Genomic DNA, 57,392 nt, shown 5'->3' with positions numbered 1-57,392 from the left:
CCCCGACCTGCAGGAGGTGCTGACGGAACAGAGTCAGACGACCGACCGCACCGAGCGCGAGGAGCTCGTCGCCGAGGCGCAGCGCATCTTCAGCGAAGACGTGGGCGCGCTCATCACGCTGTTCCCCGATATCGTCACCGCGGTCAACACGGAGCGCTGGAGCGGCTACGTCCAGACGCCGGGCAACGGGCCGACGAAGGACTCGTTCGTCTGGTCGGAGGTGAACCTGCAACCCCAGACCGACGACCGGACCTACATCAAGGGCGTGACCACCTCGATGAACTCGCTGAACCTCCCGTGGGCCGCCGGCGGCGCGGAGGCGAAGCGGCTGACGTTCATCTACGACGGCCTCTTCGACGCCACGCCGGACCTCGAAGTCGTCCCCGCGCTGGCGACCGGCGGCGGGTTCGTCGACGACACCACCGTCGAACTCACTCTTCGCGAGGGCGTCGAGTGGCACGACGGCGAGCCGTTCACCGCGGAGGACGTGAAGTTCACCGTCGAACTGTACAAGGAACACTCCTCGACCAGTCAGACGCCGTTCTACGAGCCGGTCGAGTCGGTCGAGGTGCTCGGCGACCACGAGGTTCGGTTCAATCTGAAGGGCCCCGACGCGGCGTTCATGACCCAGCGCGTCGTTCGAAGCGTCATCATCCCCAAGCACAAGTGGGAGGACGTGGAGAACCCGTCCCAGCACAACCCCGAGTCGCCCGTTGGCACGGGGCCGTTCACGTACGAGAACTGGGAGCAGGGAACCCGCTTCGAGGTCTCGAAAAACGAGGGCCACTGGATGTTCGACGACGACTGGCGGGCAGACGTGCTCGGCGACCAGGCCACGACCGGCGAGGGCGTCGACCGCGTCATCTGGATAAACGTCGGCAACATCGACTCCATGATCGGCTCGCTGCAGGGCGGCGAAATCGACGCCATCGGCACGACGCTCTCGAACTCGCAGGCCGACCGCGCCGCGAGCACCGCCGGCGTCGAAAAGATGACCTCGGGCAACTTCGCGCCGCTCGACACGAAGCTGATGTTCTCCTGTCCGCTCGTCCGCGACAAGGAGTTCCGCGTCGCCCTCGCCAAGTCGGTCGACACCGAGGGCTTCGCCGCCGACGTGCTGCAGGACCGCGCGACCGTTCCGAGCGGGGAGAACCCGATTTCGGACCTCACGCCGTGGCACACGTCGGACACGACTCACTACGAGTTCGACATCGACGGGGCGAAATCGCTCCTCGAACGGGCCGGCTACACGCGGGACGGCGACGGCAACCTCCGGTTCCCCAACGGGGACGCGTGGGCCGCCTTCGTCGAGCGCATCCAGCCCGGGAACATGCACAAGCGCCGCGACGAACTCGGACAGGCGGACTTCTCGTGAGGTGACACGCATGTCGAACACTATCCACTCGTGGCGTTGGGGGGTCCGGCCATGAGCGAGTTCCAGCGGTTTCTCGCAAAGCGGCTCGCCATCTCCATCGTGCTCACCCTCGTGGCCGTCTCGGTCATCTTCGTCGTCCTGCGGCTGCTTCCGGGGAGTCCGTTCGAATCTCTCGTCACCGCGGGCAACCTGAGCCAGCAGCAAATCACCGAGATTCGAGCGATGTACGGCCTCGACCAGCCGATGTGGCGGCAGTACCTCAGCTACCTCCAGAGCATCCTGCTGTTCCAGTTCGGCTACTCCATCCTGCGGAGCCAGCCCGTCTGGGGGGTACTGGCCCCGCGGCTCGTCAACACGCTCATCCTGCTCGTCCCCGCGTTAGTGACGACGGCGGTTCTGAGCTCCCTGCTCGGGATGTACGTCGGTTGGAACCGCGGGAGTAAACTGGAGAAGCTCAGCATCATCGCCACGACGTTCCTCCGGTCGACGCCGGTGTTCATCACGGGCATCCTGTTCGTCATCGTCTTCGCGTACAACCTCGAACTGGTGCCCGCCTTCGGGATGCGTTCTATCAGCGCCTCGCCGGAGGGCTACGTCGAGACGTTCACCTCGCTCGACTTCCTGCACCACTACGTCCTGCCGTTTACCGTGTCGGTGCTGTACTACAGCGGCGACTTCCTGCTTTTGGCGCGCAACGGCGTCGTCGAAAAGCGGGGCTCGGAGTTCCTCAAGCTCCACCGCGCCAAGGGGCTCTCCGAGATGCAACAGCTCGCGCGGGCGGGTCGGAACTCCATGCTTCCGATTCTGACCTACTTCGCGCTCCGTCTCGGGATGATATTCCAGGGGCTCATCCTGCTCGAAGTCGTCTTCGGCTGGCCCGGCATCGGCCGCGAACTCGTGCTCGCCATCCAACAGCAGGACTACCCGCTGGTGCAGGCGGCCGTGTTCATCATGGCGCTCGCGGTCATCGTGGCGAACCTCGTCGCCGACGTGCTGTACGCCTACTTCGACCCGACCGTCTCGACCAGCGGAGGTGGTGCCGCGTGAGCACCGAGACGAAGCCCGAAGCCGAACTGAAAAAGCGCGTCGAGGGGGTCGCGGAGACGCTCCGCGACCAGTTCACGTTCCTGCGCCGCGACCGCCTCGCGTTCGCCGGCGTCCTCATCGTCGCGGCGTTCGTCTTCCTCGGTCTCCTCGGCCCCGCGCTCGCCCCGCACGACCCCATCGAGCACACCGTCCGCGACGACGCCGGCTCGATGCTGCGGCTGTCCGAACCGACCGGCGCGGCTCCGTTCGGGACGACCGCCTACGGCAAAGACGTACTGAGCCAGTTCCTCGCCGGCGCGCAACCGACGTTCATCGTCGGACTGTTCGGCGGCATCGGAACCGGCGCGCTCGGCTTTCTCGTGGGGCTCGTCAGCGGGTACTACGGCGGCTGGGTCGACGAGGTTCTCATGCGTATCACGGACCTCACGTTCTCCCTGCCGTTCACGCCGATGGCGCTGTTGCTCCTGACGTTCGTGACGCCGAGCGTCTGGCTCATGACGGGCATCATCGTCGCGTTCCTCTGGAAGATGCCCGCGCGCGTCGTCCGTTCCGAAGTCCTCTCCGTCAGGGAGCGCACCTTCGTGAAGTCGGCGCGCGCCAGCGGCGCGAGCGACCTGCGGACGATGCTCTACCACGTCGCGCCGAACGTGCTCCCCATCGGCTTTCTCTACACGGCCTACGGCATCGCGTGGGCCATCGCCGCGCAGGCCAGCCTGGCGTTCCTCGGATTCGGCGACCCGACCGTCACGAGTTGGGGCCGGATGCTCCGACAGGTGTTCGAATCGGGCAACATGCGCGTCGCTTGGTGGTGGGTGCTCCCGCCCGCGCTCGGCATCGCGGCCATCACCACCTCGGTGTTCCTCATCGGCCGCGCCTACGAAGAAGTCATCAACCCGGAGATTCAGACCGAACAATGAGCCTCCTCGATATCACAGACCTCACGGTCACGTACTCGACCGACAGCGGAACCGTCCACGCCGTCAACGACGTGTCGTTCAGCATCGACGAGGGCGTCAACTACGGCCTCGCCGGCGAGTCCGGCTCGGGGAAATCGACGCTGGCCGAGGCCGTTCTCGGTCTCCTTCCGGGCAACGGCTCCGTCGAATCCGGTAGCATCGAATTCAACGGCCGCGACCTGACGGCCCTCAGCGAGCGCGAGCGCCGCGACGTGCTCTGGGAGGACATCGCGTACATCCCCCAGAGCGCGATGGACTCGCTCGACCCGGTGATGTCCACCGGCGCGCAGATTCGGCAGGCGATTCAGACCCACCGGAACGTCACCGACGACAAGGCGCGTTCGCGGGTCCGAGAGCTGTTCGAAATCGTCGGGCTCGACCCCGACCGCATCGACGACTACCCCCACGAGTTTTCCGGGGGGATGCGCCAGCGCGTGACCATCGCCATGGCGCTCGCGCTCGAACCTGACCTCATCATCGCCGACGAGCCGACCACGGGGCTCGACGTCATCGTTCAGGACAAGATTATCGACAAGATTCTGGAGATACAGGACCGGATGGACAGCTCGTTGCTTCTCATCACTCACGAAATCGGCGTCATCGCCGAGACGTGCGACGAGCTTTCGATACTCTACGGCGGGAAGGCCATGGAACAGGGGAGCGTCGACAACGTCCTCGTGAACCCCACGAACCCGTACACGATGGGGTTGAAGAACTCCTTCCCGGAGATAGAGGAGGGCGACCAGGACCCCGTCTCGATTCCGGGGTCGCCGCCGAACCTGAGCGAGGCACCCGGCGCGTGCGTCTTCAAGGACCGGTGTCCCTTCGCGACCGAGGAGTGCGAGGCGTCCCATCCGGACCTCGTCGACCTGCCGAACCGAAACCACCGCTCGGCGTGCCACCACGTCACCAAAGCCGCCCAGATGCGGCGCGACGCCACCGACCCGGAGACGTGGGGCATCCCCGACAGCCACGACGAATCGGACCGCGGCGAGGTGCTCCTCGAAACCGACGGTCTCGAGAAGTACTACGAGCAGAGCCAGCCGCTCTTGGAGCAACTCAGGGGGAACGACCCGAACTACGTCCGCGCCGTCGACGGCGTCTCCCTGCGCGTCCGGCGGTCCGAAATCCTCGGCATCGCCGGGGAGTCCGGCTGTGGGAAGTCGACGCTCGGCGAGACCATCGCACTCCTGAAACAGCCGACCGGCGGCGAGTTCGTTTTCGACGGCGAGCCCTACGAGCACTACGCGGACGGGAACATGCGCGAGTTCCGCCGGAAGGTTCAGATAATATTCCAGGACCCCTTCGACTCGCTCAACCCGAGACAGACGGTTCGGCAGTTGGTCGGCGAACCGCTCACCATCCACGACTACCGGACCGACGAGCGCGAACGGGCCGTCGTCGAGACGCTGGAGAAAGTCGGGCTCACGCCCGCGCGGAAGTTCCTCGACCAGTACCCACACCAGCTCTCGGGGGGCCAACGCCAGCGCGTCGCGGTGGCGAAGGCGCTCGTCCTCGACCCCGACTTCCTCATCTGCGACGAGCCGGCGTCGATGCTCGACGTGTCGCTGAAGGTGAACCTGCTGAACCTCCTGCGAGAGCTCGCGGACACCGAGGACATCGGCATCGTCTACATCTCTCACGACCTCGCCAGTCTGGTGCAGGTGTCGGACCGTCTCGCGATTATGTACCTCGGGCGGGTCATCGAGGAGGGGGACGTCGAGTCCATCGCGGCCGAGCCGAAACACCCGTACACCACCTCGCTCCTCGCGGCCGCCCCCGAGAAGGACCCGACGGTCGACCGCGACCGCGTCCTGCTCGACGGCGAGCCACCGAACCCGGTGAATCTCCCGTCCGGGTGCGTCTTCGCCCCCCGGTGCCCGAAAGCCGAAGACGAGTGCCGGGAGAGCGAACCCGGACTCGACACCGTCCGTGACGGCGAACACCGCGCCGCTTGCTACTTCCCGGACGGCGAAACTCCCGGCGCGGACGGCCTCGCCGACGACCGCTCGGACTCTACGTACGGAGACTCCGAGTTCTCGTCGCCGGCCAGCGGCGATTCGGCCAGCGACTGACGCCGCCCTTCGACTCTCCTCGCTTCGTCTCTTCGGCGACCTCTCGGTAGCGCCGCGTCCCGATTCGGATTCGAGGTTCGACCCGACGCATTAGTATTGTCTAAAATAGGAACTTCTGCTGAGTAAAATTCCCGAACGGTTTTGAATTATTGGGTCAATTTTCTATATAATCTCTTATCACGAGCTTTCAAACCCGGACAACTGCTATTTATTCGTAGAATATGAGGGAAATCTGCTTTCTACTCTCTAAGAATGAATTTAAATGCGTATTCTGTGACGTAGACGTTGTTTACTGGTTGAATAGACGTCTTTTCCTGTCCATAGTATTGCTTTAAATTTGATTTACTACTGCCGGGTTGAACTGCTCTCGTCCGAAACTCCCCTTACGCCAACTCCGAGATATCGAACACCGGCTTGCACGTCCCGCCCTCGATGAACGTCTCGAAGGCCTCGTCGGCCTCGAACAGCGAAAACCGGGTGTCGACGAACGTCTCGCAGTCCACGTCGCCGTCGCGAATCAGCCGGAACGAGCGCTCGAAGTCCTCGTACATCGAGGCGTACGAGCACTGCAGGTCGATTTCGGCCCGGACGAGCGGGGAGTAGGGCATCGAGGTCTCGCCGGTCTGACCGACGAGGACGATTTGGCCGCCCTTGCGGACCTCGTCGACGGCCGTCGTGAGCCCCGAGGGGTGGCCGGTCGTGTCGAACACCACGTCGTAGCCGACGCCGCCGGTGTGGCGCTCGCGGCGTGCCTCGGTGTCGTCGTCGGCGACGTTGACCGTCTCGAAGCCGAGTTCCCCCGCGAGCGGGAGTCGGTAGTCGGCGTCCTGTCCCACGCCGGAGACGACGACGGTGCCGCCCTGCGCGGCCGCGATTTGGGCCGTGAGCAGACCGATGGGGCCGGGTCCTTCGACCAGCACGCGGTCGCCCGCGCCGACCCGGGAGTTCTCGATGACGGCGCGCGCGGCGATGCTCGTCGGCTCCGCGACCGCGGCGTGCCGCTGTTCCACGTCGTCCGGAATCGGATGGAGGGCGCGTTCCGGGACGGCGATGAACCGCTCGTAAGCGCCGTCGTGGTCGACGCCGGTGATGACCGCGTCCTGACAGACGTTCTCCTCGCCGATGCGACACTGGTAACACTCGCCGCAACCCCGAATCGGCCGTTCGACCACGCGGTCGCCGACGCCGAACTCGGTCACGCCGTCGCCGACTTCGACCACCCGACCGGCGTACTCGTGGCCGATGACCGTCGGGAGTTCCATCCGCTCGAAGGCGGATTCGAACTCGTAGATTCCCGCGTCGCTCCCGCAGAGACCGGCGTAGTCGACCTCCACCAGCACCTCTCCCGCGCCCGGCTCCGGTTTCGGTCGCTCGACGAACTCCATAGCGCCGGAGCTACGCTCCACTTTGGCAAGTCCTCGCATGACAGCACATGTGAGACGTGCCCGTAAAAACGTACTGCATGCGGCACTTCCATCGCGCGTTCCGCAACTATCATGTCGGTACCGTGTGGACTCCAACCATGGTCGCATACGAGCACACGCCAGTCTCCGTCAGTGACAAGCGCGTCGTCGTCGTCGGCGGGACGAGCGGTATCGGACAGGCAATCGCCCTCGGATTCGCCAGCGAGGGCGCGGACGTCCTCGCAACCAGCCGACGCGAGTCGGCGGTCGACGAGACGGCCGACGAAATCGAGGAACTGGGAGCGAACGCGGTTCGGGTGACCTGCGACGTGACCGACCCGGCCTCGCTCGAACGCGTCCGCGAGCGCGCCGTCGAGGAGTTCGGCGGCATCGACGTGGTCGTCGCCTCGCAGGGTGCGATTTCCCGCGAGTCGGTCCTCGGCATCGACGACGACGCGTGGAACCACGTCACCGACATCGCGCTCGGGGGCGTCCGGCGCGTGACGCAGGAGTTGGCACCGGCCGTCGCCGACGGCGGGTCGATTATCAACATCTCCTCTTTGGCCGCGCGGCTCTCGATGGCGAACCTCCCCGCCTACTCGGCGGCGAAGGGCGGCGTCGAGGCGTTCACCCGCGCGTCCGCGAAGGAACTCGCGCCCGAGATACGCGTCAACGCCATCGCTCCGGGCTTCGTCATCACGCCACAGAACGCCGACACCTACGCCGAGGGGACCGAAAAGCGCGAGCGAATCGACGAGAGAACGCCGCTCGGCCGGGTCGCGGAGCGAGAGGAAATCGTCGGCGCGGCGGTCTTCCTCGCGAGCGACGCCGCCTCGTTCGTGACGGGCGAGGTCGTCACCGTCGACGGCGGGTTCGCGGACAGCGCGTTCTAACCCGGCACCACCGAGCGACGATTCTGTAATAGGGAACGAAACTCCGGGACCGAACTCTCGACCACCTGTCTCCGTTCTTCGTCCCGAGAACTCGGCAGTCTCGCCTCTATCCCTCGGTGTCGGGCGTTCTAAATTACAAGCGTACGCGTGTAATACAGCGTCGAATCGCCACGAATCGAGCGAGCCGTCGCCGTGCTCGTCCTTCGATATCTGTCCGACTCCGTTCTGTAATAGAAAACACAATCGGTTGATAAACGTCTGAACTCGGCTGTTCCCGAACGTCGCCGGAGGCGCGTCAAAGCTGTCGAACTCCTTCTACTTGGCGGGTCGATATCGACGAACTCGGGCGTCCGTTCTCGTTGAAATACGCTGAAGCGACCGCATCTCCCTCGCTCGTTCGATTCGACTCGCCGACTCGGAGTGTTCTGTTACTCAGAATGTCTATGTCGCCCTCCAGCACGGTGGTTCCGTGTTACGTCGGCGGCACCGTCCACGCCCCGTCCGTGCCGCGCTTGCGGTCCGGCACCGCCGTCTCGCGACCATCGGGGTTCGTCGCCGGTCGACGGCTGACTTCCCCCGCTCGGCGGTTTGAGGCCGGCCCCGCCGCAGTCTCGCGGTTTTGTGTCTCACCCCGCGGCACCTCGTTCGGGTCGGGACGTACTTTTATAACAATCGATGGTAATGAGAATACTGAATGCATTACCACCAGCTTGAGGTGTCGGGAGAGCGCCGCCTCACGGTGAGGCACGACTCCACGACCTACGACCTGACGAGCGCCGACGCGGACCTTCGGACCTTCGGCGACTTGGCTCGGGTGGCCAGTATCGCCCGGACCTCCGTCGACCGACTCGCCTCCGAACTCACCGAAGACGCCGACGTGGTCGACGACGCCCTCGTCGACCAGCACGCGACCGTCCCCGTCGACGCCGAGGAGGTCTGGGCCGCCGGCGTCACCTACCAAATCAGCGAGCAGGCCCGCGAAGAGGAGAGTTCGATGCCGGACATGTATTTCGACGTCTACGACGCCGACCGGCCGGAAATCTTCTTCAAGGCCACGCCGTCTCGGACCGTCGAACCGGGCGACGCCATCGGCGTCAGAGACGATTCCGAGTGGGACGTGCCCGAACCCGAACTCGGTATCGTTCTCCGTCGCGGCGAAATCGTCGGCTACACCGTCGGCAACGACGTGAGCAGTCGGTCGATAGAGGGCGAAAACCCGCTGTACCTCCCGCAGGCGAAAGTGTACGACCGCTGTTGTTCTATCGGCCCGTGCGTGGTCACGCCCGAAGACGTCGATGACCCCCACGAGTTAGAGATGAGCATGACCATCGAACGCGACGGCGAGGTCGTCTACGACGACGCCACGAACACCAGCGAGATGGTTCGCAGTTGCGACGAACTCGTGTCGTACTTCACGCGCCATAACACAGTGCCCGAACTGGCAGTCATCCTCACGGGCACCTCGCTCGTGCCTGACCACCCCTTCGACCTTCAAGAGGGCGACCGCGTCGATATCACCATCGAGGGAATCGGCACCCTCTCGAACTCCGTCACCACCGTATGAGTTCCACACCCACCGACGTCGTCGAAGACTTCACGCGCCGCGACTGGCAGGGCGAGGACGTGGCGGGCACCGTCAGGGTCGCCATGATCGGCCTCGGCTGGTGGACCCGCGACGAGGCGATTCCCGCCGTCGAGGCGTCCGAGTTCTGCGAGACCACGGTCGTCGTCAGCAGTTCGAAGGAGAAAGCCGAGGGCGCGACGGCGTTGGCCGACTCGATAACCCACGGGCTCACCTACGACGAGTTCCACGAGGGGGTCGCCGCCGACGCCTACGACGCGGTGTACGTCGTCACGCCGAACGGGTTACACCTCCCGTACGTCGAGACCGCCGCCGAGTTGGGGAAGGCGGTTCTCTGCGAGAAACCGCTCGAAGCGTCGGTCGAGCGGGCCGAGAAGCTCGTCGCCGCCTGCGACCGCGCCGACGTGCCCCTGATGGTCGCCTATCGGATGCAGACCGAGCCGGCCGTCCGACGCGCCCGCGAACTCGTCGAAGCCGGCGTCATCGGCGACCCGGTGTTCGTCCACGGCCACATGTCCCAGCGCCTGCTCGACGAGGTCGTCCCCGACCCCGACCAGTGGCGGCTCGACCCCGAACTCTCCGGCGGCGCGACCGTCATGGACATCGGACTCTACCCGCTGAACACCGCGCGGTTCGTCCTCGACGCCGACCCCGTCCGCGTCAGGGCGACCGCCCGCGTCGACGACGAGGCGTTCGAGGCCGTCGGCGACGAGCACGTCAGTTTCGGCGTCGATTTCGACGACGGCACGCTCGCGGTCTGCACCGCCAGCCAGTCGGCCTACCAGTCGAGCCACCTCCGGGTGACCGGCACCGAGGGGGAACTCGAAATCGAGCCCGCGTTCTACAACCGCCAGAAACGCGGCTTCCGGCTGTCGTGGGGAGACCAGTCCGCCGACTACGACTTCGAGCAGGTGAACCAGATGACAGAGGAGTTCGACTACTTCGCGTCCCGGCTCCTGACGGGGACCGACCCCGCGCCCGACGGCCAGCACGCGCTCGTGGACATGCGCGCGATGGACGCGATTTACGCCGCGGCGGAGCGCGGCACCGACGTCGCTGTTGACGTCGACGCCGACGCCGGCACCGACGCCGATGCCGACGGGACGTAGGAACCGATTCGGCGCACCGTCGCCCGCAGTTTTATCTGCCGGGTCGACGCAGTTCCCCGCATGCAGTTCGGCATCCTCAGTACGGCAGGCATCGGCGTCAAATCGGTCATCCCCGCGGTGCAGGCGAGCGAGCACACGGCGGCCGCCATCGCGTCCCGCGACGAGGCGCGGGCGAGCGCGGTCGCCGACGAGCTCGGCATCCCCACCGCCTACGGCAGTTACGAGGCGCTTCTGGCCGACGACTCCCTCGACGCGGTGTACGTCCCGCTCCCCAACGGCCTCCACGCCGACTGGGTCCGGGCGGCCGCCGACCGCGGTCTCCACGTGCTCTGCGAGAAGCCGCTGACCGCCAGCGCCGACGAGACCGCCGCCCTCTTCGACTACTGCGAGGACGCTGGCGTCACGCTGATGGAGGCGTTCATGTACCGGTTCCACCCGCGGACCGAGCGGGCCGCGGAGCTCGTCGCGTCGGAGCTCGGCGAGGTCGTCTCGGTCACGTCGAACTTCTCGTTCCGTCTGCCCGACGGGGCCGAGGACATCCGCATCGACCCCGACCTCGCCGGCGGGAGCGTCATGGACGTGGGCTGTTACGCCGTCAGCGCGGCGCGGCTCTTCCTCGGGACGCCCGACCGGGTGTACGCGACCACGACCGACACGCGCGACTGCGGCGTCGACACGCGGATGTCGGGCGTCTTGGAGTACGACGACGGCGCGACCGCCCGCGTCGAGTCGTCGTTCGACACGCCCGAGACCCAGTACTACCGCGTCCAGACCACCGACGGCTGGCTGGAGGCGACGCCCGCGTTCAACGTCGGGTCGACGGCCTCGGCCGAACTCACCTACGCCACCGACGGCCGCGTCGTCACGGAGACGTTCGACCCGACCGACAGCTACCGCCGCGAGGTCGAGGCGTTCGCCCGCGCCGTCGAGACCGACGAGACGCCGCGCGTCGACCGCGAGGAATCCGTGGCAGTCATGCGGACTATCGACGCGATTTACGAGAGCGCCGACACCGGGCGCGCGGTCGAGTTGAACTGACCGCTCGGTCGCTGTCCGTTTCGACTCACCCCAGCCGAACGTCCGAGCGGAACTCGGGCCGCCCGGTCGCCGCCACGTCGAGGCGGAACAGCGCGCCCGCATCGTCGTCTGCTCCGCCGTCCCCGTCGCCGCCGGCGGTCGTCACGTAGAGCGAATCGAGGTCGGGCCCGCCGAAGGCGACGCTCGTCACCTTCTCCGTCGGCACCTCGAACCGGTCGAGTTCGGTTCCGCCGGCGTCGTACTTGACCACGCGGCCCCCCTCCCAGCGGGCCGACCAGATGTGACCCGCCGAATCGACCGTCATCCCGTCCGGCAGTCCAGGCGTCTCCGGCGATTCGACGAACCGCTCGCGGTCCGAGACGGCTCCCGTCTCCTCGTCGTAGTCGTACCGATAGATGGTGTGCGCCTCGGTCTCCGTGAAGTAGAACCGCTCGCGGTCGCGGGTGAACCCCATCCCGTTCGGGATTCCGACGCCGGTCTCGACCGTCGTCACCGTCCCGTCCGTGTCGAGGCGGAACAGCCGCCCGCCCGCGGACTCGGCGGGCATCGTCCCGCAGAACACCCGCCCGGCGGGGTCGGCGATGACGTCGTTGAACCGGGTCGGCGAGTCGACGATTCGCGTGACTTCCCCGAGTTCGCCGTCGACGACGCGCCCGACGCGGCCGCGGTCCATAAACGCCAGGAGCGACCCGTCGCGCTGAATCGTCACCCCGGCGATGACCGACGTTTCGACCGGACAGTCGTGCGCCCCCGTCTCGGGGTCGTAGCGGTGGAGTCGCCCGGATTCGATGTCTACCCAGTACAGCCGCTTTTCGTCGGGGTGCCAGACCGGCCCCTCGCCGAGTCGGCACGACGTGTCGACCACTCTCGTGACGGTCATGGGCGTCCGTTCGGAACCGACCGCAAAATACGCTTCTCTCGATTGTTGGGAGTACCGTCGCGCCCGCGGCCGCTCAGAAGTGCGAGAGCTTGTCGCGCCGGTAGAGGTCGAGCGACAGCACCGTGTTCGGCGACCGCTGGCGGACCGCGTAGGCGATGGCGTCGGCGACCTCTATCGCCTCCGTCACTTCGCCCTCCTCGAACGACTCTTCGAGCGTCTCGCCGCTCTCGGAGCCGAACTCGGTCCGAACCTCGGTCGGGTTGACGCAGGTCACGCCGACGTTCTCCTCGCCGATGGACCCCTGCAGGCTCGACGCGAACCCGCGGACCCACCACTTCGTCGCGGCGTACACCGGGTTGTGCGGTCGCGGGTGGTTCCCGGACATGCTCCCGAGGAAGACGAGGTTCCCCTCGGACTCCACGAGATGTGGAATCGACTCTCTGGCCGTGTAGAACATCCCGTCGACGTTGACGCCCGTCATCAGGCGGTACTCCTCGTCGGTCAACTCCGCGACCGACTTGTCGATGCCGAGGCCGGCGTTGCAGACGACGATGTCGAGCGAGCCGAACCGCTCGACGGTCGCGTCGACGAGCGCCCGGACCGCGTCGGGGTCGGTCACGTCCGTCGGCACGACGCTCACGGCGGCGTCCGTTGCCTCGCGAATCTCGTCCGCGAGCGATTCCAGTTGTTCGACTCTGCGGGCGGCGAGACAGACGTCCGCGCCGTCCTCGGCGAGCACGCGCGCCGTCGCCGCGCCGATTCCCGAACTCGCACCCGTGACGAGCGCCGTCCGTCCGTCGAGCGGGTCTTCCATGGCGGTTGGTCGGTCGACCATACGCCGTGATTGTGACCCTGTTTCATACGTGTTTTCCCCGTGGCAATCCGGCGGCGGGAGCTTGGAACACGTTTATTAGACTCCCGTCGATTGTCATCGTATGGCACGCATTGCGGTCACCGGAGCGGCTGGCAACGTCGGGAGAGTCACGGTCGAGACGCTGGACTCGGACCACGACGTGACGCCCATCACGCACCGAGAACGCGAGGGACTCGATAGCATCATCCTCGACGTGCGCGACGAGGACGCGCTGACTGAGGCGTTCGAGGGCCACGATATCGTCGTTCACCTCGCGGCCAATCCGAACCCCGACGCGGCGTGGGACAGCGTCTACGAGGTCAATATCGGCGGCACGTACAACGTCTACGAGGCGGCGCTGGCGGCCGACGTCGACCGACTCGTCTTCGCCAGCACGAACCACGTCCACCAGATGTACAACATCGCCGACCCGACCCGCCCGGAGACCCTGGCCGCCGACGCCGAGGCGGTCGGCGTGTCGGACCCGGCGCGTCCCGACTCGTACTACGGCGTGAGCAAGGTGTTCGGCGAGGCGCTGGGCAACTACTACGCGGACCGACACGGACTGGAAGTGCTCAACCTCCGCATCGGGTGGCTCCTGACGGTCGACGAACTCCGCGAGAAGGTGGACGAAGAGGAGTCCGTCGCGCGCTACGTCCGCGCGATGTGGCTTAGTCCCCGCGACTGCGAGCAGGGGATGCGGCGGGCCGTCGAGGCTCCGCTTCCCGACTCACCGCTCGCTGTCAACCTCGTCTCGGCGAACGACGACCGGTATCTCTCGCTCACAGAGACGATGCGAACCATCGACTATCGCCCGCGAGACAACTCGGCGACCGCCGTGGAGTGAGCGACAGGGGCGTCGACCTCCGGCATCGACTTCGGTATCAGGATGTCCGCGGCGTTCCTCGCGGCGGTTCCGACGCTCATCCTGTACGTCGCGTTCGCCGAACAGTTCGCGAAGGGACTTCGCACGGAGGCCTAACCCATGGGACAGATTCAACTCACCGACCTGACGAAGCGCTTCGGCGACACGGTCGCCGTCGACGACCTCTCGCTCGATATCGCCGACGAGGAGTTCCTCGTGCTCGTCGGTCCCTCGGGGTGCGGCAAGTCGACGACGCTCCGGATGCTCGCCGGCTTGGAGACCCCGACCAGCGGCGACATCTACATCGGCGGGGACCACATGAACTACCGCGTCCCGCAGAACCGCGACATCGCGATGGTGTTCCAGGACTACGCGCTGTACCCGCACATGACCGTCCGGCAGAACATCCGGTTCGGGCTGGAAGAAGAGGAAGGATACACGTCTGAAGAGCGCGACGAGCGCGTCGTCGAGGTCGCCGAGACGCTCGGCATCTCGGACCTGCTCGACCGGAAACCCGACGAACTCTCCGGCGGCCAGCAACAGCGTGTCGCCCTCGGTCGCGCCATCGTGCGTGACCCCGAAGTGTTCCTGATGGACGAGCCGCTGTCCAACCTGGACGCCAAGCTCCGGGCGGAGATGCGCACCGAACTCCAGAACCTGCAGGACCAACTTGCCGTCACGACCGTCTACGTCACCCACAACCAGACGGAGGCGATGACGATGGCCGACCGTATCGCCGTCATGGACGACGGCGAACTCCAGCAGGTCGCCTCTCCCTTCGAGTGCTACCACGAGCCGAACAACCTGTTCGTCGCGGAGTTCATCGGCGAGCCGATGATAAACCTCGTCCGCGGGACGCGCTCGGAGACGACGTTCGTCGGCGAGCACTTCTCGTACCCGCTCGACGCGGACGTGATGGAGTCCGTCGGCGACCGCGAGGACCTCGTCTTGGGGATTCGCCCCGAAGACATCGAGGTCGTCGACGCGACGACCGACGACACCGCCGCCGACGCCGCGCTCGGCGACCACGAACTCCGGATGGACGTGACCGTCGTGGAGCCCCACGGCGACCAGAACGTCCTCCACCTCTCGCACCCGGACCAACCCTCCGCCGACGACGCCTTACAGGCTGTCACGGAGGGGATGCACCTCGTCACGCGGGGCGACCGCGTCACGGTGACGATTCCGCCGGACAAGATTCACGTGTTCGACGCGGAGACCGGAACCGCGGTGCACAACCGCCGCCACGACCAGGAAGCCGACCGCACGCAACTCGAACAGTAGCCATGGCACGATTGACACTCGACGACGTAACGAAGGTGTACACCGACGACGGCGGCGACGACATCGTCGCCGTCGAAGAGTATCGCTCGACATCGACGACGGGGAGTTCCTCGTGCTCGTCGGTCCCTCGGGGTGTGGCAAATCGACGACGCTCCGGATGATGGCGGGGCTCGAAACCGTCACGGAGGGCGAACTCCGACTCGAAGAGCGCGTTCTCAACGACGTGTCCGCGCAGGACCGGGACATCGCGATGGTGTTCCAGTCGTACGCGCTGTACCCGCACAAGAGCGTCCGCGGGAACATGTCGTTCGGCCTCGAAGAGTCGACCGACCTCCCGGACGACGAGATACGCCAGCAGGTCGAAGAGACGACCGACATGCTCGGTATCTCCGACCTACTCGACCGCAAGCCCGGACAGCTTTCGGGCGGTCAGCAACAGCGGGTCGCCCTCGGGCGCGCAATCGTGCGCGACCCCGAGGTGTTCCTGATGGACGAGCCGCTGTCCAACCTGGACGCCAAGCTCCGGGCGGAGATGCGCACCGAACTCCAGCGACTGCAGGAGGAACTCGGCGTCACGACCGTCTACGTCACCCACGACCAGACGGAGGCGATGACGATGGGCGACCGCGTCGCCGTCCTCGACGACGGCGAACTCCAGCAGGTCGGCACGCCGCTTGACTGCTACCACCGGCCGAGCAACCTGTTCGTCGCCGGCTTCATCGGCGAGCCGTCGATGAACTTCTTCCCCGGGTCGCTTTCGGGCGACACCTTCAGCGGCGACGGCTTCGACTACCCGCTTTCGGACGCGACCAGAGACCAGCTCGGCGACGCGAGCGCCCTCACGCTCGGCATCCGACCCGAGGACGTCGCGGTCGGCGAGCGGCGCTCCGGCGAGCGGACCTTCGACGCCGAAGTCGTCGTCGTCGAGCCGCAGGGGAACGAGAACACCGTCCACCTGCGGTTCGCCGACGGGGACGAGGGGCCCCAGTTCACCGCGACCACCACCGGGCGGTCGAGAGTCGAAGCGGGCGACCGAACGACCGTCTCGTTCTCCGAAGACGCGATTCACCTGTTCGACGGGGAGACCGGCGACGCGCTGAAGAACCGAGAACTCCCGTCGAACCGCGCCATCGACGCGTTCGTCTCGAACTGACCGGTCACTGCTTTCTGCTTCTCGTTCGCGGTTTGCGTGCCGCGCTCAGCCTTCGAGCTATCTGCGTCAGCGTAGCGACTGCAACCGCGAGTCGCGTCGCTCCGGTATCGAACTTCAGCGAGTGAAAAAGCGGCCGCGGGGGACGCGCCGCGTGCCGAGAGACGTTCGCGTTTCTCGCTCGCGGTGGTGCGTCCGGGTTATGGGTGCATGTCAGGCGGTCGCGGCCGCTGTGGGACAGTCTCGCTCTCGGTGGCGGCTTACTCCTCGTCGAAGAGCGTCTCCCCTTCGACCATGTGTTCTCCGACGGCGTCGAGGTCGAGCGTCAGCCCGAGGCCGGGCTTTTCGGGAATCTCCATGCGACCGTTCTGAATCAGGTCGTCCTCCTCGATGAGGTCCTCCCACCAGCCGAGCTGGTAGGAGTGGTATTCGAGGGCAAGCGAGTTCGGGATGGCCGCGGCGACCTGCGCGGAGGCCATCGTCCCGATGGGCGACGAGACGTTGTGCATCGCCACGGGGATGTAGTACATGTCCGCGAGGTCGGCTATCTTCCGCGTCTCGCGCATGCCGCCGACGCGGGGCAGGTCCGGCGCGATGATGTCCACCGCCTGCGGTTCGAGCAGTGTCCGCTGGCCGAACTTCCGGTAGACGTTCTCGCCGACCGCGATGGGCGTCGTCGTGGACTGGGTCACGAGCTTCTGCACGTCGTGGTTCTCCGGCGGGACGGGGTCTTCGAGCCACCACACGTCGTAGTCTTCCAGCTCGGCGGCGAGGCGCTTTGCGCTCCCGCCGGTAAAGGACCAGTGGCAGTCGAACGCGACGTCGGCGCGGTCGCCGACGGCCTCGGTGACGGCCTCGACGATTTCGACCTTGTGGTCGATTTCGGGGTTGCGGAGGTGGCGGTTCGCGCGGTCCTTCTCGTGGCCCGAGGGCACGTCGAGGTCGAACTTGATGGCGTCGTAGCCGAGCTCCTCGACCACGCGGACGCCCTCCTCGGCGCAGGCCTGCGGGTTGGCCTCGTCTTCGGTGTGGAGGTCGCAGTAGACGCGCACCTCGTCGCGGTACTTCCCGCCGACGAGCTGGTAGGCGGGCACGTCGAGGAGCTTCCCGGCGACGTCGTGAAGCGCGATTTCGATGCCCGAGATGGCGGAGATGACCTTGCCCGAGACCGAGCCCTCGCCGGACATCTTCTGGACGAGGTGCTCGTACAGGCGGTCGATGTCGAGGGGGTTCTCGCCGACGAGGAACGGTTTCATCCGCTCGATGATGGCGGTGTCGCCGCCGCCCCAGTAGGCCTCGCCGGTGCCGACGACGCCCGCGTCGGTGTAGACGCGGACGAGAATCCACGGGTAGTTCCCGTCGACCATCGTCGTCTGTACGTCCGTGATTTCGGCGTCGCGGACGCCGCCTCGCGGATTCGTGATATCCATCGTCTCCGCGGACAGGTCGCGCATCGTGTACTCCGCGTTCGGGTCGCTAAGCTTCGCTTGCTCAACCATTGCGCACGTATATCTCGAAAGCCACTACAAAAGTGTGTGGGTTGGTAGTTCGTCGCTCACCCCGATGCACGCTCCCGAACTCCCCCGTCGACGACAGCCAACAAATAGTGACAGCTTCGGAAGAATTGTATGTCGGAAGACGAAACATGCACTCGATGACGGACCCCAGTAAAAACTACGTCAACGGTGAGTGGGTGACCTCGGAGACCGGCGAGACGGCCGAGGTGACGAACCCCGCGAACCCGAGCGAAGTGGTCGCGACATATCAGAACTCCAACGAGAACGACGCCGCCGCGGCCGTCGACGCCGCCGTCGCGGCCGAAGACGAGTGGCGAAACACGCCCGGTCCCGAGCGCGGACGCATCCTCCGCGAAGCGGGGACGCTCCTCGCCCAGCGCAAGGACGAACTGACCGACATCCTCATCGCCGAGGAGGGGAAGGCGCGCCCCGAGGCGGCGGGCGAGGTACAGCGCGCAATCGACATCTTCCACTACTTCTCGACGAAGGCCGCCGACCTCGGCGGCGCGAGGAAGGGTGCGAGCGGGCCGAACACGAACCTCTACACGCGGCAGGAGCCGGTGGGCGTCGCGGCGCTCATCACGCCGTGGAACTACCCCATCGCCATCCCGGCGTGGAAGCTCGCTCCGGCGCTCGCCGCCGGCAACACCGTCGTCCTCAAGCCCGCCTCCATCGCGCCCGGCGTCGTCGTCGAAATCGCCCGCGCGCTCGACGAGGCCGGCCTCCCGGACGGCGTCCTCAACGTCGTCACCGGCCCCGGTAGCTCGGTCGGTAGCGAGTTCATCGCCAACGAGGGCACGGACCTCGTCTCCTTCACCGGGAGCAGTCAGGTCGGCGAGATGGTGTACGAGCAGGCCACAGACGCCGGCAAGCGCGTCCAGACCGAACTCGGCGGGAAGAACCCGACGCTCGTCGCCGACTCCGCGGACCCCGCTGAAGCCGCCGACATCGTCGCTAACGGCGGGTTCGGAACCACCGGCCAGTCGTGTACGGCCTGCTCCCGCGCCATCGTCCACGAGGACGTGTACGACGACTTCGTCGCCGAGCTCGTCGACCGCGCGAAGTCCCTCGACGTCGGTCCCGGCACCGACCACGAGATGGGCCCGCAGGTCAGCGAGTCCGAGCTCTCCTCGACGCTCGAATACATCGACATCGCCGAGGGCGAGGGCGCGACTCTCGTCGCGGGCGGCGGCGTCCCCGAGGGCGAGGAAGTCGAGACGGGTCACTTCGTGGAGCCGACGGTGTTCACCGACGTCGACCCCGACATGCGCATCGCACAGGAGGAGGTCTTCGGGCCGGTCATCGCCGTCATCGAAGTGAGCGACTTCGACGAGGGGCTTGCGGTCGCGAACGGCGTCGACTACGGCCTGTCGGCCAGCGTCGTCACCGACGACCACACCGAGGCGAACCGCTTCGTCGACGAGGTCGAAGCCGGCGTGGTGAAGGTCAACGACAAGACGACCGGCCTCGAACTCCACGTCCCCTTCGGCGGGTTCAAGCGTTCCTCGTCGGAGACGTGGCGCGAGCAGGGCGACGCCGGCCTCGACTTCTACACCATCGAGAAGACCGTCTACGACAACTACTGAGCCTCCCACCCGGTCGCCGACGGCGACCGTCTGCCATCGTCTCGTTCTTTTCTTTCCTCTCCTCATCTGTCTCCCGTCACCATCACCTATCCCCCGTCACCCGCGCTCTCACCCTGCCGACACTGTCGTCTCAGCTACCTCGCATATAATTCTCTATACCAGAACGACATTCCGTAGACGACTGCAATCAAGATTACACCCATAGCTGTGTAACTTACGGCCGTAGTCACATGACGAGAGCTATCTTAACACGGCCCCGCATCGAGAATTCGAGGGGCTCGCGCCCTGTTCCGAGATAGCGAACGAGAGGGTCAGTAGTTGATGTTCAGTTCGACGACGTTCGCCGCGCTCAGGACGCGCTCGGGGAGCGCTCCGTGGAGGTCTTCGTCACTGACTCGGCTGGCGGGCGCGGAGACGCTGATGGCCCCGAGCACCTCACCGGACGACGATTTGATGGGTGCGGCGATACAGCGCAGGCCTTCGAGACGCTCGCCGTCGTCGATGGCGTAGCCGCGCTCGCGGACCGCTTCGAGCACCTCGAACAGCTCCTGCCGCGTGCCGATGCTCTTCGGCGTCTTCTGTTCGAGCCCGTGGCGCTCGATTATCTCGTCGACCCGAGACTCCGGGAGGTTCGCGAGAATCGCCTTCCCGAGCGCCGTCGTGTGCAGGTTCGTCCGCAGACCCGCGTAGGTGTCGAGGTCCACGGCGTCGTCGCCTTTCGCCCGCATCAGGTAGACGCCCATCCCCTGTTCTTCGACGAGGAGGTTGGCGAGTTCGCCCGTGTCGGCGGCGAGCGACTTGACCTCGGGTTCGGCGATTTGATACACCTCCATCGACTTCCGACTGTGGCCGCCGACTTCGAGGAACTTCAAGCCGACCCGGTAGTCGTCGCCGTCCTTGAGGACGTACCCGTGTTTCTGGAGCGTCGTCAGGTGGTTGTGCACCGCGCTCTTTCCCATCTGGAGGTCGCTGGCTAACTCCGTGACCCCACAGGGTCCTTTCTCCATCAGTTCCTCGACGAGCGCCAGCGTCTTTTCCGTGGTCCGGACCGGATGTTTGGCGTCCATGATTATTCGTTATCAAGTATCTGAATAAGTGTTCTGGTCGGGAGAACGGTGGGCCGTGAACGTGGAACGTCGTTTCCGCGGGACTCCCCCGTCTGTCAAGCGACTGTTCTGCTTTCCGGCTGCTGTTCTGCTATCGAGCAATACTATGTGCGGTGGTCCTTCGGTTTTCCCTATCTTACGTACTCGTCGTCCGTTCTCTACCTCTCGCCCGAAACGACGTTGTGTTCGGTTTCTCTAACTTGGGATTTTTTGTTAACGCTTCCGAGGCGTCCAGAAACTCGTCAATTTCGCTCGTCTCTGTGGCCGCTGTTTTCGTCTCGACGACCGGTCGTGACTGGCGGACGCCGACGCCCCGTCTTCTTCGGATAGTTGTTCGATGTGTACAATATGGATCCCGTTTCCTCGCGGCTCAGTCCCACGGTTCGCACTCGTCGTGTCTCACGGCGTGGGACGAACGGGGAGGTCCACAGCGGCCGGCGTCGGTGACGAACCGCCGGCGGAGCCCACGGTCCGGCCTCCCGTCTCTCGGTTCAGTCGTCCGCCGTCCCCACCTGACTCGCGTCGTCAGCTCTGTCGCCCGCGACTTCGGCGAGGGCGTTCGACACCGTTCCGTGTTCGGCGGCGTGCGGACGACCGGGGGAGTCGTCGTAGCCGTAGTCGAAGATGCGGTTCCGGTTGAGACTGAGCTTCGTGAACTCCGGTCGGAGCATGTCGAACAGGTCGAACCGCGCTTGGAGTTCGGGGAACTGCGCCTGATAGTCGAGCACCGCGCGTCGTGCATGCGCCCAGAACTCCCGTTCGGAGTAGTCTTCGTGTTCTTCGAGCACGTCGGCGACGTACCGGAGGACGCAGACGAACAGCCCGGAGAAGATGAACTGACAGAGGCCTTCAGGCGGTTCCTTTCGGAGCACGTCGTGCACCTCGTCGGGAAGCGCCTCCAACTCCGGGAGCGACTGGTCGCTCACGTTCACGTCGTCCGCGAAGTCCTTGACCGCGAGTCGGGTGGGAACGCCGTCTTCGACGACGAGGATGGTGTTCTGGCCGTGCGGGGAGAACACGGTTCCGTAGCGGTAGAGGAAGTGCAACAGCGGCGGCAAGACGGTGTCGAAGAACTCGGCCAGCCACTCGTCGAGCGCGAGTCCCGACTGTTCGACCAGCCGCGAGACGAAGGGTTCGCCCGCGCCGTCGACGTGCATCAGCGACGAGAGCGTAATCGCTCGCTCGTCGTCTTCGAGGAACGTGTAGATGGACTCCCGCCAGACCGCGCCAAGCAGTTCGTGGTACTGGTACGGCGAGCCGTCGATGTCGGTGAAGTCCGCGTGGTCGTAGTTGAGGCCCGCAATCTCGCCGGGGAGAATCAACCCCTGTTCCTGCAGGAAGTCGTCCCGCTCGTAGATGCCTTTGATGTAGTCGGTGACCGTCGGCGCGAGTTCGGTCCGCTCGCCGGGAAGCCCCCGCCAGACCAGCGTGTTGAGAATCCGCATCGGAACCTTCACGTGGTGTTTCTCCGCGTCGTCGACGTTGACGAAGGTCCGGACCGACTGTTGCGGGAGGTACTCGTCCGGCCCCTCGCCGAGCGGGACGATGTCGCCGGCCGCGATGTGGTCGGGAAACAGCGGGACGACGCTGTGTTCCCACTGCCAGTCGTGGACCGGCATGAAGAAGTAGGCGTCCGGGTCGTATCCCTTCGCGTCGAGGCGACTTCGGAAGCGTTCGTAGTAGTCGCCGAGTTCGCCGCGGACGACCGAGTCGTGGTCGACCTCCCCGGTCCCGACGAACGTCGCGTGTTCCTTGCGGACGGCCGCCCACGAGAGCGTCACCGGCTCTTTGCGCTCCGGTGCGTACTGCTTGTAATCGTCGTACCCCCAGCCGAGCCGTCCCTTGTTGTACGTAATCCACGGGTGGCCCTCCATCTCGCCTTCGAGACGGGCGTAATCGAGCGCCGTCGGGTCGAACCCCTCCCGGCCCCGCTTTCGCGACTCGATGTGGGCGTCCGCGAGTAGCGTTCGCTTGTACTCGCGGACGAGGTTCCCCTCGGTGAGCCCGTCGAGGTCGGTCGTCTCGCCGAGGTCGCGCAGTAGTCGAAGAGGGTCGCCGAGCGGCTTCCACGCCCCGTCGGTTCGGCGTTCGACCGTATCTCCGTAGACGTGAAGGCTGTCCATCAGTCGGTCGGCGGCCTCGAACCGGTAGCTCGTCTCGCCGAGGTCGAACCGGTAGCCGTGGCGGTCGTCGCCGGCGTCTATCTTCCGCGGCTCGACGATTTCCTCGTAGGCGAACTCTTCGAGCATCTTCGTCAGGAGGCGGCGTTCGACCGTCTCCCAGACGTCTGCGTCCAGTGCGTCCCGTAGCGTGGTGTCGTTCGGATTCATGGGTATCGTCAGTCGTTCTGCGTCGGCGTGAGTCGCGTTTCGCTTCCGCCCGCGCGGGTCGCGTTCGGTGCGCGTTCGAGGAACTGCGCCACCGAGAAGTCCTGAAAGACCGTGTCGCCGTCGTCGGGGTAGACCTCGCGCCCGACGAGTCGGTTGACGAACTTCGCGTTCCGGTAGCACCCGAGGCCGAGGTCCGGAACCCCGACGCCGTGGGTGTGGACCTCGGCGTTCTGGAGAAACACGTCTCCCGGCACGCCGACCGCGAGTCGGTGGTCCTCGGTCACTTCGAACCGACCCTTCTCGTCCCACTCGATGGCGTCTTCCATCGGTTCGAGGAACTCGGGAATCGGCCGCTCGTAGCCCGTGCCGAGAATCACGACCTCGCTCTCGTGGACGAACGACTCCTCGGCCTGCCACTGGTGACAGTCGAGGGCGTACGCGTCGCCGGCGGCCGCGATGTCTCGGACCTCCGTCATCGCGAAGAGGCCGACGTCCGGGTCGTTGCCACCGATGGAGCGCCGGTAGAGCAGGTCGTATATCTCGGCGCTCGTCTCCGGGTCGATGCCCTTGTACAGCAGGTCCTGATTCGGGATGAGGTCGTCTTTCACCGCCTGCGGGAGGTCGTAGACGTACCGCTCGTACTCGGGCGTGAAGTGCTGGAGGCCGAGCTTCGAGTACTCCATGGGGAAAAAGCCGTCCGAGCGAGTCAGCCAATCCAGCCGGTAGCCGTGGTCGGACTGGCGGTCCAAGAGGTCTTGGAACACCTCGGCGGCGCTCTGTCCGGACCCGACGACGGTGACTGTGTCCGCGTCCACGACGCGCTCGCGGTTGTGCCGATACCGCGCCGTGTGGAACACGTCTTCGGTCGGGTGTCCGCGGAGGTGTTCGGGGACGTGCGGCCGAGAGCCGATTCCGAGCGCGAGGTTCTCGGCGCGGCACTCGGAGCGCTCGCCGGTCTCCGGGTTCCGCGCGGTGACCGCGTAGCACTCCTCGCGTTCGTCCCAGCGAACGTCGGTGACCTCGCGGCTGAACCGGCAGGCGTCGAGTCGGCCGACCACCCATCGGAGGTAGTCGTTGTACTCCCGCCGGGGAATCTGGAACGTCTCGTAGAAGTAGAACTCGTAGATGCGGCCCGTCTCCCGCAGGTAGTTGAGGTAGCTGTGGGGGTTCGTCGGGTCGGCGAGCGTCACGAGGTCCGCGAGGAACGGGACCTCCAGCGTCGTCCCCTCGATGAGCATCCCCTCGTGCCACGCGAACTCGGCGTCCCGTTCGAGGAACGCCGCGTCCACGTCCTCGGGCGCGCCGTCGAGCAGGGCGGCCAGTCCGAGGTTGAACGGGCCGAGACCGATTCCGACCACGTCGCGGACGTGCGACTCGCTCATCGGCTCACCTCCGCCTCCGCGTTCTCGGCCACCGTGTCGAAGAATCTGTCGCGCTCGCAGTGCATCAACACGGCCTCCTTGTCGGGGAGATCGATACGTTTCTGCGCCTCGTAGCCGCACCGCTCGAAAACGTGGATGACCCGCTCGTTTCGCACGTCCGGTTCGCTGACGACGCGGGTCGCGTCGGTCGCGCGGAACTGAAACGCCGTCATCGCCCGCAAGAGCGGTATCGAGTAGCCGTGCCCGAGATACTCCGGCGGCCCGATGAGCAGGTGGACGCCCCGGTCTTCGGGGGCGGCGTCGTAGCACTCGGCGACGACGTCGTCGGCCGCGCGGTACGCCTCCCAGTAGCTCATCGGCGTGTGGTCGAGCAGGCCGACGTACGGCGTGAGATGGTCGTCGGACAGTTTCTCGTCGAGCCGTTCTCGAAACGCCGGTTCCGGGAGGTCGAGTTGCCAGTACGGCTTCACGTGGTCGGAGCCGAGCCACGCGTGAAGCCGGTCGAAGTCCAGCGCCGGGTCGACTTCCGCGAAGGCGATGGTCCGGTCGATGGGCTCGTCGCGGACGCGGTAGGCGTACTCGCGGCCCGCGTCGTCGGTCGCCGAGTCCGCCGCGGCGCTTGCCGACGCGTCGGTCACGACGCGGGCACCTCCAGTTCCGTGACGAGCGGGTTGTCGATGTCGGCGTACACCGACTGGTTCGCCAGCGACCCCTCCAGTTCGTCCATGTCGTGGAACCGCGTGAGCAGGTTCGCCTTGCAGGGAATCGTCGCTTTCGTGAGGAGGTCGTCGAGAAGCGACGACGACGGCCGGTCGTACCGTCGGAGCGATTCGAGCTCCTCGCGGAGGACGCCCAAGAGGCGTCGCTCGTCGACCAGTCCGGCCGTGCCGAAGGCGTTGACGAGGCCGAGGGCGTTGTTGATGACGACGTAGTACCGGATGCGTTCGTCGGCGACGGCGTCCGGGCAGACGGTGTCGGCGCGCTCGCCGATGCCCGGCAGGAGCGCGTCCACCTCGTCGTACATCGACTCGGGGAGGTAGTAGCCCTGATTGTCGCGGTAGCGGAACGTCTCGGGATAGCCGCCGTCGAGCGTCAGCACGCTGTTTTGCTGGTGGGCTTCGACGCCCAGTCCGCGTTCGAGATAGAGCCACAGCACCGGCCGAACCGACAGTTCGAGGTACTGGCGGAACCAGTCTTCAGCCACCGCATCGGTCGGTCTGCCCTCGTGCTCGGCGATTCCCTCGACGAGCGTCGCCAGCCGCGACGACCCGTCGCCGAGGTGGTCCTGACAGAGGCCGACCACGGGCGTCGCGTTCGTCGCCGCGTTCCCGCGGAAGGGGTTCTCGCGGAGGACGGTCTCGAAGCCGGATTCGCCGTTTCCGAGGTCGACCGTCAGGTACGCCGGGTCGCGGACGACGTCGAACGCCGGGAACCGCTCTTCGAGGTCGTCGCCGAGTTCGGTGTCCAGCAGTTCGGTGACGGCGACGCCGCGCTCCAGTTCGGGGCGTTTGTTCGTCCGCTCGGAGTTGGTGATTTTGACGTTCAGCGACGCCTTGACCATGAACGGCGAGTCGGGGGCGTACAGGGTCCGCACCGACGAGGTCGGGTAGAACTCCCGGCCGACTCGGCCGACGTATTCGAGGCCGTCGCCGAGGTGCGCCTGCACTTCGGGTTGCGCGCGGAGGTAGTCGGCCTGCCACGGGTGGACGGGAACCAGCACCTCGTCGGCGTCGACGCGTTCGGCGACGAACGACTCGGGGACCGACTCGTCCGCCCGGAGCGCCGACGCGACCCACTCGGCCGCCGAGTCGTCGCGCGCGGAGTCCTGCGAGACGAGTTCGGGGTCGGCGCTGAAGTACGCAAGCGGGAACGACCCGCGGAGTTCGGGCGCGTAGCTCCGCGACTCGTGGGCCGGGATGCCCTGTCTGCTCTTGGGCGTCGGGTGGAGCGGGTGGCCGAAGACGAGCGACTGCTCGGCGTCGCGGAAGGTGGTGTCGAAGCCGTACAGTCGCTCCTCGTCGCCGCGGCGGGCCTCGACGAACCGCTCGATGTTCCGACAGCTCTTGACGACTCGCAAGAGGAGTTCGTCGGGCGCGCCGGTGTCGTCGCGGTCGAGTCTGAGTTCGGTCGTGACGAGCGTCACGAGCGTCGTGTACTCCAGCGGGAGCGTCTCGCCGTGGGGAAGCCGGTAGACGCCGGGGAGGTCGAACAGGTGGCGGTCCGTCGGCGACCGGTACGAAAGCGGGACGTAGAGGTCCACGCCCTGCCGGGAAAGCGGCGCGTGGACGACTTCGTCGGCGTCCGTCTCGACCGGCGCGTCCCCGGCTGGGACGACGGCGTAGTCGCCGGTCTCCCGGAGGTAGCAGTTCAGGAAGCTGTGTATCGTCGCTGACTCGGCTGTGTCGTTCGGATTCATGCGTGTCGGTCGTCGGTCGTCGGTTCGAGTGCGGTGCCGCGGGTCGAAACCTCGCGCAGGAGCGCTCGGAGGTCCTCGCGCGTCGTTCGGGGGTTCAGGAGCGTCAGCTTCAGGCACGTCTCGCCGTCGACGATGGTCCGGGCCACCACGGCCTCGCCGTCGTCGAGGAGGGAGTCGCGGATAGCTTCGTTCACCTCGTCGGCGCCGCGTCTGTCGGGGTCACCGTTCCGTCCGTCGCCGGGGACGTACCGGAAGACGACGACGTTCAGCTCGGAGTCGTGGACGAGCCGGAGGTCGGGGTCGGCCTCGACGAGCCTCGCGGCGTCGTCGGCGAGGTCGATGGTGTATTCGACCATCGACGCCAGCCCCTCGCGGCCGAGCGCCTGCATCGTGACGAAGGGCTTGAGCGCGTCGAACCGCCGGGTCGTCTGGACCGACTTCGAGACGAGATTCGGCACGCCGGCGTCGTCGTCGCGCTCCGGGTTCAGGTAGGCCGCGTTGCGGTCGATGAGGTCGTACGCCGACTCGTCGCGGACGAGGACCGCGCCACAGCTAATCGGCTGGTAGAACAGCTTGTGGAAGTCGACCGCGACTGAGTCCGCGGCCTCGATACCGGCGAGTTTGTCGGCGTGGTCATCGCTCAGGGCGAGGGCGCCGCCCCACGCCGCGTCGACGTGGTACCAGCAGTCGAGGTCGGCCGCGCGCTCGGCTAGCGGGCCTAACGGGTCGATGCTCCCGAAGTCGGTCGTCCCGGCGGTCGCGACGATTGCGAACGGGCGTTTCCCGCGCTCGCGGAGGTCCGCCACCGCCTCGTCGAACGCCGCCATCGACAACCGGCGGTCGTCGTCGGTCGGGACGGTGACGACGGCGTTCTCGCCGAGTCCGAGGTGCGAGGCGGCCTGCGTGGCGGTGAAGTGGGCGTCGGCCGAACAGAGGATTCGCAGGTCCCGCGCTTCCGGCGGGAGGCCCGCCTGTTGGACATCGACGCCGTACTCCTCAAGGACGACCCTGTTGCGCGCGAGGAGCAGGCCGACGAAGTTCGACTGCGTGCCGCCGCTCGTGAACACGCCGTCGCCGTCCTCGTAGCCGAACAGGTCGCACAGTTCCCCGACGAACCGCCGTTCGAGTTGCGTCGCGGCGGGGCTCTGGTCCCACGAGTCCATCGACTGGTTCGTCGCCGTCAGGAGCACCTCGGCCGCGAGCGCCGGAATCGTCGGCGGGCACTGGAGGTGCGCGACGCAGGCCGGGTCCGAGACGCCGACGGAGTTTCGCAGAACCGGCTCGGTGCGGTCGAGCGCCGCGGCCACGCCGTCGCCCTCGTGGGGCAACATCTCGAACCGGGCGAGCGCGTCGTCGAGCTCCTCGGGTGTCGCCCCCGAGTACGGCGTCGCCTCGTCGGCGAACTCGTCGAGGACGAGGTCGCACGCCCGGCCAATCGCGTCTCGGTAGCGCGCTCGGTCGTCGTCGCCGCCGCTCAGGAACCACTTCGCGGCGTCCGGCCGCGGGTCGCGCCGCTCGCCGACGCCGTTCATGCGGCGACCTCCCGGCGGCCGTCGGCGTCGACCGCCTCGATTGCGGCCTCGACGGCGTCCGCGAAGATGCTCCCGATGGCGTCCACGTCGTTCGGGGTGACGACGAGCGGCGGGAGGAAGCGGACGACGCTCCCGTGGCGGCCGCCGAGTTCGACGATGAGTCCGCGGTCGAAACACGCCGCGCGGACGGCGTCGGCGAGGTCCGGATGCGCCGGGAAGCGCCCGCAGGTGTCGGGCGCTCCCGCGGGGTCGACGAGTTCCACGCCGAGCATCAGTCCGCGACCGCGAACGTCGCCGACGGCGTCGTGGGCGCGTTTCGTCGCGTCGAGGTGGCCGCGGAGTCGGTCGCCCATGCGCGCGGCGTGGTCGTCGAGGTCGTGTTCGAGCACGTGTTCGATGGTGGCGATGCCGGCGGCCATCGCGAGTTGGTTCCCCCGGAAGGTCCCGGCGTGCGCGCCCGGTTCCCAGACGTCGAGCGACTCGTCGTAGACGACGACCGAAAGCGGGAGCGCCCCGCCGATGGCCTTCGAGAGCGTGACCGCGTCGGGGACGATGTCGGCGTGTTCGAAGGCGTACAGCTCGCCGGTTCGGCCGAGGCCGGTCTGAATCTCGTCGACGACGAGCGGGATGTCGCGCTCGCGGGTCACCCGCCGCATCTCTCGGGTCCAGTCGTCGGGCGCGGGAATCGCGCCGCCCTCGCCCTGCACGAGTTCGACCACCATCCCGGCGGGGTCAGTGATGCCGCTTTCGGGGTCGTCGAGGGTGCGTTCGACGTACCGGGCGGCGAGTTCGTGACACTCCTCGCCGCCGACGCCGAACGGACACCGATACTCGTACGGATACGGCAGGTGGTGTACGTCGGGCATCAGTCCCGGCACGTCCTCCTTCGGGTCCGTGTCGCCCATCAGGCTCAGCGCGCCGTTGGTCATGCCGTGGTAGCCGCCCTGAAACCCGAGGACGCTCCGGTTGCCCGTCGCGGTCTTGACGAGTTTGAGCGCGGCCTCGACGGCGTCGGTCCCGGCGGGGCTACAGAACTGCACCCGCGCGTTGTCGGCGAACTCGTCGGGGAGGCTGTCGAACAGCGTGTCGACGAACCGCTCCTTGACGGGGGTCGTGATATCGAGGGTGTGGAGCGGCCGGTCCTCCGCGAGGACGCGCTCCATCGCCTCGACCACTCTCGGGTGGTTGTGGCCGAGCGCGAGCGTGCCGGCCCCCGCGAGACAGTCGTAGTACTCCTCGCCGTCCATGTCGGTGACGGTGACGCCCGAGGCCTCCCGTATCGCGTGCGGGAGGTGTCGGGGGTAGGTCCGCGCGCTCGACTCGCGAGCGGCCTGCTGTTCGAGCAACGCCTCGTTGCCGGCCGTCGGGCCGGTCATCGCGCATTCCTCCGCCGGTTCGCCGTCGGTGTGTCGCTGTCGAGCATACGATTTTAGGTCTACCTAAAAACACAAAAGGTTTACTGCAATATATATTTTAGTGAAAATAACGGAACAGCGCGGCCGCTCTTCGGTCGCCGCGGCCCGTTCGCGGCGGTTGACTCACCGGCCGCCGGCCCGCTCGCCTCACGGACGCGGTCGGATGTTCGGACTCGCGTCGAGTCGTCCCGACGACTTAGCTCGCTTCCGCTCGGTGGGCCGTCGTCACGAGTGGAGCGTCACCCCCGGAACGCGGCGCGATGGCCGCGAGGGACCGTCCGAATCTCGGTTGGCTGCCATACTTTTAGGCTAGCCTAAAACACAATAAGGATTCTGGCGGACCGCGTCGCTCGCCGCCGAGCGAACGCGGGGAAAAGCGGGGCCGCGAGGTCGGACCGGGTTACAGGTTACCGTTGGCGATGTCTGCGACGCGCTGGGCGTCGAACAGGCGCTCGTCGGCGTCGTACAGCGTCCGCGCGAGTCGGTCCGTCACGACGAGGTTCGTGATGGGACCCTGATAGAGCCCGCCGGCGCGGTAGACGTCGCCGTTCTTGACGGCCGTGAGTTCGCTCGCGACCTGGTGGTTCTCCATGAACGAGATGACAGTGTTCTGGAACTCCTCGCGTGTCTTGGCCTCCTGTCCGCGCAGGAGGATTACCTCGGGGTCCACCTCCAGAAGGGTCTCGAAGTCGACCGCGCCGCGGTTGCTGTAGAAGTCCTTCACGTCGGTCGCCGCGAGCGCGTCGTCGACCTCCAGGTCGTTGAGGTGCTTGAAGCTCGTCCCCTCGTCGATGATGTAGGGGTAGAACTCCTCCGGTTCGTCGCCGCCGCCCCAGACGACGGCGGCCGAGGGCCGCTCGCCCTCCGCGGGGAGGACCGACGCGAGGTTCGACTGGAACTCCTCGTGGACCCGCTCGAACGCCTCGAAGCGGTCCTCGCGCTGGAACACCTGCGCGAGCTTTTCGAACGCCTCGTAGAGGCTGTAGTAGCGGTAGTCCTCGTGCCACGCGTAGCCGCGCGAGAAGATGCTGTTGCCGAAGAACGGCCCGACCTGCGTGCTGATTTCCTCGATGTCGGCTTCCGACCACTGGCCGCGGTTCAGGAGGAAGTTCGGGTCGGCGACGTGCACGTCAGCGTTCAGCTCGTAGAACTGCTCTTTGCCGACGCCGCTGTCGCCCCACAGCTGGCGGATGGACGACTTGTCGACGCTCACGTCCGGAATCTCGTCGTAGTACTGCGTGTGGTACCGGCCGGGGAGCCAGACGCCCATCGGCGCGTCGAGGCCGAGCGCGACGCCCATGTCCGCCCAACTGCCGTTGTTCGCGACCCACGTCTCCGGGACCGAGTCGAACGTGACCTCGCCGACCGGCTCTATCGACACCGAGTAGGACTCCGACGCCTCGGTCGTCGACTCGGTCTCGTTCGCGGTCTCGGTCTCCGCCGCCGCCTCTGTCGTCGCGGCCGCGGTCGTCTCATCCTCAGACTCTGTCGTCGTTTCCGACCCGCCGCCACCGGTACAGCCGGCGAGCAGACCACCCGCAACGACCGCCCCGCCGTACTGCAGATACTCGCGCCGCGTCGATTCTCGACCGCCGCGTCCGTCGTTTGCCATGTCTTTTAGGCTTACCTAAATGGTTAAAACGTCTTCGGAATTTAGGCGAGCCTAATCACCCTGCGGGGACGGGAAAAGGGGGCGGCTCAGTCCGTCGCGTCGACGGGCGCTCTGACGGCGAGGACCGAGAGATCCGAGTACGGCGTCGAGTCGGGACCGCTCCCGCCGGCCGACTCGCGGAGGTCGCCGAGCGTGGTTCGAGTGATTCGCTCGTCGTCGTGGGTCAGCCGTTCGAGCACGAGCGCGTCCAGCGATTCGTCCGCGCCCGAATCGACGAGGAACTCCGCGATGTCGCCCGGCATCCAGTCGAACGGCCGCGGCAGGACGAGCAGGTGGCGCTCGCCGACCGCCTCGGCCAGTCGGTCGAAATCGGCGTCGAGCGACCCGCTCTTGTGGAGCGTGACGAACCGCGTGTCCTCCATCGGCGTCCGGGCGCGACTCGCGGCTATCTGGAGCGACGAGATGCCCGGAATCACCCGCACCGGTCGCTCGACGGCCCGCTGGACTTTCCCGAGGAACTGGTAGCCCGAGTGGTTCGGGTCGCCCATGAGGACCGCCGTCCCGCGCTCGCCGGCCGCGACGCGCCTCCCGAACTCGGACAGCGCCTCTGCTTCGTCGGCGTAGCCGCAGGTGAGCAGGTCGGCGTCGGTCTCGTCGGCCACGAAGTCGACGACCGTCTCGAAGCCGACGACCACGTCTGCCTCCCGAATCGCTCGCCGCCCGCGAGGCGTCAGATACTCCGGGTTGCCGGGGCCGATTCCGACCGCGTAGACCGGCGCGTCGGCGACCGCGGAGCCCTCGGCGTCCTCGCCGCTCCCGTCGATTCCGTCGATGCTCGGTTCGGGCGCGGCCGCGGCGAACGCCGCCGGGTCCGGCCCCGAATCGAGGTCGTACGGGTCGTCCTCACGCATGGTCCTCGAGGTCGACGTCGCCGTTGCGAACGTCGCTCGCGACGTGAATCAGTTCGTTCGTGAGCGCGGCCGCGAGACCGCTCCCGCCGCGTTTCCCGACGTTCGTCACCGCCGGAACGTCGTACTCGTCGGCGATTTCGCGGACACGCTTCCGGCTCTCTTCGGCCTTGACGAAGCCGACGGGCGTCGCCACGACGGCCGCCGGTCGGGTCCCGTTTTCGATGCAGTCGCACAGCGCCAACGCGGCGGTCGGCGCGTTGCCGACGACCGCGATTGCGCCGTCGTAGACGCCTTCCTTGTCGAGTTCGAGCACCGCGGCCGCGGTCCGGGTCATGCCCGTCTCGGCGGCGAGGTCCGCCCCGTTGCCGATTGCCTTCCGCACCGGGCAATCGTGGCCGCGGCCGGTGACGCCGGCTTTCGCCATCGTGATGTCGGTCACGATGGGTCGCTCGTCGAGGACGGCTCTCGCGCCCGCGACGACCGGTTCGTTCTGGCACCGGATGAGGTGCTGGAACTCGATGTCGCCGGTCGAGTGGACCGCCTTCTGCCGCAGTCGGTCGGTCAGCGTCTCGTCGGGGACGAACGTCCGGACGATGTCCATGCTCGTCTCCGCGATGTCCATCGCTTCCTGCGTCGTCGCGCCGAGGTCGGCGTAGGCGTCTCGTTCAGTCATCGGATTGGGTCTGCGTCATGGCGTTCGTCGTGCTCGCTTCGAGGTCGCCCTCCACGGAGAGGTTGATGTCCTGCAACCGCTCTCGCACGTCGTCGTCGGCGTCCCACAGGTCGCGGTCGATGGCTTCGAGGAACGTCGCGGTGATGCTTTCGAGCGCCCACGGGTTCACCTCGCGCATCCACTCCTGTCGGTCCTCGTCGAAGGCGTAGGCGTCGGCGAGACTCTCCCAGAGCGTGTCGCTGACGACGCCCGTGGTCGCGTCCCAGCCGAGCGCGACGTCGACCGTGGTCGAGAGGTCGCCCGCGCCCTTGTAGCCGTGGTCCTCCATGCTGTCGAGCCAGTCGGGGTTGAGGACGCGCGCCCGCATCGCCTTGCGGACTTTCTCCTCGTTCGTGTAGACGCTGACGTTGTCGGGGTCGCTGGAGTCGCCGACGTACGAGGCCGGGTCGCTCCCCGAAATCTCGCCGACGGCGGAGACGAACCCACCGTGGAAGGCGTACCAGTCCGAGGAGTCGAACTCGTCCTGCTCGGCGGTGTCCTCGATTTTCACCGTGGCCTCGACGCCGCTCAGGCGGCGCTCGAAGGCGTCGTGGGCCTCGGTCACCTTGCCGCGACTCCCGAGGGCGTAGCCGCCCCACTGGACGAACACGTCCGCGAGGTCGCTCCGGTCGTCCCACTCGCCCTCGTCGACGGCCTTGTTCGTCCCCGCGCCGTAACCGCCGGGCGTCGTCGTGAACACGCGGTGTTTGGCCAGTGTCTCGGCCTCGTCGGCGTCGACGCCCTCCGATTCGAACTCGGCGGCGTCCTCCTCGACGTGCTTTTTCACGTAGTTCAGCTCGTGGGGTTCGTCGAGTTCGACCACCGCGTCGACGGCGTCGTTGACGACGCTCGCGGCCTGCGGGAACGCGTCGCGGAACAGCCCCGAGACGCGGGTGGTCACGTCGATTCGCGGGCGGTCGAGTTCGTCCAGCGGAATCGGCTCCACGTCGTCGACGCGGCCCGCGTCGGTCCACACCGGTTCGACGCCCATGAACGCGAGGACCTGCGCGATGGTCTCGCCCCGGGTCCGGACCGTCGGCGTCCCCCACGCGACGACCCCGAACTCCTCGGGGTACTCGCCGTGGTCGTCGTAGTGGCGGTCCAGAACGCCCTCGGCGACGCGCTCGCCGACGCTCCACGCCGGCTTGGCCGGGACTTTCCGCGGGTCGAGCGTGTAGAAGTTCCGCCCGGTCGGAAGCAGGTCCACCCCGCCGCGGGTCGGCGCGCCGGAGCCGCCGGGGCGGACGTACTCGCCGTCGAGGGCGTCCGCAGTCTGCGGAATCTCGTCTTCGGCGGCCGCGATTCGCGGGGCCGCCTCGTCGCAGACGAACGCCAGCACCTCGCGGAGGTCGTCGTGCGCGCCGCGTTTCGCCCGCGCGTCGCCGAGTTGGTCGATATCGACGACGAGCAGGTTCATGTTCACCTCGTCGTCGGGGTCGGCGTCGACTTCCGACTCGGGCACGTCGAAGTCGCGTTCGGCGAGGGCCGACACCAGTTCGACGCACTGGTCGTAGACGCGGTCTGCGGCCTCCGAGAGGTACATACCGAGGTCGTCGTCGTACGTCCCCGGCTCGTCTCGCATCCGGTCGTAGTCGACGCCCATGACGCCCGCGACGCTCTCGCGGAGGCTCGGCGTGTCCGCGTTCGGGAGGCGGGTGAGCGCGACGAGATATTCCACGAGTCGGTCGCTTTCGGGCGGTTCGCCCATCGTGTGGAGGCCCATCCGAATCTGCGTCGTCTTCACGTCGGTCAGGTACTCGTGGACGCGCTCGACTAGTTCGTCGAAGTCGACGGCGTCGGCATCGACGCCGGAACCGGAATCCGCGCCGCCGATTGCGTCACCGACCGCGTCGGCGTCGTCGAACCCGAGTTCGACCGCGAGGTCGAGGTCGTCGACCGCGTCGAGGAGGAGTTCGCGGAGTTGGTCGCCGCGCTCCGGTCGGGCTTCATCCATGCCGGCCTCGCGGTACTCGCGGGCGAGTTCTTCGAGGTCCGCGAGGTCGTCGTAGGTTCCCGCCGTGCGCATGACCGGCGTGAGGTAGTCCACGATGGCCGCGTACGACCGGCGCTTGGCCTGCGTCCCCTCGCCGGGGTTGTTGATGATGTACGGGTAGACGTTCGGGAGGTCGCCTACCAACTGGTCCGGTGCGCTCTCGCCGTTCAGGCCGACGGTCTTGCCGGGGAGCCATTCGAGGCTCCCGTGGGTGCCGAGGTGGACCACGGCGTCGGCCTCGAACGCCTCGCGGAGCCACGCGTAGAACGCCACGTAGTCGTGCGGGGGCTGGAGGTCCGAGTCGTGGTACACTTTCGAGGGGTCCATCCCGAAGCCGCGCGGGGGCTGGACGGTCACGAGGACGTTCCCGAACTCGACGCCCGGAATGGCGAATGGTCGCTCCGGCGGGTCGCCCCACTCCTCGACGACGTTCTCGCGGAAGCGGTCGTCGGCGTCTTCGAACCAGTCGGCGTACTGGTCGGGCGACACCACGTCGACGCTCAGGTCCCGCACGTCCTCGGGCGCGACCCAGCGGTCGTCGAGAGTCAACTGCGAGGTGAGGTCGTCGATGAGCGCCTGCCCGTCCGCGGGGAGGTCGCCGACGGCGTAGCCCCGACTCCGGAGTTCGGAGAGGAGGTTGACCGTGCTCGCGGGGCTGTCCATCCCGAAGGCCGTCCCGATGCCGTCGTCGCTCGGCGGGTAGTTGTGGAGTACGACCGCGACGCGCTTCTCGTCGTTCGGCAGGTGGCGGAGCCGCGCCCAGTTGACCGCGAGTCGGGCGACGTGGTCCACGCGGTCCTCGATGGGGAAGTGCTGTTTCGGCGCGCTCCCGACGCCGGCCTCGTCTTCCATCCGCTCTTTCCCGCTTATCGGGTGGGTGATGACGTTGCCGTCGAACTCGGGGAGCGCGACCGACAGCGCGAGTTCGAAGCCCATCACGCCCGTGTCGCTCGACTCGTACCGGCTTCGGGAGCGCATGGTCGTGACGGCCTGTAAGACGGGAACGCCGAGTTCGGCGAGGAACACGTCCTCGGCGTCAGCGCCCTCGTCGTCGGCGTCGCGGCCGCGCTCGCTCATCGACAGCGAGAACATGAAGGAGCTGACGACGGCGTCCACGACGGGGCCGTCGTCGTCCGAAAACCAGTTCCGGGCGACCCACTCGGCGTTCTCCTGTCCCTCCTCGTCGGTCGCGGGGTTGCAGAACGCCGGCAGGACGTTCGCGCCGAGCGATTCGAGCCGCTCCACGAGCGCGTCCACGTACCGGGTGTTCGCGTGCGTCCAGTGGGACTCGTAGAACCAGACGCCGATGGTCGGCTTGTCGGGGTCGTGAGTGTCGAGCAGTTCGTCGTACTCGACGCCGGGATAGTCGGGGTGGTAGACGCCCTCGGTCGGGAGTTCGACCGGGTCGTCGACTTCGGTCTCGATGCCGGCGTACTCGGCGGCGAGGAACCGACAGAGGTTCTCGACGTTCACCGCGCCGCCGCGGTCGAGGTAGTCGCAGACGCGCCCGCGGTCCGCGTCGGCGACGGTCGTGTCCCGCCGCGCGAAGGCGTCGCCGGTGGCCTTGACGACGAGCGGCACGCCCGCGGCTTCGAGCCGTTCGACCGCGTGGTCGTAGCCGGGCATGCTGTCTTCGGCCCCGTGGAGCCAGAAGACGGCCGCCGTCGCCGACTCCAACTCGTCGACGAAGGCGTCCGCGTCGGTCACGTCGTCCAAATCGCTCGCGGAGCGGACGACGAGGTCGATTCCGTCGAGTCGGCGCGCGGCCCGCTGGACCGCGCCCAACTCGTTTTCGGTCGCTGTGTACAGTCCGATTGTCGGTGTCATTGATAAAGTGTTATTGTCTTACTGCAACTACAATTTCGTATTCGATGACGACTCAGACGCTTCCGTTCTCCGCTATCGTCGGGCAAGACGAACTGAAACGGGCGCTGTTGGCCGTCGGAGCCAACGGCGACCTCGACGGCCTCCTCGTCCGCGGCGAGAAGGGCACCGCGAAGTCGACCGCGGTCCGCGCGCTCGCCGGCCTCCTGCCCGAACAGAAGGTCGTCGCGGACTGTCCGTACGGCTGTCCGCCGGACCCGGACGACCCGGCCCGCCAGTGCGACTCGTGTCGCGCCCGCGACGACCCCGCGGTCGAGCGCCGGTCGGTCCCGCTCGTGACGCTCCCGCTCGGTGCGACCCGCGACCGGGTCGCGGGCACGCTCTCCGTCGCCGACGCCCTCGACGGCGAGGCGTCGTTCGACCCCGGGCTCTTGGCCCGCGCGAACCGCGGCATCCTCTACGTGGACGAGGTGAACCTCCTCGACGACCACCTCGTCGACCTGCTTTTGGACGCGGCCGCGAGCGGCGTCAACCGCGTCGAGCGCGACGGCGTGAGCGTCGAACACCCCGCCGAGTTCACCCTCGTCGGGACGATGAACCCCGAGGAGGGCGACCTCCGGCCCCAGCTCCGGGACCGCTTCGCACTCCAAGCGACCGTCGTCGGGAGCCGCGACATCAACGACCGCGTGGAGATTATCGACCGGGCGCTGGGGGACGGCGACGACACCGAAGCGGCCGGCGACGACCGCCGCGAGGCGACCGCGGCGCTCGAAGCCGCGCTCCGCGAGGCGACGGACCGCCTCGACTCGGTCGCGCTCCCGGCCGAGTTCAAGCGCGACATCGCCGAACTCTGCGTCGACGCCGGCGTCGAGGGCCACCGCGCCGACATCGCCATCGCCCGGGCGGCCCGCACCCTCGCGGCGCTCGACGGCCGGACGAAAGTCCTCGAAAGCGACGTGCGCGAGGCGGCCGCGCTCGCGCTCCCGCACCGACTGCAGAGCCGTCCGTTCGACGACGACCCGGACGTCGACGACGTGCTCGACGACCACTTCGACGGGGAAGACGACCGGGACGACGGTGACGGCGAGGAGGATGGTAGCGGTGACGGGAGCGAAGGTGCCGGTGGCGACGGCGATAGTGACGGGGGAGACGACGGCGATGGTGGCGATAGAGACGACGACGGTGGAGGCGACGGCCGCAACGACGACGGTGGCGAGGAAGCCGGTTCCGACGCCGCGGGAGATTCTTCTGATTCCGATGCCGGGGACGACGCTGACGGGGACGATGCCGGCGGCGACGACCGAGGTGGGGCGGTCGGCGGAGCCGACGAGAGCGGACCCGAAGACGGCGATTCGGAAGACGGAAGTCCCGGAGACGGCGATACCGACGACTCCGGAGATGACGGCCTCGAAGACGACGACCCCGACGAGGCGACGCCGCTTCTCCCCGGGCAGAGCCGGGCCGCCGTCGGCGACTCCGAGCGCCCGCCGGTCGAAGAGGCGACCCTCGACGCGGAGACGCCCGGTGACGGGAGCCGCGCCGCAGTTCGGGAGTCGCGGCAGGGCCGAGGCTCGCGGGTGCGGACCGAACCGGCGACCGAGACCGACGCCATCGACGTGCCGGCGTCGGTCCGGGCCGCCGCCTCGGCCGGTCGGTCCCGCGTCACCCGGTCGGACCTCAGAACCGCGGTTTCCCGAGGGTCGGCCGCGACGCTCGTCGTGTTCGTCGTGGACGCGAGCGCGTCGATGCGCGCCGCGATGCGGCGGGCGAAAGCCACCGTGCTGTCGCTCCTCGAAGACGCCTACGAGAAGCGCGACGAGGTCGCGTTCGTCGCCGTCGCCGGCGACGACGCCGAGGTGTTGCTCCCGCCGACCGACAGCGTGACGCTGGCGGCGCGGCACCTGAAGGAACTCCCGACGGGCGACAGGACGCCGCTTCCGTCCGGGCTGGACGCCGCGCGCCGGGTCATCGACCGCTCGGACGCCGACGCCGCGCTCGTCGTCGTCGTCACCGACGGCCGGGCCAACGTCGCGGACGGCAGTCCCACCGGACAGACCCGGTCGGCGGCGCGGCACCTCGCCGCCGCCGACGCCTCGGTCGTCGTCGTCGACGCCGGCGACGACGGTATCGGCGTGACCGACATCCTCGTCTCCGAGACGGGCGCGCGGCGCATTCCCCTGTCCGACCTGTCGGCCGAGCGGGTCGCCGAGGCCGCGCGCTCGGCGGACGGTCAGTAGCCGGGACTCGGTCGTCTCTTTTGGCATGGTGTGCTCCTATCGAACCGGTCGCGTGCGGAGTCGGTACGCCCCGCGAGTGATGCCCTCGTCGTGGTACTCGACCGGCTCTTCGACCACCGCAAGGACGCCCCCGTCCGCGGCGACGGCGGTCGGAATACCGGGGAGTCCCTCCGTTTCGACGTGCCCCGCGTCGGGGGCGAAAACGTGGACGCCGTGGCGCTCGGCCTCTCGCTCCCGGAAGTGCTGGGCGGACGGCACGAACGCCCGCGAGCCGGTGGCGACGGCCGCCCGTGCGAACCCGCCGGTGTCGCGGGTCCACAGGCGCTCGCCCTCGTCGACCGAGACGCCGACTGCGGTGTGTTCGTCGGGGTGTCGCGCGTCCGGGTCGCGGGTCGACTCGGCGAACGTGTTCCCCGTGACGAAGACGGCGGTTCCGTCGGCGACGCAGACGTGGGTCGGGTATGCGTAGACGGTCTCGTCGCCGACGCGGCGCTCGGTCGCGAGGTCGAGTCGCCACCGCGTCTCCCCGTCGAAATCGATGAGGTAGCCGCGTTTGTCGCCGTGGCTGGCGACGGCGACGGCGTCGCCCGCGAAGGCCACGTCGCCGACGCGTCGGTCCCCGTCGGTGTCGGGGTCCCACGACGCGACCCGCGCCCCGGAGTGTGCGTCGAGGAGAACGAGACCGTCCTGTTCGGGGTTCGGACAGCGGTTGTACGCGACGGCGACGCGGTCCCCGTCGGCGTCGACCGCGATGGGCGACGCGTGGACGCGTCTGCGCCACGCGAGCCGACCGCCGCGGTCGAATCCGAGGACGGCGCTCCGCCAGCGTCGCTCCTCGCCGTCCCGCTCGTAGCGCCGGGCGGCGACGACGACCCTGTCGCCCGTCACCGCGAGGTCGACGACGTAGGGGCGGAAGAAAAGCGAGTCTCTCGTCGCCGTGCCCACGTCGTCGGCCGTCGCGTACGTCCAGCGGGCGACGCCCGTTTCGGCGTCGAGGACGCGAACCAGCCCGTCGCCGCCGCGCTCGCCGACGACGAGGGCGTCGTCTGTCGCGGTCATCGACACGACGGGGTTTTCGCCGCGCGTCTCCCAGCGCTCGCCGCTGTCGGGTGTGGAGTCGGTAGCAGTCTCCAGCGCGATGACGCGTCCGTCCGCGGTCCCGACGAAGACGGCGTCGGCGGTCGCTTCGACCGCGGAGCGCGCCCAGTTGTGGCGACTGCTCGCGGGCTCGACTTCCCCGAGGTCGCGGCGGGCCGTGAGTGGGGACGGTGCCATCGCGGCTCAGTCCTCGACGGGGAAGGCGTCGTGGAGCGTGTGGTGGGCCTCCCCGAGGTCGTCGAGGAACGCATCGGCTCCCTCGCGGATGCGGCGAAGCGACCGCTCGGCGTCGCGGACGGCGACGAGCCGTCCCCGAAGGTAGCCCGATTGCGGGTCGTCGTCGTCGATTCGCGTCGCCTCCTCTTCGAGGTCGACGAGCGCGGCGTCGAGATGCCGCTGGGCCTCGTCGAGGGTGGTCGCGTTCGCGAGCGCCTGAATCGGGCCGGGGTCGTCGAGGTAGTCTTCGAGTTCGGCTTCGGCGTGTCGCTTCGCGTGTTCGTCGGTCGTTCCGGTGATGTTCAACAGCGCGAGTCGGAGCGCTTCGAGTTCTGCGCAGGCCATGGTTAGAGTGATTGGTGGACGAGGTTCGAGACGATGCGGTCCCGTTCGAGGTGGGACGAGACGATGCGGTCGGTGTCGTCGGGCGTCACGCCGCCGTACCAGACGCTGTCGGGGTAGACGGCGACGATCGGGCCGTCACCGCACTGGCCGAGACACGAGCTTCGAGAGACGTGCACGTCGCAGTCATCGGCGTCGCGCACGCCCTGTCTGAGCTCTTCGAGGACGGTCGCCGCGCCGCTGGCGGCGCAGGTCTGGTTCGTGCAGACCGCGACGTGTTTCTCGGGGGCGTCGTGGACGTGCGGGTCGTCGTCCACGTCGGTTCGGTCGGCGTGTTCGGCCTGATGGACGAGCGAGCGGAGCATCGCGCGCGCGCCGCCCTCGTCGTCCTCGTAGCCGGCGAGTTCGACCTTGTACTTGCAGGTGTCGCAGGACATCTCGACGCTTCCCGTGCGGGCCTCTCGGTAGCGGTCGCCGAGCGTCTCGACCACCCGGTCGTCCGCGCCGAGCGGTCCCGACGCGCCGGCGTCGACGTAGGGGTACTCCTCGTCGAACGTCTCGGCCGTGTCCACGATTCGCCCCGTCAGCACGCCGTCGCCGAGCATGTACGGGAGGACGACGACCGCGTCCGGGCGGTCCTTGGCGACGGTGTGAAGCGTCTCCTCCAACCGGGGCGTGGTGACGCCGATGAACGCCGATTCGACGCGGGTGAACCCACGGCCCTCGTACAGCAGGCGCGCCAGTTTGTGCACGTCGCCGTTCGAGTCGGGGTCGCTCGACCCGCGGGCGCAGAGCACGACCGCCACGTCGTCGTCCGCGCGGTCGACGCCGAGGTCGGACTCGACCGCCCGCGCCCGCTCGTCCAGCAGGTCCACGAGCGAGGGGTGGATGCCGAGGTGCGACCCGAACCGGAACTCGGTGTCGTCGTGGGTCGCGCGGGCCCGCTGGACCGCCAGCGGCACGTCGTTTTTCACGTGGCTCGCGGCGAAAAGCGAGAGGGGGACGACGGTCATCGTCCGGCAGGTCGGTGCCAGCGACTCGATTGCGTCGTCTATCGACGGCTCGGCGAGTTCGATGTACGCCGCGTCGACCGGAACCGACAGCCGCGACTCCAACTTCGCCGCGAGCGTCCGCACCTGCTCGTTGGACGCCTCGCGGCGCGAGCCGTGGCCGACGAGGAGCACCGCGTCGTCGTCGAGCGCCGGGTCGGGCCGTTCGAGGCTCATGCGTTCTCGGCCTCTTCGAGACTGCGGACGAGTTTTCGCCGCCGCGTCGGCGCGAACAGGCTCGTCCCGTCGCTTCCCTCGTAGACCCACTCGCCGAAGCCGGCGGCCGCGTCGTCGTCGATACCGAACCAGTGGCCGCCCGACGAGGTCTCCTGAATCGGGCCGGTCGGCGCGTCAGCGGGGCAGGCGTCGAGCAGTCGGTCCACGGTTTCGAGGAGCGCCCGGTCGTCGTGGACGAACGAGATGCCGACCGTCCCCGCCGAGGACTTGAAACAGACCGTCCCGCAGGATTCGAGGAGCCCCCGAAGGAGCTGTTTTCGCCGGTCTTCGAACGCGTCGAAGCGGTAGCCGCCGGCGTCCTCGCCGACGGGGAGGCCGAACGCGGCGCTCGCGCTTCTGACCACGTCGCCTTCGACCATGACGTGGTACTCGTCTTTGACGCGGGTGACGGCGGTGTTGTGCGCGTATTCTCGTTCCGTCTCCCGGCGGTCGATTTCGCCGCCGCCGGCGATGGCCGCGAGGCGGTTCGCGCAGGTCTCGTCGTTCGTCAGCGCCGTGAACTGCCCCGGCTCGACGCGGCCGCCGCCGGCGACGTGGCCCCACAGGTAGGCCGTCTCGGGCGCGCTCTTCAGGAGGTCGTCCGCGGGGTCGACGCCGACGTCGCTCACGCGTCCACCTCCCGGACCGAAATCGCGCCGGGCGGACAGGCTCGGGCCGCGAGCGTCGCGTCGTCGTCCGCCTCCGCGTCGCCTTCGAGGAGGGCGATGACGCGCTCGTCGGTGCGCTCGACGCTCACGACGCCGGCCGCGTCGGGGTCGATTGTGGCGAGGCCGTCGTCGTCCTCGACGAACCGCCCGTCGCGGGCGAGACAGGCGAAGATGCCGTCGCAGGCGTCTCGGTCGATTGCGATTTCGAACATCTCAGTACTCGTATTTCTGCTCGTAGCCCCGCGGCGTCACCATCCGGTCGTCCCAGACGTACGTCTCCTCGTTGCCGACCAGTAGCGTCGTCGTCATGTCCACGAGGTCGGTCTCGCCGAGGTCGGGGAGTTCGCGGAGTTCGACGATTTCGACTTCCTCGTCGTCGCGGCCCGCGCCGTGGACGATGCCGACCGGCGTGTCGGGCGCGCGGTGTTCGAGGAGAATCTCGCAACACTTCTCGTAGTTCGACCGGCGCTTGCGGCTCCACGGGTTGTAGATGGCGATGGTGAACCCCTCCTTGGCGGCCGCGTGGAGGCGCGACTCGATGGTCGGCATCGAGGTCAGGTGGTCCGAGAGGCTGATGGTCACGGTGTCGTTGACGAGCGGCGCGCCCAGCCGGGCCGCGCAGGACTGCGCCGCCGGGACGCCCGCGACCACGTCGAAGTCGACCACGCTCGCGGTCGCGCCCTTCGATTCGAGGATTTCGAGCGCGAGGCCGGCCAGCGCGTACACGTTGGGGTCGCCGCTTCCGACGATTGCCACGTCGTTGCCGGCGAGCGTTCGGTCGACCGCCTCTTCGGTCCGGGAGACCTCGCCGCACATCGGCGTCGAGTAGATGTCTTCTGCGCCCTCGACGACGTCGTCGGGGAGGAGTTCGATGTAGGTCGTGTAGCCGACGATGTGGTCGGCCTCGCGGAGGGTGTCTTTCGCCAGTGTGGTCATCTCGCTCGCGCGACCGGGTCCGAGGCCGACGGCGACGAGTTGGCCCGGTTCGCCGTCGAAGTCCTCGATGGTGGCTTCGACCTTCTCCGCGGTCTGTTCCCTCTTCGACCCGCCCGACCCGCCGCCGCACTTCGAGGATGACTCGCCGTCGGCCTTCGAGGACGACGCGCCGCACTTCGAGGGCGTGTCCTCGGCCTTCGTGTCCGCTTTTGTCGTCGTCTCGGTCTCGGTCTTCGCTCCGCCGCAGTTCGATTCGGATTCCGTGTCTGATTTGCTCATGCGTTAGAAGTCGTCGACGTCGCGCCCGCCGCGGGGCGTGACGAGGTACGTTTCGTAGTCGTTGCTCCAGGGTTCGGTCTCGTGAGTGCCGATGAGAATCGAGGTTCCCATCCCGCCCACGTCGTCGTCGTGGGCTTTCGCGTCGCCGAGGGTCGTCACCGAGAACGTCTCGTCGTCCAGATTCCGGCCGGCCTCGCCCCGGCCGGCGTCGTTGAAGATACCGACCGGCACGTCGTCGGCGCGCTCCTCGCGGACCACGTCGATGGCGCGTTCGTAGTTCCGCCAGCAGTTGTACAGGACGATGACGAAGCCGCTGATGGCGGCCGCGCGCAGTTTCTCCTCGATTTCGTCCCAGCCGCGCCACTTGTCGGACAGCGAGACCGTACAGAAGTCGTTCGACAGCGGCGCGCCCATCATGGCCGCGCCGCCGAGCGCCGCGGTGACGCCGGGGACGATTTCGATCGGCACGTCGGTCGCATCGTCTCCTTTCGCCATCGTGAACACGAGGTCGGACTTCCCGTAGACGTTCGGGTCGCCGCCGGAGACGTGGACCACGTCCTCGCCGTTTCGGACGCGCTCGAACGCCTCGCGGGTCAGTTCGACCTGCTTTCCCATCGACGAGCGGACGACCTCCGGTCCGTCGTCGCTTTCTTCGGGCGGGAGCGTTCCGTCGTCGCGGAGGAACTCCTGATAGAGGTTCGACGCGACCACGCAGTCCGACGTCGAGACGAGTTCCTTCGCCCGCTTCGTCATGTGGTCCGGGAGACCGGGGCCGATGCCGACGACGTAGAGCGTCCCGTAGTCGTCGGGCACCTCGTCGCGGTCGCCGGAGCCGACCGCCGGTTCGGTCGGCTCGTCGCCGTCACTCATCGTCCCACCGCCACGGTCACGGCGTCGTCGTAGCGCCGCTTTTCGACGACCAGTTCGTGGTCGCGGCCGCCGGCAATGGCGCTCGCCTCGGCGATACCGGGCCAGCCGATGAGTTCCTTCGACCGCGAGGGCGTCGGTCCCTCGAACTCGGAAAGCGTCTCCTTTTCGAAGTAGACGACGCCCGCGCCGATTTCCTCGGCGGCGTCGAGCATGCCGGGTTCGTCCGCCTTTCGCGTGCCGGTGGCGACGAACTCCACGTCGTCCCAGTCGCGGTCGGCGTCGTCGAGCGCCCGTTCCCACGCCGTCAGGAACTGCGCTTTCTTCGCGCCGGAGACGCTCCCGGTCCCGAGGACGACGCCGTCATCGCCGTTTCGCTTCAGGACCGTCACGTCGTCGCCGACGAGCACCGCCTTCGGACCGTCGAGGCGAGCGACGGGACCGAGTTCGTCGTTGAGGACGGCGAGGTTCGTCGCCACGGTCGAATCGCCGTTGACGACGTGGGAGTCGAGCGCCTTCGCCTTGCTCTCGACGCCCTGCTTGCCCGCGGCCTCCGAGGCGGTCGTCATCGCCGGGACGGCCCCGAGTTTCGAGAGGTCGTGGGCGACCTGATTCGCGCCGTGGTGGCCGCCGGTGAGCGGAATTGCCCACGTCAGTTCCTCGTCGACGACGACGACCGCCGGGTCCTCCCACTTGTCGTCGAGGAGGCCGGCGGTCTTCCGCATGGCGATGCCGCTGGCCATGAGGCCGACGAAGCAGTCGTACTCGCCCCAGTGGTCGGCGAACACGTCGCCGTGGTAGGTGAGAACGTCTATCCGGTCGTAGTCGTCCGCGAGGTCCCGCTTGATTTCCTCCGCCGTGTCGAGCTTTCGCTCGAAGCTGACGATGGCGATTTCGTCCGCGACCTCGCCGTCGCTGTCGGGGGTGCTACAGTGGCCGCTTCCGGAATCAGAGTCGGCGTCGGAGTTGGAGTTGGAGTCTGCGTCGCTCATTGCGCATCACGCTCCTGCGCTTCGGAATCGGAATCGGAATCCGGTTCGTCGTTCGGCGCGTCGCCGCCGCGGGCCCAGTCGCCGTAGAGGAACGACCGCTCGTAGTCCGAGCCGGTCACCGCCTCGCCGATGATGACGAGCGCGGAGGCGCGGTAGCCCGCGTCTTCGACCCGCTGGCCGATGGTCTCGATGGTTCCCTCGATAACGTCTTCGTCAGGCCACGAGGCGTGGTAGACGACCGCGACGGGCGTGTCGGGGTCGTGACCCTCGTCCAGCAGTCGGTCCATCGTCTCGGCGACGGCGTGGGTCCCGAGGTAGATGCAGACCGTGGTGTCGCCGAAGCCCACGAAGTCGCCGATGTGGTCCTCCTCGGGCGAGAGCGTCCGCCCCTGCGGTCGAGTGAAGACGACGTGGTTCGAGACCTCGTTCAGCGTCAACTGGGTTCGGAGCGTCGCGCTCGCGGCGAACGCCGAGGTGACGCCGGGGACGAGATACGTCGGAACGCCCGCCTCGGCCAGCGCGTCCATCTGCTCCAAGGCGGCCCCGTAAATCGCCGGGTCGCCGCTGTGGAGTCGGACGACGGTTCGGCCCGACTCGTAGGCGTCGGCCATCAGCGGAATCAGCTCTTCGAGGTCCTTGCCGACGCTGTTGACTCGCTCGGCGTCGGCGCAGAACTCGTCTAAGAGCTCGCTGTTGACGAGCGACCCCGCGTGAACCACGAGGTCGGCGTCCTCGACGAGCTTTCTTCCGGCGACGGTGAGCAGGTCCGGGTCGCCCGGCCCCGCGCCGACGAAGGGGATTCCCTCCTCGTCGGTGAAGCCGGTGTCCGCGTCGCCGTCGGCGCTCACGCCGACCCCCCCGATTCGACGCCGTCGAACGCGGCGGTCGCCACGTCGCGCTCGACGCCCTCGCGCTCCGCGTAGGCCAGCGTGTAGTAGTCGCGCTCCGCGAGTTCGTCGGGGTCGTCGGTGACGACCGTCTCGCCCTGCTCCATGAACAGGCGGCGGCCGAACCGAACGTCGTAGCCCGCCTCGGTCAGTTTCTCGTGGGTCGCCGGCGCGTCGGTGACCTTGAACAGAATCATCCGGTCGGGGCCGGTCGGCGCGGAGCCGTTGGCGGCCTCGCGGAGCGCGAGCCCGGTTCCGGATTCGATTTCGACGCCGAGCGCGGTCGTGAAGGCCGTCATCGCGCTCACGCCGGGGACGACTTCGAGGTCGACCTCGGGGTGGAACGCGTCGAGGGTGCGGCGGAGGTGTCCGAACGTCGAGTAGACGTTGGGGTCGCCGAGGGTCACGAACGCCACGTCCTCCGTGTCGGCGCGGGCGGCCACCTCGGCGGCGGCTTCCTTCCACGCGCGGCGGAGTTCGTCGGGGTCGCGCGTCATCGGGAAGTCGAGGTCGCCGATGCGCTCTTCGGGGACGTGGTTCAGCGCGACCGTCCGCGAGAGTCGGCCGGGCGAGTAGACCACCGCCGCCGATTCGAGCAGGCGTTTCCCCTTGACGGTCACGAGGTCGGCGTCGCCGGGGCCGAGGCCGATGCCGTAGACGGTCATAGCCCCTCCGCGCCCCGCCGACCGACGACGACGTAGACCGGGTTGTTCGACCGGAAACTCGTCGCGCCGGCGAGTTCGTAGCCGTGGCTCACCTGCAACTGGACGACCTCCGAGAGCAGGTTGCGCTCGCGGAACGCCTCGATGGCGTCGCCGGCGGGTTCGACCCGCGAGACGTTCATCACGACTCGGTCCACGCCGGTCTCAACGGCGTGGTCGAGGACGGCCTCGAAGTTCCGGCTCCCGCCGACGAACATCGCGTCGGCGTCGGCCGGAAGCCCCTCGGGGGCCTCCGCCTCGCGGAGCGTCACGTCGGCGTCGTAGTCGTTCGCCCCGAGGTTCTTCCGCGTCACGTCCAGCCGCTTCGGTTTCCGTTCGACGGCGGTCACGCGCTCGACCCGCCGGGCCGCCTCGATGGTGACCGAGCCGGTACAGGAGCCGACGTCGACGAAGTGGTCCGTCGACCGCAAGCCGAGTTTGCCGAGCGTGACCGCTCTCACCTCCGGTTTCGTGGGTCCCGCCTTGGCGTCGTGCGGGAGCGTTACCTGTGACATTCGACCTGACAATCCCGGCGCTGTTTGAAAACAATTGTGCTTGGAGTATAGCAAATCAACTTTCATAAAATAGCCCCATCGAGTTATTAAATCGAAATTGTCGAAACACAATCTCGCTTGTTCTCGAAAGTTTTACAATCTTGCTTGGTTTTCCTCAATCTGAGTTTACCATGGCTACGGCGAACACCGTCAACGGTCGAATCGAACGCGCCCGAACCGAACTGGCTCCCACGCAGATGGCCGCGGGAGCCCTCTTCATCGCCGCGCTGGGCTTTACGCTCCTGTTCGTGCAGGACCCGCTCGTCCACGACTCGCTCCATAACTTCCGCCACGCGGCCGGCATCGCCTGCCACTGACGATGTTCGCCGAGTACCTGACGCGGGGAGTGAAGGCGGGGCTGGTCGCCGGACTGGTGTTCGGCCTGTTCATGGCCGTCGTCGCCAACCCCCTCGTCGCCTACGCGGACGAACTGAACCACGCCGCCGTCGAGGAGAGCGGTCACGGCCACGAGGCGGAGAGCGCCCACAGCCACGATTCGGAGGGGGCTCACAGCCACGAGACCGACGGCGCTCACAGCCACGACTCCGGTGACTCGCACGCCGGCGAAGGCGGCGGCCATCACGACACCGCGGTGTCGATGGCGGTCACGAAGGCCGTGAGCGTCGCGGCCGGCGGGCTGTGGGGCGTCGTGCTCGGCGGCGCGTTCTTCGGGGTCGCGTTCTTCTTCCTCGAACCCGCGATTCCCGGTCCCGACGCCGCGAAGAGCTACCTGATGGGGCTCGCGGGATTCGTCACCGTATCAGGCGCGCCGTGGCTGGTCCTCCCGCCGGCCGCGCCGGGCGCGGAGCAGTCGCTTTCGGTGGCGACGCGGCTCCCGCTCTACGCCGGGATGATGCTCGCCGGGGCGCTCGCCTGTCTCTCGGCCGGCTACGCCTACGCCCGCCTGCGCGAGTCGAGCGGCCTCGTCGCGGCCGTCGTCGGTGCGGCCGTTCCGTTCGGTCTGCTCGCGGCCGTCGCCGTCGTCGCCCCCGAAAACGCGGTTCACGGGGCACTGTCGCCGACGCTCGAAACCGGGCTCACCGGCCTGTTCGCGTTCGGACAGGTCCTCCTGTGGCTGGTTCTCGCGGCGGCGCACGCGCGGCTCCGGTCGTCGAGTGAGTCCGAGTCGGCGACCCCGATTGCGGGCCGGGACTCGGCTCCCGCGGCCGACTGATGCGCGACCGAACCGACGAGGTCCGCGAGCACGGCTTTACCGACCACGTGTTGGTCTGTACGAACAGCCGAGAGTCCGACTACGCCGACTGCGCCGAGGCCGACGGCCCGGCGGTGTACGACGCGGTGACCTCGTGGTTGCGCGACCGTGGCGTCTTCTGGTCGCGGGTCCACGTCGCCGAAACGAGCTGTCTCGGACTCTGTAGCGCCGAGGGGGCCGCGGTCGCCATCCACCCGCGGAACCGGTGGTACTCGGACGTTCGTCCGGACGACGTACCGGCGCTGTTGGCCGACGAGTTCGGTCCCGACGCGTCGAACCTCGGCGTTCGACCCGACCGCTGACCGCCTCGGCGACGACCTCCGGCGTCTGCGCCGCGCCCTTCTCACCGCCGTCTTGCCGCTATCTCCGTGACGAAGCGGGGATTGGACGCAGAACAATAATATCGTTGCACTTCTGACTACGGTTCATGGACGAGAAGGACCTTCGAATCCTCAAGGCCATCGGGACGCTCGAATCGGGGAGCCCCGACCGGATAACCGAGGAGACGGGCATCCCGAAGTCGACCGTTCACTACCGCCTCGAACGGCTCCAAGAACAGGGCATCATCAAGAACGACATCTTCGACATCGACTTCGAGAAGGCCGGGCTGAACCTCACGCTCATCACCGAGGTCTGGGCCGAGTACGGCTCGGAGTACCACAAGGAGGTCGGCGACAAACTCGGCGAGGTGCCCGGCGTCAACCAGGTGTACTTCACGCTCGGCGACACCGACTTCGTCCTGATTTCGCACCTCGCCTCGCGAGCGATGGTCGAGGACCTCATCTCGGAGTTCGAGGAGATAGACGAGATTTCGCGGACGAGTTCGACGTTCGTCATCACGACCATCAAAGACGAGCCGAACCCGCTGAACGACTACGAACTCGAAGAACTGAAAGACGCGCTGCTTCCCGACGTGTCGTAACGCGGTTCTCGTCGGGTCCGCGAACGGATTAGTCTTCGAGTCGCTGGGCGCTCAGGTGCGCCTTGGCCTCCGTCCGGGTCGGAAGCCCGCCGGCGACGGCGAGCAGGACGACGCCGAGCAGACACCAGCCGCCGACCATCGCCCACTCGTAGGGCCACGCCAGCGCCGAGGGCGAGCCGGGGAGGTAGAGGCCGACGAAGAACACCGTCAACAGCAGGCCGAGCGCGCCGACCGCGTAGCCCGCCGGGAGCTTGAACGGCCGGTCGAAGTCGGGGTCGCGGTACCGGAGCACGAGGAACGAGACGACGACGAGGAGCCACGCCGTCACCATGCCGAGGCCGCCGGCGTTGACGACCCACACGAGCATCTGCTCGCCGAACAGGGGGGCGAGCGCCGCCAGCCCGCCGACGAGCACGATTGCGGTCGACGGCGTGTCGTGGTCGTCGTGAATCGTCGCGAGCGTCTCGGGGAGCATGTTCGAGTCGGCCATCGCGTAGATGGCGCGACTGGCTCCGAGGACGAAGCCGTTCCAGCTCGTGAGGATGCCCGCGAGGCCGGCCAGCGCCATGATGCGGCCGATGGTCACGCTGTCGAACGCGATTTCCATCGCCGTCGCCGCGGGGAGCGAGCTCTCGACGAGCGTCGCGCCCGTGGCGACCTGTCCGGCCGCCCAGATGACGGCGATGTAGAACGCGGCGGCGCAGGCGACCGAGAGCCCGATGAGTCCGCCGAGGACCTTCGGCGACACGTCGGCCTCGCCCGCGGCCTGCGGAATCACGTCGAAGCCCACGAACATGAACGGCGTCATGATGGCGACCGTGAACACGCCGCCGATGCCGGCTCCCGCGAGCGGCGGCGACGACGGCGAGGTGCCGTTGAACAGCGCGCCGAGGAGGAGCGTCAGGCCGGACAGCGTGATGACGAGCGCGAGAATCGCCTGGAACTGCGCGGCCGGGCGGACCCCCCGGTAATTGAGGTACGTGATGACCACGGAGCCGATGACGCCCGTCGCCACCCACGTGCCGTAGACCGGCTGGCCGGCGACCGTCCAGAGTTCGAACACGTTGAAGCCGGGGACGATGTACGCGAGGGCGCTCGGGAGCGCAACCGCCTCGAACGCGACGACGCTGATGTAGCCGAAGATTATCGCCCACGTGCAGACGAACGAGCCGGCCGGCCCCAACGCCCGCATGCTGTAGACGTGTTCGCCGCCGACGAAGGGCATCGCCGAGGCGAGTTCGCCGTAGATGAGCGAGACGACGGACACCATGAACCCGCCGAGGATGAACGCCGAAATCGCGCCGGTGACCCCGCTCTGGTCGATGAAGTACCCCGTCTGTACGATCCAACCTCATCCGATCATCGCGCCGAGCGCGAGCACGAACACGTCGCGCTTCGAGAGGACGCGTGAGAGTTCTCCTGTCATGGTTATGATTGACATCACCACATTCTAACTTACCCACTATATATCTTACTGTGTTCAATTTTTAGAGGAAATAAGGAACACAGTTCAATAGAGACTCATGGTCTGGGACGACAAACTGGCCGACGATTCACCGGAAAATCGCCAAACGGCCGGCGGTTCGAACGGTAGTCAACTCGCAGAACCGAAAAAAAGCGTCCGCGTTCGATTCGCCTTCCGGGCGTCGCCGCGGGTGCCGTCGCGGCCGTCGCGCCGGGTTCCGGTTCGGTTACTCGTCGGCGGGCGCGTCCTCGACCCAGACCGTCTTCGTGTTGACGAACTCCCGAATCCCGTGTCGGGAGAGTTCCGTCCCGTAGCCCGAGTCTTTCGTCCCGCTGAAGGGGACTCGCGGGTCCGACGCGACGATGTGGTTGACGGCGACGTTACCCGCGGTGAGCTTCGTCGTGAGCGCCTCGCCGCGTTCCGAGTCGGCGGTCCAGACGCTCGCGCCGAGGCCGTAGGGCGTGTCGTTCGCCACGCGAATCGCCTCCGTCTCGTCTTCGACTTCGATGACAGTAGCGACGGGACCGAACAGTTCCTCGGTCCTCGCGGGCGCGTCGTCGGGCACGTCGGTCAGCACCGTCGGCGGGTAGTAGTGGCCGGGTCGGTCGAGCGGTTCGCCGCCGAGTCGGAGCGTCGCGCCGGCCTCGACGGACGCCGTGACCTGCTCGTGGAGCGTCTCCATGAGGTCCGCCCGCGCCTGTGGCCCCACGTCAGTTCCGGGGTCCGTCGGGTCGCCGACGGTCAGCGCGCGCATCTCCTCGGTGAAGCGTTCGACGAACTCGTCGTAGACTCCCTCGTGGACGAGAAAGCGCTTCGCGGCGATGCAGGACTGGCCGTTGTTCTGCGTTCGCGCCCGCGCGGCCTGCTTCGCGGTCGCTTCGAGCGGCGCGTCGTCGAGGACGATGAACGGGTCGCTCCCGCCGAGTTCGAGCACCGTCGGCTTGAGTTCGCGGCCGCTCGTCTCCGCGACGGCCCGTCCAGCGCGGGTACTCCCCGTCAGACTCACGCCCCGAACTCGGTCGTCTTCGATGACGCCGGCGACGCGCTCGGCGGGAATCTGCAGCGAGGTGAACACGTCGTCGGGATAGCCCGCCCGCTCGAAGACGGAGGCGATGGCGTCGGCACAGCCGAAGACGTTCGGCGCGTGCTTGAGCACGGCGACGTTGCCGGCGGTGATGTGCGGGGCCGCGAACCGGAACACCTGCCAGAACGGGAAGTTCCACGGCATCACCGCGAGCACCGGGCCGATGGGCTCGTAGGAGACGTAGGTTTTCGACCCCGGCACGGTGCCGATGTGCTCGTCCTGCAGGAACTCGGCGGCGTGTTCGGCGTAGTAGTCGCAGACCCACGCGCACTTTTCGACCTCGGAGACCGCCTGCTCTATGGGCTTGCCCATCTCTTCTGTCATCAGGCTCGCGTACTCCTCGCTGTGCTCGCGCAGCACGTCGGCCGCGGACGCGAGCAACTTCTCGCGCCGCGAAATCGGGGTCTCGCGCCACGATTCGAACCGGTCCCACGCGGCGTCCAAGCGCGCGTCGACCGTCGCCTCGTCGTGTTCCTCGTGCGTCTCGATGACTTCCTCGGTTGCGGGGTTGATGGATTTCATGGTCGGCTCTCGGGAGCGCGGCGGTCGCTCGCGACTCCCGCTTGCCCCGACTGTCGTCCCAGATGTTGATAAATGTTCCAGTAGGGTGAGATTATTTGGATTGTGTTCAACGCGCCATCGGTGGCGAACGCAGTCGAGTACGGTGCCACCAGCTACGTTCGAGTCTGGAGCACCGGTTTCGACCCGATACAATCGGCGTTTTCTGAACTTTATCCCACGTAGAACAATTTATTAGGATTCAGTTTAGAACTTGTGTTCATGAGAGAACGGAAGACGAACTCGTCGGTCGAGGCGGCGTACGACGACTATCTCATGCCGATTTGGAAATCGCTGAACGTCCCGGTCGAGCGGGCGTCCGGCTGTACCCTCGAAGACTTCGACGGCAACGAGTACCTCGACGTGTTCTCCGGCATCTCGGTGACGAACGTCGGACACAACAACGAGGCCGTCGTCGAGGCCGCGACCGAGCAGTTAGAGGAGTTCGTCCACGGCTGTTCGTACGTCCACCCCAACCGGCCGGTGGCCGACCTCGCGGAGACCATCGCCGAGGTGACGCCGGGCGACCTCCAGAAGTCCTTCTTTTGTAACTCCGGCACCGAGGCGGTCGAGGGGGCCATCAAGCTCGCCCGGAAGTACACCGGCTCCAAGGAGGTCATCTCGCTGGAGATGGGCTTCCACGGCCGCACCCTCGGAAGCCTCGCGCTCACCGGCAACAGGGCCTACAAGCAGGACATGGCCCCGACGATTAACGACGTGGCTCACACAGCGCCGCCGTACGCCTACCGGTGTCCCCGCTGTGATGGCGACACCTGCGGCGCGGACTGCGCCGACGCGCTCGAACGGGTCATCGGCTCGCACACCAGCGGCGACCTCGCGGCGGTCGTCGTCGAACCCGTCATGGGCGAGGCCGGCATCGTCGTCCCCTCGGAGGCGTGGCTCAAGCGCGTCCGGGACATCGCCCACGACCACGGCGCGCTCCTCATCGCCGACGAGGTCCAGATGGGCTACGGCCGCACCGGCGAACTGTTCGCCACAGAGCACTTCGGCGTCGAACCCGACATCCTGACGCAGGCGAAGGGCATCGCAAACGGCCTGCCCCTCGGCGCGTTCACGGCCCCCGCGGAAATCGCCGACGCGTTCGGCTCCGGCGACCACCTCTCGACGTTCGGCGGCAACCCCGTCGCCTGCGCGGCCGCGCTGGCGACTATCGAGGAACTGCAGAACGGCATCATCGACAACGCCCGCGAGAACGGCGAGTGGCTCTCGGCCGAACTCGCCACGCTCGAATCCGACTACGACGTGGTCGGCGAGGCCCGCGGCCTCGGGCTGATGCAGGGCATCGAACTCGTCGACCCGGAGACGACCGGCCCGCAACACGTCGCGCCCGCCCCGGACAAGGACCTCGCGGCCGCGGTCGGCGAGCACCTCCGCGAGGAGTCCAACGTCGTCATGGGCGTCGGCGGCTACTACAAGAACGTCATGCGCTTCCAGCCCCCGCTGACGATTTCGCAGGCGCAACTCGGCGAGGCCGTCGACGCGCTCCGCGCCGCGCTGGACGACCTGGCCTGAACAGGAGTCCTCCTTACCGCGCTCCCGACCGATTCAGGGGCGGTCCAGCTCTTTGTCCCACGCCTTCCACGTCTTCAGAAGCGGGATGATGGTGTAGTCGTCGACGATTTCCTCGCCGTCGAAGAGGTCCCAGACGTACTCCTTCAGCGCGTTCAGGTCGGTGTGCCACGCGCTGAAGACGAGGTCGTACTCGCCGAGACAGGAACTCGTGTTGTAGACGAGTCCCTCGTCGATGAGCATCGTGATGAACTCGGTCCGCACGTCGGAAGAGACGTGCTGATTGAACGAGACGAGCACCTGCGCGTCGGCGAGGTCGGCCTCCTGGAGGACGATGACCGCGAGGATTTCGAGCACGTCGCTCTCCTGAAGCTTCTCGCGGCGGCGACGAACCGCGGTCCGGGAGAGACCGACGCGCTCGGCGAGCTCCGTGTCTGAGATGCGGCCGTTCTCGTTGAGCGCGCGGAATATCTCGTAGTCGTGCTCGTCGAGGTAGTTTTCGAGGACCGCCTCCGGCGTGTTCGGGTCGGACGGGGCGTCGGCGGACGTGAGGTCGGGGTTTTCCATGGTCGGATGTATTCGGGGGTTCGATTTGAAACTGCTGGTGGCGTAAACGAATCAAAACGACACGTGGGTTGTGCCGAATTGGCTAGTCAACGCGTCGGGGCGGGGTGGTGGTACGAGTTGGTTCGGTCGCGGGACGCCGCGCGAAACGCGGCGTCGAGGGCGATTCAGCGGTTAGGACGGCGGTGGGACCGCGGCGACTGCGTCGTCACCACCCGGTCTCGTCCCGCGAAAGCGGGTCGTACGGAACCTCGTACCCGAACGCTTCGGGGCCGATGACGTCGAGCGCCTCGGGCGTCGTGAGCAGTTCGGGCGCGGGAACGCCGAGGACGCGGACGCGCTGGCCGTACCGTAGCGCGTCGGTCATGACCGGCGCGCCGGTGTCGGTGTCGACGAGGCAGATGAGGTCGGGGACGGTCGTGAGAAGCTCGCCGTCGTCGTCCCGCGCGACGAGGAACTCGTTTTGGAACTCGATTTCGAGAGTCGCGTCCTCGTCCAACCCGGCGAGCGTGACGCTCCCGAGGGCGAAGCCGTCGCGGTTGCGCCGGTGCACGTCCACGATTTTGCCGGCGAACAGCTCCTCGCCGCCGAGGAGTTCGCGACCGGCGTCGACGGGGTCGGTGCCGGCGTCGCGGGCGCGTTCGACCGCCCGCCCGAGTTCGGTGGCGAGCGAGACGGTGTGGGGGACCGCGTACTCCGAGACGAACTCGCCGGTCATGAGCGGGAAGGCGTAGCCCGAGCGGCCGCCCATCTGAACGGTGATGGCCCGCGCGAGGTCTTCGAGGCGCTTGGCCGAGTCGATGTCCCGGTAGACGACCTGATTGCCGCGCTCGTCGGTCGTCGCCGCGTAGTTCACGGGCGTCCCGTAGATGAAGAACGTGTCCATCTGGAGTTCGGGGAACGCCCGGCCCATGCCGTCGGCGTCGACCACGGGGAGGTCGGTCATCGCCCCCACGCACAGCGGGGCCATGCTGTTCGCGCCGCCGATTTCGCCGGGGATGAGCGCGTCGACCGTCTCGCCGGAGAGGTCCTCGATGGCCCGAAGCGACTGCACTTCCTCGTCGCCGCCGGCGAACTTCTCGACGCTGATGGTGGGCGCGCCCATCCCGCCGACGCTCGCCACGGTGGCGTCCGCCGGCAGGTCCCGCGGGTCGACCAGTTCGACCGAGTCGGGGTAGGCGTCGTCTTCGAGGAGCGTCTGCAGGCGCAGGCGGCCGAGGCGGGGGTTGCCGCCCCCGCCGGTGCCGAGGATTCCCGCGCCGGTGCCGAGCGCTTCGAGGTCGTCGAGCGTTATCTCCGTCAGGTGTGGGATGTCGAAACTCATGGGTGGTCCGCGAGTGGTTCGTAGGTCGCTTCGAGGCCGAACGACGCCGGCCCCCACACGTCGAGCGCGGCGGGCGTCCGCATTATCTCGGGCGTCCGAATGCCGAGCACGCGGACCCGCGCCCCGTACCGGAGGCTCTCGGTTGGAATCGGACCGCCCGTCTCGCGGTCGAGGACGGTGATGAGGTCGGGGACGGTCGCCACGTAGCTCCCGTCGACCGCCGCGCCGAGGTTCTCGTTTTGGAACTCGATGCGCATCGTCGAGCCCTCGTCGCCGTCGAGGCCGTCGATATCGACGTGGCCGAAGACGAACCCGCGCTCGGTGCGGCGCTGGACGTCCACGATTTTCCCCTCGAACAGCGACCGCGCCTCGCCGTAAATCGACTCGCGGGTCACCTCGCGGATGGCGCTCATCGCGTCGTCCTCGGCGAGTCGGAGCGCGCGGCCGAGGTTCTTCGCGAGCGACATCGTGCCGGGGATGGCGGTCTCTTTGACCTGCGTCCCGGTCATCGGGTAGTCCGAGACGTAGGCGACGCCGCCCATCCTGACGGTGACGCCGCGGGCCAGCCACTCCAACTGGTCGTTGTCCTCGGTCTCGATGAGGCAGGTGCTCCCCTGCTCGTCGCTGACGGCCGCGGGCGTCCCGCTGACGCCGTAGATGTTGAACGTCTCGTGTTGGAGTTCGGGGAACGCTCGGCCCATGCCGTCGGCGTCCACCACGGGAAGCCCGCGGCGGGCCGCGACGGCGAAGGGGAACGTCGAGTTGATGCCGCCGCACTCGATCGGCATCGTCGCGTCGGCGGTCTTCCCGAGTTCGCGCTCGATTCGCTCCATCGAAGTGACGG

General features: G+C 67.5%; 48 protein-coding genes and 2 pseudogenes (2 of these 50 running past the window's edge). 19 read left to right on the top strand and 31 right to left on the bottom strand.

The features are described from left to right. The 4 genes in view from IEV64_RS14870 to IEV64_RS14855 are tightly spaced (at most 51 nt apart) and all read left to right on the top strand, a layout consistent with a single transcriptional unit that may run on beyond the window. On the top strand, nt 1-1,375 hold the 3' portion of the coding sequence (locus IEV64_RS14870; RefSeq protein WP_188424260.1) for an ABC transporter substrate-binding protein. It extends 494 nt beyond the left edge of the window; only the last 1,375 of its 1,869 coding nucleotides appear in the window; the start codon falls outside the window, past its left edge; the stop codon is at nt 1,373-1,375. A gap of 51 nt (nt 1,376-1,426) precedes the next feature. Next, complete coding sequence (locus IEV64_RS14865) at nt 1,427-2,422, top strand: ABC transporter permease (protein WP_188424259.1); 996 nt, start codon at nt 1,427-1,429, stop codon at nt 2,420-2,422. Then, a complete protein-coding gene (locus tag IEV64_RS14860) occupies nt 2,419-3,339 on the top strand; it encodes an ABC transporter permease (RefSeq protein ID WP_004972224.1) in 921 nt (306 codons plus the stop codon). Before IEV64_RS14865 ends, IEV64_RS14860 begins: the two co-directional genes overlap by 4 nt. After that, nucleotides 3,336-5,453 (top strand): dipeptide ABC transporter ATP-binding protein, encoded by a 2,118-nt coding sequence (locus IEV64_RS14855; protein WP_007274180.1) that lies wholly within the window; start codon nt 3,336-3,338, stop codon nt 5,451-5,453. The genes IEV64_RS14860 and IEV64_RS14855 overlap by 4 nt, the downstream gene beginning before the upstream one ends. Nucleotides 5,454-5,836: 383 nt before the next feature. Here the strand turns inward: IEV64_RS14855 and IEV64_RS14850 are convergent, their stop codons facing one another. After that, nucleotides 5,837-6,877 (bottom strand): zinc-dependent alcohol dehydrogenase, encoded by a 1,041-nt coding sequence (locus IEV64_RS14850; protein WP_188424258.1) that lies wholly within the window; start codon nt 6,875-6,877, stop codon nt 5,837-5,839. A gap of 98 nt (nt 6,878-6,975) precedes the next feature. Between IEV64_RS14850 and IEV64_RS14845 the strand changes: the two genes are divergently transcribed. From IEV64_RS14845 to IEV64_RS14830, 4 genes are all read left to right on the top strand, one after another. Further along, nucleotides 6,976-7,749 carry an SDR family NAD(P)-dependent oxidoreductase gene (locus IEV64_RS14845; RefSeq protein WP_007274182.1) on the top strand — a complete coding sequence of 258 codons (774 nt, stop codon included), beginning with the start codon at nt 6,976-6,978 and terminating at the stop codon, nt 7,747-7,749. 694 nt (nt 7,750-8,443) lie between these two features. Then, nucleotides 8,444-9,313: a fumarylacetoacetate hydrolase family protein gene (locus IEV64_RS14840; RefSeq protein ID WP_049920456.1), complete on the top strand. Its 870-nt coding sequence runs from the start codon at nt 8,444-8,446 to the stop codon at nt 9,311-9,313. Then, on the top strand, nt 9,310-10,440 hold the full coding sequence (gene gfo6 / locus IEV64_RS14835) for a D-xylose 1-dehydrogenase Gfo6 (RefSeq protein WP_188424257.1): 1,131 nt from the start codon (nt 9,310-9,312) through the stop codon (nt 10,438-10,440). Before IEV64_RS14840 ends, gfo6 begins: the two co-directional genes overlap by 4 nt. 60 nt (nt 10,441-10,500) lie before the next feature. Continuing rightward, the gene (locus tag IEV64_RS14830) at nt 10,501-11,478 is read left to right on the top strand and encodes a D-xylose 1-dehydrogenase (protein ID WP_188424256.1); all 978 of its coding nucleotides are present in this window, start codon (nt 10,501-10,503) and stop codon (nt 11,476-11,478) included. A gap of 25 nt (nt 11,479-11,503) precedes the next feature. Here IEV64_RS14830 and xacC read toward each other — a convergent pair whose 3' ends face one another. Together xacC and IEV64_RS14820 are read right to left on the bottom strand one after the other, a co-directional pair. Beyond that, entirely contained in the window at nt 11,504-12,358 is an 855-nt protein-coding gene (gene xacC, locus IEV64_RS14825) for a pentonolactonase XacC (RefSeq protein WP_188424255.1), read from the bottom strand. 73 nt (nt 12,359-12,431) lie between these two features. Further along, complete coding sequence (locus tag IEV64_RS14820) at nt 12,432-13,172, bottom strand: SDR family oxidoreductase (RefSeq protein ID WP_007274187.1); 741 nt, start codon at nt 13,170-13,172, stop codon at nt 12,432-12,434. Between the two features lie 121 nt (nt 13,173-13,293). Between IEV64_RS14820 and IEV64_RS14815 the strand changes: the two genes are divergently transcribed. The 4 genes and pseudogenes from IEV64_RS14815 (at nt 13,294) to xacK (ending at nt 16,513) form a co-directional block, all read left to right on the top strand. Further along, complete coding sequence (locus tag IEV64_RS14815) at nt 13,294-14,058, top strand: NAD-dependent epimerase/dehydratase family protein (protein ID WP_188424254.1); 765 nt, start codon at nt 13,294-13,296, stop codon at nt 14,056-14,058. Next, nucleotides 14,059-14,193 (top strand): annotated as a pseudogene (locus tag IEV64_RS14810) (carbohydrate ABC transporter permease); the annotation flags it as partial. Between the two features lie 3 nt (nt 14,194-14,196). Next, nucleotides 14,197-15,360: a xylose/arabinose ABC transporter ATP-binding protein XacJ gene (gene xacJ, locus IEV64_RS14805; RefSeq protein ID WP_007274191.1), complete on the top strand. Its 1,164-nt coding sequence runs from the start codon at nt 14,197-14,199 to the stop codon at nt 15,358-15,360. Nucleotides 15,361-15,362: 2 nt separating this feature from the next. Then, nucleotides 15,363-16,513, top strand: a pseudogene (gene xacK, locus IEV64_RS14800) (xylose/arabinose ABC transporter ATP-binding protein XacK). Nucleotides 16,514-16,770: 257 nt separating this feature from the next. Here xacK and IEV64_RS14795 read toward each other — a convergent pair. After that, nucleotides 16,771-18,009, bottom strand: coding sequence for a xylonate dehydratase (locus IEV64_RS14795; RefSeq protein ID WP_188424253.1), 1,239 nt, complete (start codon nt 18,007-18,009; stop codon nt 16,771-16,773). A gap of 155 nt (nt 18,010-18,164) precedes the next feature. Between IEV64_RS14795 and xacF the strand changes: the two genes are divergently transcribed. Then, nucleotides 18,165-19,613: a 2,5-dioxovalerate dehydrogenase gene (xacF, locus tag IEV64_RS14790; RefSeq protein ID WP_188424252.1), complete on the top strand. Its 1,449-nt coding sequence runs from the start codon at nt 18,165-18,167 to the stop codon at nt 19,611-19,613. 311 nt (nt 19,614-19,924) lie between these two features. Here xacF and xacR read toward each other — a convergent pair whose 3' ends face one another. The 11 genes from xacR to cobN all read right to left on the bottom strand — a co-directional run bounded on the left by xacR (nt 19,925) and on the right by cobN (nt 36,849). Beyond that, nucleotides 19,925-20,680, bottom strand: a complete 756-nt coding sequence (gene xacR / locus IEV64_RS14785; protein WP_004968482.1) for an HTH-type transcriptional regulator XacR — start codon at nt 20,678-20,680, stop codon at nt 19,925-19,927. Between the two features lie 530 nt (nt 20,681-21,210). After that, complete coding sequence (locus IEV64_RS14780) at nt 21,211-23,049, bottom strand: IucA/IucC family protein (protein ID WP_188424251.1); 1,839 nt, start codon at nt 23,047-23,049, stop codon at nt 21,211-21,213. 8 nt (nt 23,050-23,057) lie between these two features. After that, nucleotides 23,058-24,431, bottom strand: a complete 1,374-nt coding sequence (locus tag IEV64_RS14775) for a lysine N(6)-hydroxylase/L-ornithine N(5)-oxygenase family protein (RefSeq protein ID WP_188424250.1) — start codon at nt 24,429-24,431, stop codon at nt 23,058-23,060. Continuing rightward, nucleotides 24,428-25,069, bottom strand: coding sequence for a GNAT family N-acetyltransferase (locus IEV64_RS14770; protein ID WP_188424249.1), 642 nt, complete (start codon nt 25,067-25,069; stop codon nt 24,428-24,430). Before IEV64_RS14770 ends, IEV64_RS14775 begins: the two co-directional genes overlap by 4 nt. Next, nucleotides 25,066-26,847, bottom strand: coding sequence for an IucA/IucC family protein (locus IEV64_RS14765; RefSeq protein WP_188424248.1), 1,782 nt, complete (start codon nt 26,845-26,847; stop codon nt 25,066-25,068). The genes IEV64_RS14770 and IEV64_RS14765 overlap by 4 nt, the downstream gene beginning before the upstream one ends. Next, complete coding sequence (locus IEV64_RS14760) at nt 26,844-28,379, bottom strand: pyridoxal phosphate-dependent decarboxylase family protein (RefSeq protein WP_188424247.1); 1,536 nt, start codon at nt 28,377-28,379, stop codon at nt 26,844-26,846. Before IEV64_RS14760 ends, IEV64_RS14765 begins: the two co-directional genes overlap by 4 nt. Further along, a complete protein-coding gene (locus IEV64_RS14755; protein ID WP_188424246.1) occupies nt 28,376-29,755 on the bottom strand; it encodes a diaminobutyrate--2-oxoglutarate transaminase in 1,380 nt (459 codons plus the stop codon). The genes IEV64_RS14760 and IEV64_RS14755 overlap by 4 nt, the downstream gene beginning before the upstream one ends. A 439-nt stretch (nt 29,756-30,194) precedes the next feature. Continuing rightward, entirely contained in the window at nt 30,195-31,406 is a 1,212-nt protein-coding gene (locus IEV64_RS14750; protein WP_188424245.1) for an ABC transporter substrate-binding protein, read from the bottom strand. An 86-nt stretch (nt 31,407-31,492) separates the two neighbouring features. Then, nucleotides 31,493-32,317, bottom strand: a complete 825-nt coding sequence (locus IEV64_RS14745; RefSeq protein WP_188424244.1) for a cobalt-precorrin-7 (C(5))-methyltransferase — start codon at nt 32,315-32,317, stop codon at nt 31,493-31,495. Continuing rightward, a complete protein-coding gene (locus IEV64_RS14740; protein ID WP_188424243.1) occupies nt 32,310-32,990 on the bottom strand; it encodes a precorrin-8X methylmutase in 681 nt (226 codons plus the stop codon). The genes IEV64_RS14745 and IEV64_RS14740 overlap by 8 nt, the downstream gene beginning before the upstream one ends. Continuing rightward, on the bottom strand, nt 32,983-36,849 hold the full coding sequence (cobN, locus tag IEV64_RS14735) for a cobaltochelatase subunit CobN (RefSeq protein ID WP_188424242.1): 3,867 nt from the start codon (nt 36,847-36,849) through the stop codon (nt 32,983-32,985). The genes IEV64_RS14740 and cobN overlap by 8 nt, the downstream gene beginning before the upstream one ends. 44 nt (nt 36,850-36,893) lie before the next feature. Between cobN and IEV64_RS14730 the strand changes: the two genes are divergently transcribed. After that, the gene (locus IEV64_RS14730) at nt 36,894-39,083 is read left to right on the top strand and encodes a VWA domain-containing protein (protein WP_188424241.1); all 2,190 of its coding nucleotides are present in this window, start codon (nt 36,894-36,896) and stop codon (nt 39,081-39,083) included. Between the two features lie 36 nt (nt 39,084-39,119). On the opposite strand, the gene IEV64_RS14725 is transcribed toward IEV64_RS14730, so the two are convergent. The 11 genes from IEV64_RS14725 to cbiT are packed head-to-tail and all read right to left on the bottom strand — an operon-like array spanning nt 39,120 to nt 47,849. Continuing rightward, entirely contained in the window at nt 39,120-40,358 is a 1,239-nt protein-coding gene (locus IEV64_RS14725) for an outer membrane protein assembly factor BamB family protein (protein ID WP_188424240.1), read from the bottom strand. A 6-nt stretch (nt 40,359-40,364) separates the two neighbouring features. Beyond that, nucleotides 40,365-40,742 (bottom strand): DUF3209 family protein, encoded by a 378-nt coding sequence (locus tag IEV64_RS14720; RefSeq protein ID WP_188424239.1) that lies wholly within the window; start codon nt 40,740-40,742, stop codon nt 40,365-40,367. Nucleotides 40,743-40,744: 2 nt separating this feature from the next. After that, entirely contained in the window at nt 40,745-41,965 is a 1,221-nt protein-coding gene (locus IEV64_RS14715; protein WP_188424238.1) for a CbiX/SirB N-terminal domain-containing protein, read from the bottom strand. Further along, on the bottom strand, nt 41,962-42,633 hold the full coding sequence (locus IEV64_RS14710) for a cobalamin biosynthesis protein (protein ID WP_188424237.1): 672 nt from the start codon (nt 42,631-42,633) through the stop codon (nt 41,962-41,964). Before IEV64_RS14710 ends, IEV64_RS14715 begins: the two co-directional genes overlap by 4 nt. Continuing rightward, nucleotides 42,630-42,884: a ferredoxin gene (locus tag IEV64_RS14705; RefSeq protein WP_007274210.1), complete on the bottom strand. Its 255-nt coding sequence runs from the start codon at nt 42,882-42,884 to the stop codon at nt 42,630-42,632. Before IEV64_RS14705 ends, IEV64_RS14710 begins: the two co-directional genes overlap by 4 nt. A 1-nt stretch (nt 42,885) precedes the next feature. Further along, nucleotides 42,886-43,887 (bottom strand): precorrin-3B C(17)-methyltransferase, encoded by a 1,002-nt coding sequence (gene cobJ / locus IEV64_RS14700; protein WP_188424236.1) that lies wholly within the window; start codon nt 43,885-43,887, stop codon nt 42,886-42,888. Between the two features lie 3 nt (nt 43,888-43,890). Next, nucleotides 43,891-44,757 carry a precorrin-3B C(17)-methyltransferase gene (locus IEV64_RS14695; protein WP_188424235.1) on the bottom strand — a complete coding sequence of 289 codons (867 nt, stop codon included), beginning with the start codon at nt 44,755-44,757 and terminating at the stop codon, nt 43,891-43,893. Further along, a complete protein-coding gene (gene cbiG, locus IEV64_RS14690; protein ID WP_188424234.1) occupies nt 44,754-45,746 on the bottom strand; it encodes a cobalt-precorrin 5A hydrolase in 993 nt (330 codons plus the stop codon). The genes IEV64_RS14695 and cbiG overlap by 4 nt, the downstream gene beginning before the upstream one ends. Next, nucleotides 45,743-46,594: a precorrin-4 C(11)-methyltransferase gene (gene cobM, locus IEV64_RS14685; RefSeq protein WP_004972125.1), complete on the bottom strand. Its 852-nt coding sequence runs from the start codon at nt 46,592-46,594 to the stop codon at nt 45,743-45,745. The genes cbiG and cobM overlap by 4 nt, the downstream gene beginning before the upstream one ends. After that, the gene (locus IEV64_RS14680; protein WP_188424233.1) at nt 46,591-47,298 is read right to left on the bottom strand and encodes a cobalt-factor II C(20)-methyltransferase; all 708 of its coding nucleotides are present in this window, start codon (nt 47,296-47,298) and stop codon (nt 46,591-46,593) included. The genes cobM and IEV64_RS14680 overlap by 4 nt, the downstream gene beginning before the upstream one ends. Continuing rightward, nucleotides 47,295-47,849 (bottom strand): precorrin-6Y C5,15-methyltransferase (decarboxylating) subunit CbiT, encoded by a 555-nt coding sequence (gene cbiT, locus IEV64_RS14675; RefSeq protein ID WP_188424232.1) that lies wholly within the window; start codon nt 47,847-47,849, stop codon nt 47,295-47,297. The genes IEV64_RS14680 and cbiT overlap by 4 nt, the downstream gene beginning before the upstream one ends. A gap of 170 nt (nt 47,850-48,019) precedes the next feature. Between cbiT and IEV64_RS14670 the strand changes: the two genes are divergently transcribed. The 4 genes from IEV64_RS14670 (at nt 48,020) to IEV64_RS14655 (ending at nt 50,023) form a co-directional block, all read left to right on the top strand. Then, a complete protein-coding gene (locus tag IEV64_RS14670) occupies nt 48,020-48,205 on the top strand; it encodes a CbtB domain-containing protein (protein WP_004972120.1) in 186 nt (61 codons plus the stop codon). 2 nt (nt 48,206-48,207) lie between these two features. Continuing rightward, a complete protein-coding gene (locus IEV64_RS14665; RefSeq protein ID WP_188424231.1) occupies nt 48,208-49,062 on the top strand; it encodes a CbtA family protein in 855 nt (284 codons plus the stop codon). Further along, nucleotides 49,062-49,403 carry a (2Fe-2S) ferredoxin domain-containing protein gene (locus tag IEV64_RS14660; protein WP_007274217.1) on the top strand — a complete coding sequence of 114 codons (342 nt, stop codon included), beginning with the start codon at nt 49,062-49,064 and terminating at the stop codon, nt 49,401-49,403. The genes IEV64_RS14665 and IEV64_RS14660 overlap by 1 nt, the downstream gene beginning before the upstream one ends. 125 nt (nt 49,404-49,528) lie before the next feature. After that, on the top strand, nt 49,529-50,023 hold the full coding sequence (locus IEV64_RS14655; protein WP_008096998.1) for an Lrp/AsnC family transcriptional regulator: 495 nt from the start codon (nt 49,529-49,531) through the stop codon (nt 50,021-50,023). Nucleotides 50,024-50,051: 28 nt separating this feature from the next. Here IEV64_RS14655 and IEV64_RS14650 read toward each other — a convergent pair whose 3' ends face one another. Then, entirely contained in the window at nt 50,052-51,368 is a 1,317-nt protein-coding gene (locus tag IEV64_RS14650) for an APC family permease (RefSeq protein WP_268237544.1), read from the bottom strand. A gap of 346 nt (nt 51,369-51,714) precedes the next feature. Next, the gene (locus IEV64_RS14645) at nt 51,715-53,094 is read right to left on the bottom strand and encodes an NAD-dependent succinate-semialdehyde dehydrogenase (protein WP_007274220.1); all 1,380 of its coding nucleotides are present in this window, start codon (nt 53,092-53,094) and stop codon (nt 51,715-51,717) included. A gap of 258 nt (nt 53,095-53,352) precedes the next feature. Here IEV64_RS14645 and IEV64_RS14640 point away from each other — a divergent pair, with 258 nt between their 5' ends. Continuing rightward, nucleotides 53,353-54,663 (top strand): aspartate aminotransferase family protein, encoded by a 1,311-nt coding sequence (locus IEV64_RS14640; protein WP_188424230.1) that lies wholly within the window; start codon nt 53,353-53,355, stop codon nt 54,661-54,663. 33 nt (nt 54,664-54,696) lie between these two features. On the opposite strand, the gene IEV64_RS14635 is transcribed toward IEV64_RS14640, so the two are convergent. The 3 genes from IEV64_RS14635 to IEV64_RS14625 all read right to left on the bottom strand — a co-directional run. Continuing rightward, a complete protein-coding gene (locus IEV64_RS14635) occupies nt 54,697-55,227 on the bottom strand; it encodes an Lrp/AsnC family transcriptional regulator (protein ID WP_007274222.1) in 531 nt (176 codons plus the stop codon). Nucleotides 55,228-55,432: 205 nt separating this feature from the next. After that, complete coding sequence (locus tag IEV64_RS14630) at nt 55,433-56,548, bottom strand: S-methyl thiohydantoin desulfurase family protein (protein WP_188424229.1); 1,116 nt, start codon at nt 56,546-56,548, stop codon at nt 55,433-55,435. Continuing rightward, nucleotides 56,545-57,392: the 3' portion of an S-methyl thiohydantoin desulfurase family protein gene (locus IEV64_RS14625; RefSeq protein ID WP_007274224.1), read on the bottom strand. 241 nt of this gene lie beyond the right edge of the window; 848 of the gene's 1,089 nt are visible here — the last part of the coding sequence; the start codon falls outside the window, past its right edge; it ends in the stop codon at nt 56,545-56,547. Before IEV64_RS14625 ends, IEV64_RS14630 begins: the two co-directional genes overlap by 4 nt.

Source organism: Haloferax sulfurifontis, from assembly GCF_014635105.1.
Lineage (GTDB): Archaea > Halobacteriota > Halobacteria > Halobacteriales > Haloferacaceae > Haloferax > Haloferax denitrificans.
This window is presented reverse-complemented; position numbering and strand designations above follow the sequence as displayed.

Bases quoted from the DNA above. Each gene is read 5' to 3' on its own strand.
- IEV64_RS14865 (WP_188424259.1), top strand. From the start codon at position 1,427: ATGAGCGAGTTCCAGCGGTTTCTCGCAAAGCGGCTCGCCATCTCCATC.
- cbiG (WP_188424234.1), bottom strand. From the start codon at position 45,746: ATGAGCGACGCAGACTCCAACTCCAACTCCGACGCCGACTCTGATTCC.
- IEV64_RS14775 (WP_188424250.1), bottom strand. From the start codon at position 24,431: ATGAGCGAGTCGCACGTCCGCGACGTGGTCGGAATCGGTCTCGGCCCG.
- IEV64_RS14780 (WP_188424251.1), bottom strand. From the start codon at position 23,049: ATGAATCCGAACGACACCACGCTACGGGACGCACTGGACGCAGACGTC.
- IEV64_RS14730 (WP_188424241.1), top strand. From the start codon at position 36,894: ATGACGACTCAGACGCTTCCGTTCTCCGCTATCGTCGGGCAAGACGAA.
- IEV64_RS14815 (WP_188424254.1), top strand. From the start codon at position 13,294: ATGGCACGCATTGCGGTCACCGGAGCGGCTGGCAACGTCGGGAGAGTC.
- IEV64_RS14630 (WP_188424229.1), bottom strand. From the start codon at position 56,548: ATGAGTTTCGACATCCCACACCTGACGGAGATAACGCTCGACGACCTC.
- IEV64_RS14695 (WP_188424235.1), bottom strand. From the start codon at position 44,757: ATGAGTGACGGCGACGAGCCGACCGAACCGGCGGTCGGCTCCGGCGAC.
- IEV64_RS14680 (WP_188424233.1), bottom strand. From the start codon at position 47,298: ATGACCGTCTACGGCATCGGCCTCGGCCCCGGCGACGCCGACCTCGTG.
- IEV64_RS14635 (WP_007274222.1), bottom strand. From the start codon at position 55,227: ATGGAAAACCCCGACCTCACGTCCGCCGACGCCCCGTCCGACCCGAAC.
- IEV64_RS14765 (WP_188424248.1), bottom strand. From the start codon at position 26,847: ATGAATCCGAACGACACAGCCGAGTCAGCGACGATACACAGCTTCCTG.
- xacR (WP_004968482.1), bottom strand. From the start codon at position 20,680: ATGGACGCCAAACATCCGGTCCGGACCACGGAAAAGACGCTGGCGCTC.
- IEV64_RS14820 (WP_007274187.1), bottom strand. From the start codon at position 13,172: ATGGAAGACCCGCTCGACGGACGGACGGCGCTCGTCACGGGTGCGAGT.
- IEV64_RS14855 (WP_007274180.1), top strand. From the start codon at position 3,336: ATGAGCCTCCTCGATATCACAGACCTCACGGTCACGTACTCGACCGAC.
- IEV64_RS14840 (WP_049920456.1), top strand. From the start codon at position 8,444: ATGCATTACCACCAGCTTGAGGTGTCGGGAGAGCGCCGCCTCACGGTG.
- IEV64_RS14640 (WP_188424230.1), top strand. From the start codon at position 53,353: ATGAGAGAACGGAAGACGAACTCGTCGGTCGAGGCGGCGTACGACGAC.
- IEV64_RS14705 (WP_007274210.1), bottom strand. From the start codon at position 42,884: ATGTTCGAAATCGCAATCGACCGAGACGCCTGCGACGGCATCTTCGCC.
- IEV64_RS14670 (WP_004972120.1), top strand. From the start codon at position 48,020: ATGGCTACGGCGAACACCGTCAACGGTCGAATCGAACGCGCCCGAACC.
- IEV64_RS14760 (WP_188424247.1), bottom strand. From the start codon at position 28,379: ATGAACGGCGTCGGCGAGCGGCGCGACCCGCGGCCGGACGCCGCGAAG.
- IEV64_RS14715 (WP_188424238.1), bottom strand. From the start codon at position 41,965: ATGAGCCTCGAACGGCCCGACCCGGCGCTCGACGACGACGCGGTGCTC.
- IEV64_RS14755 (WP_188424246.1), bottom strand. From the start codon at position 29,755: ATGACCGGCCCGACGGCCGGCAACGAGGCGTTGCTCGAACAGCAGGCC.
- IEV64_RS14750 (WP_188424245.1), bottom strand. From the start codon at position 31,406: ATGGCAAACGACGGACGCGGCGGTCGAGAATCGACGCGGCGCGAGTAT.
- IEV64_RS14795 (WP_188424253.1), bottom strand. From the start codon at position 18,009: ATGGTTGAGCAAGCGAAGCTTAGCGACCCGAACGCGGAGTACACGATG.
- gfo6 (WP_188424257.1), top strand. From the start codon at position 9,310: ATGAGTTCCACACCCACCGACGTCGTCGAAGACTTCACGCGCCGCGAC.
- IEV64_RS14720 (WP_188424239.1), bottom strand. From the start codon at position 40,742: ATGGCCTGCGCAGAACTCGAAGCGCTCCGACTCGCGCTGTTGAACATC.
- cbiT (WP_188424232.1), bottom strand. From the start codon at position 47,849: ATGTCACAGGTAACGCTCCCGCACGACGCCAAGGCGGGACCCACGAAA.
- xacJ (WP_007274191.1), top strand. From the start codon at position 14,197: ATGGGACAGATTCAACTCACCGACCTGACGAAGCGCTTCGGCGACACG.
- IEV64_RS14655 (WP_008096998.1), top strand. From the start codon at position 49,529: ATGGACGAGAAGGACCTTCGAATCCTCAAGGCCATCGGGACGCTCGAA.
- IEV64_RS14740 (WP_188424243.1), bottom strand. From the start codon at position 32,990: ATGACTGAACGAGACGCCTACGCCGACCTCGGCGCGACGACGCAGGAA.
- xacF (WP_188424252.1), top strand. From the start codon at position 18,165: ATGACGGACCCCAGTAAAAACTACGTCAACGGTGAGTGGGTGACCTCG.
- IEV64_RS14845 (WP_007274182.1), top strand. From the start codon at position 6,976: ATGGTCGCATACGAGCACACGCCAGTCTCCGTCAGTGACAAGCGCGTC.
- IEV64_RS14830 (WP_188424256.1), top strand. From the start codon at position 10,501: ATGCAGTTCGGCATCCTCAGTACGGCAGGCATCGGCGTCAAATCGGTC.
- cobJ (WP_188424236.1), bottom strand. From the start codon at position 43,887: ATGAGCAAATCAGACACGGAATCCGAATCGAACTGCGGCGGAGCGAAG.
- cobN (WP_188424242.1), bottom strand. From the start codon at position 36,849: ATGACACCGACAATCGGACTGTACACAGCGACCGAAAACGAGTTGGGC.
- IEV64_RS14665 (WP_188424231.1), top strand. From the start codon at position 48,208: ATGTTCGCCGAGTACCTGACGCGGGGAGTGAAGGCGGGGCTGGTCGCC.
- IEV64_RS14645 (WP_007274220.1), bottom strand. From the start codon at position 53,094: ATGAAATCCATCAACCCCGCAACCGAGGAAGTCATCGAGACGCACGAG.
- IEV64_RS14745 (WP_188424244.1), bottom strand. From the start codon at position 32,317: ATGCGTGAGGACGACCCGTACGACCTCGATTCGGGGCCGGACCCGGCG.
- IEV64_RS14850 (WP_188424258.1), bottom strand. From the start codon at position 6,877: ATGCGAGGACTTGCCAAAGTGGAGCGTAGCTCCGGCGCTATGGAGTTC.
- IEV64_RS14725 (WP_188424240.1), bottom strand. From the start codon at position 40,358: ATGGCACCGTCCCCACTCACGGCCCGCCGCGACCTCGGGGAAGTCGAG.
- xacC (WP_188424255.1), bottom strand. From the start codon at position 12,358: ATGACCGTCACGAGAGTGGTCGACACGTCGTGCCGACTCGGCGAGGGG.
- IEV64_RS14660 (WP_007274217.1), top strand. From the start codon at position 49,062: ATGCGCGACCGAACCGACGAGGTCCGCGAGCACGGCTTTACCGACCAC.